Below are 57671 nucleotides of genomic sequence, written 5' to 3' on the forward strand. Positions count from 1 at the left end.
AGAGTGAACATATTTTGTCTCCTTTCACCTGAGCCAACACGTCATTCCAGCCTTGTACATACGAAGTCAGAGCTTCTGGTTACCGTTCGGATTTTGAGTGACGTGAAAGGTGAAACGGAGGGCTTAAGCTACGAAGAAAGATCGGCGTCTTCAGGGCGGATACAAGCTTCCTCCGTTTCGTGTAACCGGTAGCTAACCAGCTACCGGTCCAAGATACAAGGTCGGATAAGCGCAGCGCCATCCGACATCCCTATGGAGGGTGCGCCGGAAGTTGATTCAGGGTGGATGATTTCAGGCTGCAGCAAACCATTGCAATAACAATCAATTGGTATTATTAGCCTGCAATTTATTTCGAAAACGTGAAAACAAAAATGCAGGTCATTAAAATAAAAGAACTTTACCGGGAAAAGATGTCACAAAGTCACGTTCCTTTACCGTTAGAAGGACTCGCACCATTTTCATTACGTTAAGCTTGATAAGCCACAGCGAGATCAATCCCTTATTAATCCTGAAACCAGTCATGCAACGCAGGTGAAAAAAATGAAAACATTAACCGCAGTTTTATTAGCCAGTGCCCTTTGCACCCCTTTATTGGCCGCAGCAGCCGACGCTACCGTTCCGTGGGCGGATAACAGCGGCGGGACTGAAACTCAGCATATCGCCGCTATGGGCGAGAACCTGAACGCTCAGCACCAGGCGATAACGCAGACTCAGGAAGGCACCTGGGCCGATAACAGCGGCTCGATTAAGGCCGACGAACAGGCGCTGCAAAGCAACAAACCCGCAGTCGCGACCATCCCTGGTTTAATGCCTCATCAGGGATAATCAACGCCCTCTCCCTTTACAGGAGAGGGAAAAGCCAGCGCCGGAAAAGCGCTTCGTCATCCGGCAGAGTCGTTAAGCGCCCACGCTCCCCCAGACCATCTCCCCCTGATGGAAAGTGGCGGTACGCGGCGAGATACGCGCGACGGCTTCTGCGGAGCAGGATGCGTCCACCAGCACGAAGCTGGCTTCATCCTCAGCTTTCGGCCATGCCCGCTCGCCCTTGTCGTTAAGCGGCAGGATATTGCCGGTGGCAATCGCCAGCGAACGCGACAGCGACAGTTCGCTCGGGCGGACGTAGAGCTGGGCGTACAGATTGGCTTTCTCCAGCATGTCCCCCAGGCCGTACGGCGACCAGTGGTCGATCACGCTGTCCGTCCCCGTCATGACAAACACGCCCTTCTCCTGAAGCTGCCTGAGCGGCATATGCAGCGTGCCAATCGGTACGGTTGAGGCGATGCTAATCTGCTGCGCCGCCATGCGGCTGGCAATGTCATCCACCTGCTTTTCATCCATCATCGCCAGCGCGAAGGCGTGGCTGATGGTCAGTTTGCCCTTCAGCTGCGGGGTTTTCTCGACGGTTTCCACCATATACTTCACCGCCGCGATGCCCGCCGGGCTGGTTTCATGCAGGTGAATATCCACGCCCTTGTTTTCATCCAGCGCAATCTGGAACATGGCGTCGAGGGATTTTTCCATCGCGCCGTCAACATTTGTTGGGTCAAGGCCGCCCACATAGTGCGCCCCGGCCTGCATCGCGTCGCGCATCAGGGCAACGGAGTTGGAGTGCAGCAGACCGTGCTGCGGGAAGGCAACGATCTCACAGCTGAAGCCGGATTTGCGCTGCTCCAGCACCGCCTGCAGATTCTCCAGGTTCTTAAGGCCGGACACCGGCTCCACGTTGCAGTGGCTGCGGGCGATAGTCGAGCCTTTCGACTGAATCAGGTCGATAAGCTTTCCGGCGCGCTCCCGGGTGTAGGGCTGCAGCGCCGGCAACAGCTTCTGTTCGAAGGCAATCATATCCATAATTGTCGTGCCTTCCGGGCGGTTGTGGACGCGCCATGGGCCGCCGTAAAAAGTTTTATCCAGGTGGATATGCATGTCGCGCATGGCCGGCAGCAGCAGTTTGCTGCCGGCATCGTAATGGGCAAGCGTGGCGTCCGGGTGCTGCCTGTTGGCGAGCAGCGCCGCTATTTTGCCGTCTTTGATTTCCAGCGTTTTCAGCTCGGTTTCCGTCGCCACCACGGTTTGCCCGTCGCGCACAAAACCAGCTTCCAGCCGCACGTTATCCAGATAGTAATGCTTTCCTTTTATTAGCCTCATCGCACTAGCGGGCTGACAGGCCGTAGAGGCAGGCTTTGCAGCCTGTGCCATCGACCCCGTTGCGCCCAGGATCGCGCAGGCGGCCGCCATTTTGCCGCCGCCGCTTAAAAAGTCGCGTCGGCTTTTATCGGTATTATTCATCGAGTTCTCCAACTCTTAATTAAAACAAATCACTCATTTTTGTCGGATAACGCTGCGCTTATTCGGCCACGATCGCAGCGTCATCCTCTGTTATCTAAAAGCGAATTTTCATGCCCAGTGAACCGTTAAAGTCGTTCTCGATTTTGCTGTTCGAGCCGCCGTTCTGGAAGCTCCTGCCCACCTCGGTATAGGCCTGCACGTCTTTAGTGACTTCCCAGGTAGTGCCGAGCGCCACTTCCGTGGTGCTGTATTGCTGATCGGCCGTGATGGTGGTTGCGCCCGCGTTGTTGGCAGTGTTTTCGAAGCTCGCCGTGTCGCTGCCGTCCGACAGCTCCTGCCACAGGTTGACCCGCACGTACGGTTTCACCTTGCCCAGATTGGTGTCGTAATTCGCCGCCAGCCTCAGGCCCAGTCGGCCAATGATCGCGTCGTCAGCGTCGATGGAAGCACGGGTTTTGGCGTCGCCTTTTAGGGTGACGCTGTCAAAATCACTGTGCTGCCAGATGAGCTGCGCCTGCGGCTCAATGGACCAGTTGCTGTCCCACAGCGCCCACGGTTTACCCACTTCAACGGACGCCAGATAGCTGTTGCCGTCCGGGCTGTAGCTGTCGTTCTGCTGCTGATTTTTCAGATCGACGCTGTGGTTGCCGTACTGCAGGACGTTATCAACATAGAAGCCATTTTCATGCGTCCAGGTGGCGTAGCCGCCGAGATAAACCGACAGCGTGGAGTTATAGCCCGCCACGCCGTAGCCGCCGCTGTTTTCACCCTTGATGGTGCTGTCGACATCCAGCACGGTGGTGTACAGCCCGGCACGCCAGTTCTGGTTGTAGTACAGGTCAAAGCCCATCTGCATCCCGTTCATGTTGGTGTCAGATTCGCTGCGGGTCTGGTCGTTAAGCTTTTGGTTGCTGGACTGCACGATATAGCGCGCCCAGAAGCGCGGTTCGTTGTCCTCCGGGACGTTAACGTTATAGGGATCTTCGTCCCCGACGCGCAGATGCAGCGTGCCGAGCACGGCCAGGTCTGCCTGGCGAATGGTGGAGGCTACGCTGGTAAAGACCGGCACTTCCGGGCGGTACGCGGTGCGCAGGAACCAGTCTTCGCCCTGCCCCTGGGCGTTACCGGCGAACAGGCGATACTCCCACGCGCCCGCTTCGAGATGGTCTGCCCCGATGGTGAAGGCATCTTTCGTCGTTTGCGCGGTGGTCGTCGCGCCGTTGGTGGCTTCGACAACGGTAATGCCGTCGCCGTCGGTTTGCTCGCCCAGCTGGCTGACGTCGATATCGAGCAGGGTTCTGCCCCTCGCCGTGCCGCCGTTGATCACCAGCCTGTCCGCTACGCCCGGGCTGTGCTGCTGGGCGGCAATTTTCACCGTGCCGTCCAGGCCCACGTAGTCGCCGTTGACGGTCAGCGTCGACCCCACGTCGTCGCCGCGTAGATTAACCGTGCCCTGGTTGACGAGCGCGGCCACCGACTGGTTTCTGCCGCCGGTATCCAGCAGCGCGCCCCTGCTGACAACATGCGCTGAATCAGCGCTGAATTTATTCGCGCCCAGCGCCTTCAGCGTTCCGTTCTCCACCAGCGTCGTGCCGGTGTAGCTGTTGCTGCCGCTCAGCACGGTGGTGCCGCTGCCCTGCTGCCAGAGCTGCCCGCTGCCGGAGATGTCGCCATTAAGCACCAGCGTATTGCTGCGATTAACCTGCAAAACGCCGTTGTTGAGGATATTCCCCAGCACGCTCCCCGTTTCACCGCCGTTCCCCAGCTGCAGGTTACCCTCGCTGATGGTGGTGCCGCGGAGCCAGGTACTGTTTTGGGTCAGCGTTAACGTTCCCTCACCCGTTTTGGTGAGCGCACCCAGGCCGCTCACGGCGGAAAGCAGGGAAACGTTGTTGCCGTTAGTATCCACTTTGCCGCCGACAATCCCGAGGTCGACAGCCCGCGCCGTATCAAAGGCCGCGCCATAACGCAGCGTCCCGCCGTTCAGCGTTAGACTCGTTCCTGCCTGGCCTAGATTAGCGTCACGCGCAACCTGCAGCACCCCGCCGCTGACGGTAGTGCCGCCCGCATAGCTGTTTTCGCCATTCAGCAGCAGCGTGCCGAGGTCGGTTTTATTGATGCCGCCGCTGCCCGCAATGGCGGAGTTGATGGTGGTGGTATATCTCGCCCCTCTGAGGGTGCCATCCCCAACGCGCAGTTTTGTGTCAGCCGTGTTGGTGGCGATCACGCCGTCATTGATGACATAGCCATCGGTGGTGAACTGTGCGCCGCTGATGCGCACTTCGCCGAGGCTGTTGTCCACCGTAACGTTACCCGCTTCGCCGCCGAAAATGGCAAACGAGCCGTCGCTGAACGGGGCGTTAATACGCCCTGCGGGTTTAACCGCATCCGTCGACCAGTTGTCGTTGCCGGCGCTGTTTTGCCACACGCCGTCGCCGCCCTCGATTTCACGGTTGTTTTTCGTCGAACCATCCGTCGGGCCGTTGCCATCCCAGAAATTGAGCACCACGCCGGTGCGGTTGACGAGGTTGACCTGGCCTGCCACCGAGGTCTGCACATACAGGTCATCCGCCGCCGGAGGTGCGCTGCCAATGTCCAGTATGTTGTTGGTCAGGCTGCCGGTGTAGTTAAGCACCCGATAGACGCCGACGTCGAACGAGCCGCCCGGCGTCTGGGTGATGTTGAGTTTGCCGTCGAGATGCAGATCGCCGTTGATGTTAATCAGATCGTTAAGCGCGCCGCCCGCGGTAAAGGCCCGGCCAAACTGGAAGTCCAGCTGTGAGTTCTGATTCAGGGTCATCGCCCCGGTGGTCAACTCCCCGACGCTGGTTAAGTCCGCCCCGGCGGCAAGATGGGCGTTATCCGCCACGTTCACCGCACCACCGATCACCCCGGCCCCGCCTAACGTGGCACCGCCGTTGACCGTGACGTTACCCGTCGCCGCCTGTTGATTACCGTTAACCAGCAGCGCCCCCTGCTGCACGGTGGTCGCCCCGGTCCAGGTGTTGTCCCCGGTCAGAGTCAATGTGCCGCTGCCAACTTTGCCCAGACTACCGCCGCTGCCGCTGATGACACCGCTGATGGTGTCATTCAGGTTCAGGCTGCCTTCGTTAAGCGTCGCCGCGCCCAGCTCGACGTTACCCGCCCCGCTCAGCGAGCCGACGGTCGTCGTGCCGCTGACGCCGGAGGCGTTGACTATGCCGCCGACGTTATTGGCAATGGTTGCGCTTTCAGCCTGTGCGGCATCGGCAATATTGACCGTGCCGGTGTTGGTGACGCGGGCAAGCTCCGCGCTGGCCTCACCGAGCAGGTTCAGGGTACTATTTGCCAGAATCGTAAACAGCCCCTGGCCGCCGGTCGCGTTATCGGCAACGTTCACCACGCCACCGTTCTGCGCGGTGACCGTGCTATTTGCCGCGCTCGCCGTATCGTTAAAGCTCAGCGTGCCGTTATCCAGCGTGAAGGCGTGATTTTCCGCCTGCGCCGCATTGTTAAAGGCCAGCGTCCCCTGCTGATTCACCGTCACTTTGCTGTCTGCCTTGCCCAGCGCACCTGTCGCGTTGGCGTTAACCGTCACTGCCGCACTGCCGTTTTTGCCGGTGATGGTGGTGTCACCCTGGTAAGTATTTGCGCGATCGAGGTTGAGCACGCTGCTGTCCGTCCCGGCAGAAGTGTCTTTTATCGTCAGCTGCCCCGCGCCGCCAATCAAGCCGGTTGGGGTAAAGGTATTGCCATAGAGGTCGAACTGCCCTCCGCCTGCTTCGCTCAGGAAGATGGGACGAGGAGTTGTAAAGTCCGCGCCGATTTGCAGCGTCGAATTGTTGTTGATCAGTATCGACGTTCCTGCCAGCCCCAGGTTTTCATCGGCAGAAACCTGTAGCGTGCTGCCGTAGATTTCCGTGCCGCCGCGCCAGCCGTTGTTGCCGGTCAGAATGAGCCTGCCCGGATCGTATTTCAGGAACTTCAGGACGTCGGACGAGGCGCTGTCTTCAACCAGGTTGGCGGCGATGGTCGCGGTGGTCGCCTCACCCGCTCCGCCCGCCCCAACGCGCACGATGTAGTAGGCGTTGGCCGCCGTTTCGCCTTCCGATGCATAATTAACCGCCGGCACCAGCCCGAGGGTTCGCACCATATTCAGCGGTACCGTTCCGCCAGCACCGCCGCTCAGGGTGTAGCCATCGACGGTGAACTGCATGCCGGCGTTATAAATCGGGCCGTTGACCTCGCTCAGCACCACGTTACCGCCGGTGCCGGAGAACACGGCGTACTGCCGCTGCTGCCACGGGGCGTTACCGACTCCTTGCTCATTGGTCCAGTTGTTGCTGTCTACCGACGCCTGTGCATACCAGATGCCGCTGCCGCCCTGGATGATATTATCGCCTTCAAAACCGGTAGTTCCGTGGCTAAGGCCAACTTCCGGGCCGTCCCAGTACTGCAGGTTGGAGGTATCGTTTTCAAAACCGACCACCAGGTTGACCTCTTTCGGAATGCCCGTCTGAATGCTGTAGACCGACGTGTTGCCAACCGGCAGCGTGCCGATGTCCATGCCGTTATTGTCCAGGCCGCCAGTGTAATTAAAGAGGCGATAAACCCCCGGCGCGAAAATGCCTCCCGGCGTCAGCGAAACGTTGACCGTGCCGTCCAGACTTAAATCGCCGCCGACGTTAACCAGGTCGTTCAGCGTCCCGCCCTGATTAAACACCTGCCCCAGGTCGAACTTGCTGTTGGTCGTGGAGGAGAGGTTAAGGTCGCCGTTGATATTCAGCGAGCCCGCTCCGCCATCCCCTGGGGTTAATACAGTATTGGCTCCAAAGGAGGCATCGCCGCCAATCGTGCCCCGCCCGCCCAGCGTTGCGTTGTCCGCCACGGACGTGGCTCCAGTGGCGTTTTGCTGATTGCCGTTGACCAGCAGCGTCCCTTGATTAACCTGCGTTACGCCGCCATAGCTGTTTGTGCCGCCAAGCCGCGTAATGCCCGCGCCGTCCTGGTGGAATTCACCGCTGCCGGTGATAGCGCCGTTGAGCGCTACCGCATCGGAACGGTTCACCGTCAGAATGCCGTTGTCGGTTATCGCGGTTTGTGTTGACAGGCCACCTGTTGTGCCGCCGCTGCCGAGCTGAAGAGCCGCCCCCGAATCAATCAGCGTGCTGCCGGTGTAGGTGCTATTGCCAAGCAGAATGGTGCTGCCTCCGGCCCGTTCAAGGCCGCCGTTGCCGCTGATAACGCCGCTATAGGTCTGCGACTGCGAACCGTCGAACACCAGCAGGCTGGCCGGATCGCTGGTCACTACGCTGAAATCGTTGATCGAGCTTTTGCCGGTATTAACCGCGTTGTTGCCGCTGCGTAATGTGGCCCCGCTGTTGACGCTGATGCCCTGAGCACCGCTTAGCGCCAGGTTATTGGCAACACGAACATCCGCATCCGCGCCGTTCAGCGTCAGCTGGCTCCAGCCGCTGCCGATGTTGGTGCCGATGGAGATGTTGTCGGCCCCAAGCGTGCCCATCACCGCGCTGGTATTGTTGAACGTCAGCGTATTGTTACTGCCACCGTTGCTCAGGATGTGCAGCGTCTCGCTGGTATCAACATCGCCAATAGTGGCGCTGTCGTTGCCGTCGTTACCGGTAAAGGTTACGCCGCCGGTAAGCGTACCGCTGTCCCAGCTAAACTTATCGCTGCCGCTGCCGGCGATTATCTCGCCCTGGGTCGCCCCGCCCGCCAGCGTAATCGCATCGTTGCCGCTGCCGGATAAGATTGCCGTAGCCCCTGCATCTCCCGCTGAAAGCGTGCCCTGGTTGGTGATGGTGTTATTACCGCTGCCGCTGGCGTCGATCACAGTTTGCGTCGGACTGTTGCTGGACAAGGTGCCGGTATTGAGGATCGTTCGGTTTGCCGCCGTGCCGTTAATTTGCACCAGCGCCGAATTATTGAGTATGCCCGTTGAGGTTACGGAACCGCTGTTGGTAAAGGACGAGGCGTTATTCGCCAGAATGGTACTGTTGGTATTGCTGCTGGTCTGAACGGTGCCACGGTTGGTGACCGCGCTGGCATCCGCTGCGGAAATCGCCGCCCCCGCCGTACCGCCCATGGTGATATTGGCCCCGGAGTTCACGCTGCCGTTAGTGCGGGCCAGAATACCCACGCTATTAACGCCGCTGCCATTAATGGTGTAGCCCGTGCCGATGGTCAGGTTACCCGTCGTGTTTAACCCACCGGGGCGCTCAAAAGCGAAACCGGAGCCGCTGCCCGCCACGTTCAGGATATTACCCGCACCTTCCGCATCAAAGGTGACCGCCGTACGAATCGCCGGGCCGTCACCCGCGTTAATAATCACATTATTGAGCGAAATATTGCTGCTGTCGGCGTTGTTATTGATGCCTGCGCCGGAGCCGGAAATCGTGATGGTCGTGTCGCTGGCGGTCAGCGAGGCTGCTCCCGTATCCATGCGGATCCCATCGGCCCCGCCGCTGGCGATGATTTGGTTATCCGTCCCACCCACCGCAAGCGTAGCGCCATCGCCAACCAGCTGTACCGCCGCCAGACCGCCAGCCGCGGTGACTCTCCCGAGCTGCGTAACCTGCGCACCTGCGCCCTGGACTTTCACCCCAACATTGCCGCTGTTGGCCGCGCCGGTGACGTTGATGTCGCCTGTTCCCAGGCTGGCTGCGACGTTAGTAAAGGTGCCCTGATCCTGGATATAGACGCCGATATTATTGGTCCCGGAAACGTCTATCGGAGCACGGTTATCCGCAATGCCCCCGTTGTGCAGGTAGATACCAATATTATTCGTGCCCGCCAGGCGCATGCCGTCACCGTTGATGGTCACCTTGCCCTGGTGCGAAACGTCATAGCCTTTTATACCGCTCTGATTCGCCAGTGTTTCGGTATCGGCAAATGAGGTGACATTGGTTGCCAGCGCCTGATTGGCCGGGCCAATATCGCCATTAATGGAGTAATTTCGCCCATCGACCACTACGGCGGTGGTGTTGTTCGCGCCAAGAACAATGCCGCCGTTCGTGATGGTGCCCGTTGCGCCACCGGTGACCTTTACGCCAACGCCGTTCAGGCCATTCACATTGATGGTTGCCGGGCCGGTATTCAGCGTCGTTGCTACGTCATCGCCCGTATTGATGGTGCCGTCCAGGCCATCATCCCGCCCGTTTGCAAAGACTCCCGTCGACCCTACGCCCGCCACGGTGAGTCTGAATGGCAGACCTGACGTTCCCGTTGTGCCGTCGAATGTTGCGCCGTGATCGACCACAAACAGGATCGAGCCGTTTTTAGTGTTGTCATTCAGCGTCGCATTAGTGAGGTTGATCTTTGCATCCTGACCATAGGCGTAATAGCCGATCTGGTTAGTATTATTGAAGGTTAACGTGGCCGTCGGCGCTACGTTGACCGTTGCCGTACCGCGGGCATGAACACCAATGGCCCCGGCGGCCAGCAGGTTAATCGTTGAGGAGATGTTTGCCGTCGCCGCCGCGTTGATCCCTTCGGCATACACCGCGTAGTTACGGTAGGTGAACGGGTTGCCGTCGCTGTTGCCGGTATCGCCGTCGCCACCCACGGTTATGACGCCAGTGGCTGAAGAGTTCACGCTGGCCGTCGCCTTTTCCGCCAGCACATTAATCGCGGCGTTATTGTCGCCCATGACATTGATTCTGCCATTGTTAACGACATTGTTGGTGTCCCGTACCGACAGCCCGTAGTTCGGTGAGGCGGAGCCATTGACCAGATTGCCTAAAACGTTAATGGTGCCGTTGTTTGTGACCTGGCCGGTCGCCTCCTGCGCCAGTATCCCCACCGCATTACGCGTATTCAGCCCGAGGTTAACCGTCCCGTCGTTGGTGACCGCCTGGCTGCTGCTGGTGCGGATACCCGCAGATTGCTCATTGCTGCCCACCATCGGCGATGGCGTGCCGGTCAGCGTGCTGGTGATCGGCGTTGTGCCAACGGTAATGCGCCCGCCGCTGGTGTTTGTAAAAGTGGAGGCACCAGAGATATCTGCGCCAATACCAGGTGAACGCCCCTCGGCGTTATAAGGGTTACCCACAACGGCAATGGACCCGCTGTTCGTGGCTGTCGTGCTGTCCTGCGCCCGCATACCGGCCACGCTAGCGGAAGTGCCATCCGGTAAGGCAACGTTGATATAGCCCGTGTTGGTCAGCGTACTGATGCCGCTGCCCTGCATCGCACTCGTGCCCTGGTTATGCTGCGCGACAACGGAGCCGTTCTTTTCTATCAACAGGCCAGCGTTAAGTGTGCCATTGTTGATTGCCGTAGCCGTTGTGGTCAGCATCCCCACCCCGGCAGGGCTCAGGCTGCTGCTGCGCCAGAGATTGATATTGCCATTGTTGGTCAAGGTTGCGTTGCTGTCGGCCCGCATGACCGCAGAGGCCCCGTCTACCGCCAGGCTACCGGTGCTGGTGACGTTGCCTGCGGCGTTAATTCCGGTGGCATAAATAATGTTCAGGTCGCCGGTGGCAAGCGTCGCATTATTATTGTGCGCGAGGCTGTCCTCCCAGACATGCCACGAGAGGTTGACCCTGTTTTGCTCCTCATCCTGCAGCAGGCTGGTGATGATGCCGTCATAGGTATTTTGCGCCACGGTCACCGAATCAATGACGTTACCGCCGAATTCTGCGGGAAGCTGCACGCCCCCATTCAGCCATAGCTGAATCTGGCTATTGCCCGCGTACTCGCCCTGTCCCAGCAGGAAATCGTTCACCGTCGCGATATCGGCCTGGGATTTAATCGTAAATTCGATGGAAGGATTAGTCGGACTCAGAAATACCCGCTTCCCGACCTGGACATAGTTAGGCAGCGTGATGGTGTCATCGTATTGCGAACTTACCGCCTGGTAGCTTTGCTGATCGCTGTTAATGACCGGCGCGGGGGCAAAATGGATAAAGTTATCGGACTGCCAGTTAACGGTGCTGGTCGGGACATCCAATGCGGAGGCACGGGCAAGAATACTGTTTTTCGCCAGCAGAGAAATCGTGTTTGCTGGCGCTAAAATGGGCGTTGTCGAACTGGTATCGGCGCCAACGTTAATGTTCGCCGTCCCGCCGACAGATTCGATACTGGCAATGCTGAAGTTATTGTAAATGCGGAACGAGGTCGGGTCATAAACCGGAAGGGTCAGGTCCCCTACCTTAGCGGAGCCTGACGAGATGAAAGTACTTGAGTCATACACGCTGACCACAGAATAGCTACCTTCCAGACCGGGAACTTCAACGTTAAGCTCCTGGTTTTGCTGCGCCGTGACTGTATTGGTGGAATAGTTAAACTGATCGATATTTGCCGACGTAATAGGCACATCCGCACCGCTTGAACTGGTCGCGATGATTTCTGTTATGCGTCCCTGGTCGGGGCCCGCGCTGTCGGACAGGGCATTGCTCACCATGACGTTCCGCGGTGTGCCAACGACTCCGGCAGCGATAGAAGGAAGTGGCCCCAGGATATTCAGCGTAGTGCCGGAGGCAAAATGGTTTGCCGTGCCGGTATCATTATCGATAGTAAAGGCCGTACCGGTATTCACCACCGCGTCATAATTTACGCCGGTCGGGAAGAGATAAGAGGGGTAAGCGCCTGCCCACTGCACATCGTCGGCAAACGCCGGGACGCTCGCCAGGGTCAGCGCGATGGCCGTTGCGGCTTGCAGCGTGCTGCGGGATTTTTTCTTTTGGCTTTTGGTGATTTCAGCCGCGGCAATATAACCTTGTTGCGTCTCGCTCCATACCAGGCGGTAAACTTTGTTCATAATTCGATTCCATTTTAAGAATGGTATTTAGGGGGTCATCAGGAATGCGGCAACACGAAAATATGTTTATCGATGAAGACTTTCTGTATCGAAAAATGAATGTAAAACTCAGTTTTTTAGCGTATTGAATTGCTGGTGAATAAACTGTAGTGCACAGTCTGAGGGCTGACAAATAGATGAGCGGCGCTGAGCAAGGAATAAATTTTTATCTCTTTTCACCTTCTGCAACTGGCATTTCCCGACAAACAGGCTACGTGGTTTGCACTGGCAAAAGAATTCGCGGACAATACGGTTTTTAACGTGAAATTAACAATATGAAGCATCCTCTTGAAACGTTGATGAGCGCGGGTGGTATCCTGCTGCTGGCCTTTTTCTCCTGCCTGCTGCTTCCTGCCCCTATGCTGACGCTAACGCTTGCGCATCGCCTGATGGAAACCTTCCATCTGCTGGATTTGAACCAGCTCTACACCATCATTTTCTGCATCTGGTTTCTGGCGCTGGGCGCGGTGGAGTATTTCGTGATTCGCTTTGTGTGGAAGCGGTGGTTTTCGGTGGAGCGGGAATAAAGGTAAACGGAACATTTCCGGGCTCTCATAGCGTTGCTGTACAACTATACTTACCCCATAAATCCAACACGTTTAATGGGATAGCCTTATGCCTCTTACCTCTTTTGCGCATTCCGATCCTTTCACACTGGGCATTGAGCTGGAGATGCAGATCGTCAGCCCGCCGACCTATGACCTGAGCCAGGACTCTTCCCTGCTTATCAAGGATGTGAAAGATCGGGTCAGCGTCGGGGAGGTGAAACACGATATCACCGAGAGCATGCTGGAGATTGCTACCGGCGTTTGTAAGGATGTGGAAGACGCCTGTACCCAGCTCAAAGACCTGCGCCACCGAGTGATGCAGGCGGCCAGTAACCATCATCTCGCTATCTGTGGCGGCGGCACCCATCCGTGGCAGAAGTGGCAGCGCCAGGAGGTTTGCCAGAACGAGCGCTATAACCGCAATCTTGAACTCTTTGGCTACCTGATGAAGCAGGCGACGGTGTTCGGCCAGCACGTTCACGTTGGCTGTGATAATGAAGAAGATGCCATTTACTTGATGCACGGGCTGGGGAGATTCGTGCCGCATTTTATCGCTCTCTCCGCCTCCTCTCCTTATATCCAGGGCCACGACACAACCTACGCCTCATCGCGCCTGAATATTTTCTCCGCCTTTCCCGATAACGGCCATGCACCCTTCGTGAGTGACTGGCAGGAGTTCCTGTGGATGTATCAGCGGCTGGAAACCAGCAGTATCGTGCAGTCGATCAAAGATCTGCACTGGGACATTCGCCCAAGCCCTAAATTTGGCACCGTTGAAGTCCGGGTGATGGACACGCCGCTGACCCTCTCCCGCGCGGTGAACATCGCTGGTTTTATTCAGGCCACCGCCCACTGGCTGCTGGCGGAACGTCCGTTTGTGCCCCGCTCCGAAGACTATCTCCTCTACCGCTTTAACCGTTTTCAGGCGTGCCGGTTTGGCTTAGACGGGACGCTAACGGATGTTCGCTCCGGGGAGCAACGCAGCATTGCCGAAGACCTCCTTCCCTTGCTCGATACCCTTGCCCCCTACGCCGCAGAGCTGAAAGGATCGCAGACGTTAGAAGACGTAGCCGCTTACGTCCGTAACAAAGACAGCGACACGTCACGAATCCGTCAGTTCATCGCCGAAGGCGGCCTGCTGACGGAGCTGGTGCGTAAAAACAGTGAGATCTGGAGTACCGATTAACAATCCTGGGGCGGATGTGGATGCGCCTGTCCGCCCTACCCAGCCTTTTTATATCCACATGTCAATAGTGGTTATCCATTCTAAGACTTCGGCACCTCTTAAGGAGTATTTCTCTACCCATTCGTTAGCGATTTGATTTCACTCAATATCCCCCCCCGCCTGGCTGCTATTTTCACCGTCGTTAATTCGTCATACCAATGAGGTTAAGATGGACGTCAGTCGCAGAAGATTCTTTAAAATCTGCGCCGGCGGAATGGCAGGCACAACGGCCGCGATGTTGGGACTCGTTCCAACGGCGGCACTTGCGGAAGTGCGCAACTACAAGCTGCTGCGCGCAAAAGAGACCCGCAATACCTGTACCTACTGTTCCGTAGGCTGTGGATTGTTGATGTACAGCCTGGGTGACGGCGCGAAAAACGCCAAATCCAGCATTTTCCATATCGAAGGGGACCCGGACCATCCGGTGAGCCGCGGGGCGCTTTGCCCGAAAGGCGCTGGCCTGCTGGACTACGTCCACAGCGAAAACCGCCTGCGCTACCCTGAATACCGCGCGCCGGGCTCCGACAAGTGGCAGCGCATCAGCTGGGAAGACGCCTTCGCGCGCATTGCCCGCCTGATGAAGGAAGACCGCGACGCCAACTTCATCGAGAAGAACGAGCAGAACGTCACGGTGAACCGCTGGCTCTCCACCGGCATGCTGTGCGCCTCGGCCTCCAGCAACGAAAGCGGCATGTTAACGCAGAAGTTTGCCCGCTCGCTGGGCATGTTAGCGGTAGATAACCAGGCGCGCGTCTGACACGGACCAACGGTAGCAAGTCTTGCTCCAACATTTGGTCGCGGTGCGATGACCAACCACTGGGTTGATATCAAAAACGCCAACGTGGTGATGGTAATGGGCGGCAACGCCGCTGAAGCCCACCCGGTCGGCTTCCGCTGGGCGATGGAAGCCAAAAACAACAACGACGCCACGCTTATCGTGGTCGACCCGCGCTTTACCCGCACCGCTTCGGTGGCGGATATCTATGCGCCGATCCGTTCCGGCACCGACATTACCTTCCTGTCGGGCGTGATCCTCTACCTGATCGAAAACGGCAAAATCAACGCCGAGTATGTCAAAAACTACACCAACGCCGCGCTGCTGGTGCGTGAAGATTTCAGCTTTGATGACGGCCTGTTCAGCGGCTACGACGCCGAAAAGCGCCAGTACGACAAAACCAGCTGGAACTACCAGTTCGACGAGAACGGCTTTGCAAAACGCGACGATACGCTGACCGATCCGCGCTGCGTGTGGAACCTGCTTAAAGAGCACGTTTCCCGCTATACGCCGGACGTGGTTGAGCATATCTGCGGCACGCCGCAGGAAGATTTCCTCAAGGTGTGCGAAGTGCTGGCCTCCACCAGCGCCGCCGACCGTACGACCACCTTCCTCTACGCTCTCGGCTGGACACAGCACTCCGTTGGATCGCAGAACATCCGCACCATGGCGATGATCCAGCTGCTGCTGGGCAATATGGGCATGGCGGGCGGCGGCGTGAACGCCCTGCGCGGCCACTCCAATATCCAGGGGTTAACGGATTTAGGGCTGCTCTCCACCAGCCTGCCGGGCTATCTGACCCTGCCGAAAGACAAGCAGGAAAGCCTGGAAAGCTATCTGGCTGCCAACACGCCAAAAGCCACGCAGCCGGGGCAGGTCAACTACTGGGGCAACTACCCGAAATTCTTCGTCAGCCTGATGAAGACCTTCTGGGGCGATGCCGCCACCGCGGAAAACCAGTGGGGCTACGACTGGCTGCCGAAGTGGGACCAGGCGTACGACGTCCTGAACTATTTCAACATGATGGATAAAGGGGAAGTCAACGGCTATATCTGCCAGGGCTTTAACCCGGTCGCCTCGTTCCCGGACAAGAACAAGGTCGTGGCCTCCCTTAGCAAGCTGAAGTTCCTGGTGAGTATCGATCCGCTAGTGACCGAAACCTCCAACTTCTGGCAGAACCACGGCGAGTCTAACGACGTGGATCCAACGCAGATCCAGACCGAAGTGTTCCGTCTGCCTTCTACCTGCTTTGCGGAAGAAGATGGCTCCATCGTCAACTCCGGGCGCTGGATGCAGTGGCACTGGAAAGGCGCTGATGCGCCGGGTGAAGCCCGCAACGACGGCGAGATCCTGGCCGGTCTGTTCCACAGCCTGCGCACGCTTTACCGTGAACAGGGCGGCGTTGCTCAGGATCCGGTGCTCAACATGACCTGGAACTACAAGCTGCCGGACGGGCCGGAGTCTGAAGAAGTCGCCAAAGAGAGCAACGGCTATGCCCTTGCCGATCTCTTTGACGCAGAGGGCAAGCTGCTGGTGAAAAAAGGCGAGCTGCTCGACTCCTTCGCCCAGCTGCGCGACGACGGCACGACCTCCGCAGGCTGCTGGATCTGGACCGGAAGCTGGACGCGCCAGGGTAACCAGATGGCGAATCGCGACAACAGCGATCCGTCAGGACTCGGCAATACGCTGGGCTGGGCCTGGGCGTGGCCGCTCAACCGCCGCATCATCTACAACCGTGCCTCGGCAGATCCACAGGGTAAACCGTGGGACGCGAAGCGGATGCTTATCGAGTGGAACGGCACGAAATGGGTCGGTAACGATATCCCGGACTACAACACTGCCGCGCCTGGCAGCGGCGTCGGGCCGTTTATCATGCAGCCGGAAGGGGTCGGTCGACTGTTCGCCCTCGACAAAATGGCCGAAGGGCCGTTCCCGGAGCACTACGAGCCGTTTGAAACGCCGCTGGGCACCAACCCGCTGCACCCGAACGTTATCTCGAACCCGGCAGCACGCCTGTTTGAAGCCGACGCTAAGCGCATGGGCAAGCGCGAGGAGTTCCCGTACGTGGGCACAACCTATCGCCTGACCGAGCATTTCCACACCTGGACCAAGCACGCACGGCTTAACGCCATCATGCAGCCGGAGCAGTTTGTGGAGATAAGCGAGAAGCTGGCAGACGCCAAAGGCATTGCCAACGGCGATATGGTGAAAGTCAGCAGCAAACGCGGGTTTATCCGTGCCAAAGCGGTGGTCACCCAGCGCGTGCGGACTTTGCAGGCGGGCGGGCAGGAAGTGGAAACCGTGGGTATTCCGCTGCACTGGGGCTTTGAGGGCGTGGCCCGCAAGGGCTACCTCGCGAACACCCTGACGCCATCCGTTGGCGACGCCAACTCGCAGACGCCGGAGTACAAGGCGTTTCTGGTCAACATTGAGAAGGCGTAAGGAGCGAACTCATGTCCATGCAATCTCAGGATATTCTCAAGCGTTCGGCCACTAACGCCATGACGCCACCGCCCCAGGCGCGTGACTACAAGGAAGAAGTCGCCAAGCTGATCGACGTCTCCAGCTGTATCGGCTGTAAGGCCTGCCAGGTCGCCTGCTCGGAGTGGAACGATATCCGCGACGAAGTGGGTCACTGCGTCGGGGTGTACGATAACCCCGCTGACCTGAGCGCCAAATCCTGGACGCTGATGCGCTTTAGCGAAACGACGCAGAACGGCAGGCTGGAGTGGCTCATCCGCAAGGATGGCTGCATGCACTGCGCGGATCCGGGCTGCCTGAAGGCCTGCCCGTCCGCCGGAGCGATCATTCAGTATGCCAACGGCATCGTCGATTTTCAGTCGGAACACTGTATTGGCTGCGGCTATTGTATCGCCGGCTGCCCGTTCAATATTCCACGGCTGAATAAAGACGATAACCGCGTCTACAAATGCACGCTCTGCGTGGATCGCGTCAGTGTCGGCCAGGAGCCTGCCTGCGTAAAAACCTGCCCGACGGGCGCTATCCACTTTGGCAGCAAGAAAGAGATGCTGGAAGTGGCGGACGAACGCGTGGCGAAGCTGCAAAAACGTGGCTACGAGCACGCGGGCGTCTACAACCCGCAGGGCGTGGGCGGCACGCACGTGATGTACGTGCTGCACCACGCGGACCAGCCGGAGCTGTACCACAACCTGCCAAAAGATCCGCAAATTGATACGCCAATCAACCTGTGGAAAGGGTTGCTCAAACCGCTGGCGGCAGCAGGCTTTATTGCGACCTTTGCCGGGCTGATTTTCCACTACGTGGGGATTGGGCCAAACGAAGAGGTGGATGAAGACGAGGAAGAGCATCATGACTAAGAAGAGCAAGATGATTGTCAGGACGAAATTTGTCGACCGGGCCTGTCACTGGACGGTGGTGATCTGTTTCTTCCTCGTGTCGCTCTCCGGCATCGCGCTGTTCTTCCCGACGCTGCAGTGGCTGACCGAAACCTTCGGCACGCCGCAGATGGGCCGCATCCTGCACCCGTTCTTTGGGGTGCTGATTTTCGTGGCGCTGATGTTTATGTTCACCCGCTTCGTGAAGCACAACATTCCTGATAAGCACGATATTCCGTGGGTAAAAGGCATTGTTGAAGTGCTGAAGGGCAACGAGCATAAAGTCGCAAAGGTCGGCAAATATAACGCCGGGCAGAAGATGATGTTCTGGTCAATTATGAGCCTGATCTTCGTGCTGCTGGTGACCGGGGTGATTATCTGGCGCCCTTATTTCGCCGACTTCTTCCCGATGAAAGTCGTGCGCTACAGCCTGCTGATCCACGCCACGGTGGCCATTATCCTGATCCACGCCATCCTGATCCATATGTATATGGCGTTCTGGGTGAAGGGATCGATTAAAGGCATGATCGTCGGCAAGGTCAGCCGCCGCTGGGCGCAGAAGCACCATCCGCGCTGGTATCGTGAAGTTGAAGCGCGCGAAGCGAAAAAAGAGAGTACCGAAGGGCTTTAAATCCCGGGTGGTAATTACGAGAGCCGGTTTGCACCGGCTCTTAGTTTGCTGGCAAAGAAGAAAAAAGCGTGGTTTTTCCTTCTTTGTGGTCAGCAGGTGAAAATCAATCAATTGATTTTCCTTGTTATTTATTCGGTGAGATCTTTGCGAAATTCGTTCGCTGTAGATTTGTCATCAGTCTGGAGAGCCGGTTTGCACCGGCTCTTTTTTTATGGCTGCTGGAGTTGTTTAAGCTCTTCTTCTGATAAGCCTGTGGCTTCGAGGATAGTCTCGGTTGGAAGACCCATTTTTAAAAGACGGCTTGCGATAGTCTGGGCACCTTCCTGTTTACCCTTTGCCCATCCCTTCTGCTCCAGCCATTCCGCAATAGTCATTAACGCCTCCTTATGTTCTGGTATGCCAGCTGTGAGATTCCGGAAGAATATTACTGGCTCGCTGATATTCCCACTGCGAAAAATATAGTGAATAGCAGCATCCAACTGACGCCCGGTTGTAAACCCGCTCAATAATAACGCAATAAGTTTCTCCTGCAAGCTGGCGAGATCACGCTGGCGAATATGTTTTTGCAGCAGTTCGAGCATGGCAACCCGGCGATGCTTCATGATTTCGTCATCGGGGATCGCCGTTACATCCACTAGTGGAAATTCGCCGCCGTACAGCCGCCAGGCAAGCTTTGGGGCGTCAAAATTTTCCAGCCACTTCATAGACCAGGGATAGGGCGATGTTCTTCCATGGTAGAAGAGGATGGGAATAACCAGCGGCAGGGACTCATTGCCCAAATCCAGATGGCGCTGCATTGCGGCAATGGCGTAGCGCATCAGGCGAAAGGCCATATGCCGGTCCGGCGAGCTTTGATGTTCAATCAGCGCGTAAACATAGCCGTCACCTGTTTGTGTTTTCAGGGAATAAAGGACATCGCTGTAATAAGCGCGCAGCTTTTCCTCGATAAAACTCCCTGAAGCCAGCTGCAGGCTATTCAGATCGCATACCTCAAGCAGGTGCTCAGGCAAATGAATTTCAAGAAAATCCCTCGCCGTTTCCGGGTGCGTTAAAAACTGCTTAAACACCGCATCGTGCGGCATCGTCGTGGTTTTATCCTGCATGGCATCCGTGCCTCAATGTCCTTTAATGTGCAAAAGCTATCACGCGAAACGATCTTGTTAATTCCTTATTTTAAAGAATGTTTTTGTTCTGGAAGCGGCATAACGCATCCGGGCAAGTTATTGCATTTTGCGATGAGCCACTGCGTAGCATCTTCCATTTATGAATCATTCTCATAAGCTCAAGCGGATTCAACGCATAGTCACCCGGCCCCGCGGCGGCTAGAGTTACCGCCAACCTGAGTACTTCCCGGAGAGAACAATGCAAAAACGTCAGTTAGGTAAAAGTGGTTTAGAAGTGTCCGCGCTGGGTCTTGGCTGCATGGGGCTGAGCTTTGGCTACGGCCCGGCGACCGACAAAAAACAGGCGATTAACCTGATTCATGCGGCGGTAGACCAGGGCGTAACCTTCTTCGATACCGCAGAAGTTTATGGCCCGTTCACCAATGAATCCCTGCTTGGCGAGGCGCTGGCTTCGGTGCGTGACAAAGTAGTCATCGCCACCAAGTTCGGTTTTGATCTACCGCAGCCGGACGGCGCACAAATCCTCAGCAGCCGCCCGGAGCACATCCGCAAAGCGGTGGAAGGCTCGCTCAGTCGCCTTAAGGTTGAAACCATCGACCTGCTTTACCAGCACCGCGTTGACCCGAACGTGCCGATTGAAGACGTTGCCGGAACGGTCAAACAGCTGATTGCGGAAGGCAAGGTAAAACACTTCGGCCTGTCAGAAGCTGGCGCGCAGACCATCCGCCGCGCTCATGCGGTACAGCCGGTTACCGCCCTGCAAAGCGAGTATTCATTATGGTGGCGCGAGCCGGAAGCAGAAATCATACCGACGCTGGAAGAGCTGGGTATCGGCTTTGTGCCCTTCAGCCCGTTAGGCAAAGGCTTCCTGACCGGCGCCATCAACGAAAGCACAACGTTCGACAGCTCGGATTTCCGCAATAAAGTCCCGCGCTTTAGCCCGGAAGCCCGCCGGGCAAACCAGACGCTGGTCGACGTGCTGGGCAATATCGCGAAAGAGAAAGGCAACACCCCGGCCCAAATCGCCCTGGCCTGGCTGCTGGCTCAGAAACCGTGGATCGTGCCAATTCCGGGCACAACCAAACTGCATCGCCTTGAAGAAAACCTGGGCGGCGCAACGGTGCAGTTAACCGCGACGGAGCTGAAAAACATCGAGGCGGCGCTGGCAAACATTGAAGTTCAGGGTGCTCGTTATCCTGCTGAGCTACAGAGCCGCGTGGGTAAATAAACTTCTGAGAAAGTAGCAGGAAACTCTCCTGCTACCTGACTGGAGATGAGCAACGATAAACCGTGTTATGAACAGACTTAAAACCAGGGAATCGTCGTACTTGCACTTAGCCCATAGCTGCTGAACAGCCCCTGGACCGGCTCCGGCTGCAGTTCGCCGTGCTGGATAAACAGGCGGAAGTGCTGCCCGGTTGACAGGCTTTTCATCTGCAAATAGGGCAACCCGGTAATCTGAGGCTGCGTCTGAAGCGCCCGAAGCTCCGCTTCTTCTTCTGTTAGCCAGCCCTTACGAACTGAACGGCGTAACAGGCGTTCTACGTTGCTTTTCACCTGGATACGGCTCACCGTCCGCCAGCCAGTTACCGCTGGCACGGGCTTTACATCCGCCAACTGACAATAATCCTGTAACCCGTTATGCCAGCGCGTGGCGCCCAGTTCGGTCAGTGCCGCTTTTGTTCCATGCAGGCGAAGCACCGAACCTGGTGTTTTTCCGGACTCGGGAAAACTGATGCCAATATCCCCCGCCTTGCGCGCCGCCAGCGCCAGATGCAGCTTCGAAAACAGTACGCCCATCAGCATCGGCTCTTTAAATTCCGGATGCGGCAATAATCGAATCTCCTGATAGCTCTCCATCCCCAGCTCCCTACTCTGATTTTTCGCCAAAGACGCCGCCGCGAATCAAAACTGCCATCACATAATGCTGCTGTTCCGGTACAGGAATCTCGCCTTTCGTGACCCAGTTATCCAGCAGGGTGTAGAAATCCATTTTCTCTTTGGGCTGGCGACAGGCGATGCCTCGACTGGTCACGGAACCGTATGGCTCTACGGCAATCGCGCCCAGTGAATCTACCTGAGGGTGCCAGGTATCAATGGTGCGCAGCGCATTGCCGACCTTTTGCGAGTGCAGCGCCGCAACCTCGTTAACCTGATAAAGCACCTTACTTTTGCTGCTGTTGCTGTCCAGCACCAGCTCCTGGGAAGGGAAGACCTCCTGCCCTTCGCCAAGACGGACATACGCCTCAACGTTCAGCAGGACAAAGGTGTCGCCCTTCAGCCCGCTCTCTATGACCGCTGCCAGCGCCTTAACCCCCTCCGCCTGCCCGTCGAAATCACGCAGTGGGTAATCATGAGCGTTAAATTCCCAGGCTTTCTTATCGTGGGTAACTACCACCCTGATATGTTCAGCCCCGACGCGATTGCGCCACAGGAAGCGCCCGTTAGCCAGATTGGTGGCATAACGCCGTGCCAGCTCGTTAAATCCATGTTCCTGGATGTATCCCTCAATAACACCCTGCAAAGTGTCCTGATAAAGCTTGTCGTTGCAGACCGACGGTGTTGTAAGGTTCCCGAGAACCCGCAGGGTAAACGTCATTTTTAATGTATCTGCATCCGCAGGCAGCGCCGCAACGTCAACGCGTTGCAGGTTGGCTTTCTGGATCTCAGCATCCAGCTTTGCCGGATCGCTCACCAGCGCGTTCTTCAGACGGTTAGAGATAGTTCCGCGCACCGCTTTTTCCTGGATGCGAACAGGTGCCCACTCAGTTCCATCCCAGTTTCCAGCGAACATGACCGCATCTGAATTCGCCAGCTTGCGTTCAAAAGCGAGTACGGAGGCGGTTTTAATACCAGTCGTTTTAGCCATGATGTGATCCCTCAAAATGTATCGAAATAGTCTACTTCTTCGTTGTCGTCTGCAGGCGTAGCCTGCCCACGGCAGTAGTAGCCGGTATCGGTGGTGCGATAACGCCAGAACAATTCGTCAGCCTGTTTAATGCGATGCGCGCCAACCCACTCGCCTACCCCATAAACAGCTTCAGCAAAGCAGAACGGCGTCTCGCTATCGCGCGTGTTGATCACCTGCCCCGGGGCATAAAGCGGAGAAATACGCTGCCAGCCGGTCATCAGCGGCACCAGATAACCAGGTCGTGGCTTTCTCTGCCAGGACCACTCCACCTGCCCCGTGGCGTGTTCACCCTCGGCTTCCGCCGCGAACTTCAGCGCCGCGAAGTCGAGCCAGGCATCCATCATTTCCGTTTCAGGGTCGTGCGCTTTGAGCGCCTGATAATGTTCAGCAAGCCAGTCAGAACGATCCAGCAGCGCAAAGCCGGGCATCAGGCCAAAGAGATGGTCTTTAAATTTTTGGTGGCTGCAAACCCGAACATTTCGCAAACGGGTAATGGACCCCCCGGCCAGCTTCTGTGTCTGACAAAGCGTTTGCAGATGCGCCTGCAAATCACCAATGCCAATATCGCCGTTGGCAATTTCACCGTGGCACTCCATCACCAGCGAAACGGTCAGGTGCATTCGTCCTTCTTCATTAAACGACGCCGTTTTCCCTTCTCTGGTGAGGGGATTTCGAGTTAACGCAAACTGGTAATCTCGCCCGGAAGAGTAGGCATGAGCCTGATGGCGATGGCAGATTACCCCGCAGCCTTCCAGCCGCAGCCCATGGCTAAGCTGGAGTTTGCGTGACAGGGCGTGCGTATAGCCCAGGAAATGAGTGATTGAGGGAAAGCCCCACGTCAGCCCCGCCACGGCGCTAGCGTTTTCCACCTCCAGCCAGGGTAAGATAATGATATTACTCATGGCGATAGCTCCTGATGGTTTGCTCCATTTCACGCAGGCGACGACGGAACAAGGGTTTGCTTTGCCACTCCCGAAGCTCGGCTTTGCCAACGTTTATTTCACCGCGTCGCAGATGGCCGTTTAGCCACAGCGCAAAATCTTCCGCTAATGCGGCCTGCCAGTCTTCTTTCTCACGCTCAAGACGGAACGCTTCATCGCTCTGCGCACGCCACGGGTCCAGCCATAATTGCTGCAAAGGTTTAAGCTGGCACTCGTCATTCTGTGTCCAGCAGGACCATTCAGGGCGCTGAATATCAGCCGCCTGGCTAAACAGCACATCGATGATTTCATCAACTAAGCGATCGCAGACGCGGCGGATAGCATGGTTATTAGCTTCTTCAGATTTGATAAGCAGGCTGATAAGGCGGCGGCGGATATCCCGCGTGGCAGATTCGAAGGGGCCAGGCCCAAAAAATGTTTTCCTGGCGTAAGGAGGGTTGTGCTGTGTTTTCCATGTCGGCGGCATCGACGACAGCAGCCATGTGCGCCCGCCGCGCGTGCTGTTTAAAGCAGAAATATTCTGGGGTTTGGTGCCGCCGAAATTCATCACTGCTGTTTTAGGAAAAATGACCAGCGGCTGCGGATGCCACTGGCCATCTTTACGTGCTTTCCAGGCCGCTTTACTTTCATCGCTAAAGCGCAAAGCCACCAGACGCTGATGCAGCGCATGGGCTAACGATGAGGAAAAAAGTGGGTTCAGGAGATGATAGCCGTCGGCAACCGGAAAATAGATCTGTTTGGCGAGCTTGTGGGAGGCCAGCTCTTTGGATTTGAGCGCTTCTGAAAAACCAGCGAGCCAGTCGTTTAACTGCCGATCGTTTTCAGCAAGCGGCGCAAAAGGAGCGGGATCCTGCCGCTGTAAACAGGCCAGCAGAGAATCACCCTCAACTTCGCTTTGCAGCAGTTTGGCAACGTCCAGGGCAGCCGCATTGCCAACCGCGTCGACGGCGGGTTTGCTAAGCGATGAGGTAGACAAGTAGCCTTCAGATACCGTCGCTTCGCTGAAAAAACTGCTGTTTTTGGCATCGCCATGCGTGAATTTCGCGGCATGCGTCACCAGATTAATTTGCCCGGCGCGGCGCGCGGCATCCGTTAGCCAGGCCAGCGTTTCATACCGCAGCTCCAGCTCCCGGCGTTCCTGCAAAATTTCACTTTGCAGCACAGCATCGGCAGAACCCAGCCGTTTTTGGGCATCTTTATCGAATGCATCAAGCTTCGTTTGCCGTCGCCCGGCAATAAAACTAACGATAAATGCCGTTAGTGCTTTGTGTGACATCCCTTCTCCTTAACTTCACAATCATTTGAAATTCAAAGTAAAAATAGAACCTGAAATCTGCGAAACAGTTGAATTCGGCTCAACTTTGAAGAAGACATAATTTGGTTTTACCCAGAGGGCGCAAACAGAAACTAAACAGAGCAGATACCAGATCTCATTTAACCGCTTCATAAAATACCCACACATAAGATGACGTTGAAATAATGAGCAGAGATTACTTCAACCCACCGACAATATCAACCTATAGGGTTGTAGTTTTTTTAATGATATTTCAAGAATTGCTATTATACAGACTTTCTTTAAACTGTAATCACTGCCGTACAGGCAGCTTAGAAATATAGAGTTGTAGTGTTGTTGTTAACTGCCGAACAGGCAGTTCGCGCCCTCATTAGAGGGCGCGAAACACACCCAGTACCGGGTGCCACAGCCAGGGCTCACCGTCGTGTTTATCCAGCCGTAAATTCATTTCGCCGTACCTTTCACTGACCTGTGCCAGCGTTAACTCGCGCGCCTCTGCCAGATCCATCAGCACCGTTGCATAATCCGTTTCTGTCCATGCCTCCACTCCTTCGGCCATCGTCAGCTGCTGACGCTTAAAAATGCCGGGATCTTTCCAGCCGGTGAAACCTTCATCGCGCACCATAAATGCTGGCTCATCAAACTCTTCCTCCATCCGCAGAAAATACTGGGCTTCCTGCTGTGAACGGCGAAACGGCGTACGTCTTTGCAGTTCGCCACTCCAGTTAATCGGCAGCCTCCACCAGTGCGCCGCCACCGGATCTTTGTCACTTTTTCCCAACAGCGCATCCCACATTCGCCCATGCTCAAGGGCAATAAGGCTGTCAAACTTCCCGATTGCAGACTTTGGCGGCTGGTTGAGGATGCGGGGGATGGCGTTAATAAAGCGGTACTGCTCCTGCGGCAGCAAATCACGAAGATCATGGCTGCTTAAGGTGAACGCTGCGGTTTCAAAGCCCGGCTTACAGTAGGCGGGCTTTTGTTGCTTCAGGGCCCGGACGTTGCGCCCTAAAATGATCAGGTTGTCCTGCTGCGGCGGGCGCTGCCGGTGACGCTGAATACGCCCGGCAAACTGGATGATCGAACGCATTGAACTCGGTTCAACGATGCCCCAGTCCGCGTCCCAGTCCCGCCCCACTTCAATGACCGAGGTGCCCAGCACGACAAAGATATGATGCTGAGCCGCACTTTGCTCAACGGCATGGCGTATTTCCGGCAGCTGCCAGAGCTGGTCCTCGTGATGCCGGGTAAACGCACTATCAAGACGTTTTTCAATATGGGAGCGCACCGTCAGAGGGTGCTGGCTGTGGTAAACGCAGTAGTGAATACAATAATCTTGCGGAGACGGCATTTGCATTAATGCCTGCGCTGTCGCTACCAGCGGATTGATATTCGCCATCCTTACCAGGCCCAGCGAGACGGTTTTACCGTTTTCATTTTGCTGATGATGAGACGCATGCAGCCGAAGTACTGCATCATGCAGAGTATCTGCAAGGGCGGTAATGACGTCATCTGGACGCGCGGAGGAAGGGTTTACATCGACCAGGTCCGCACGGCGCAGGACTGTTTTCTCCGCCAGCCGCTTTGCACGGCGCTCGGCAAATTCCGTATGGGCCTTGAGAAATTCTGTAGTTTTACCGTACTGGCCGCTAACAGATTCATCTTCATCGAACCAGCCGCAGCATACATTCAGCTGCGCTCCCGGTTCGCTGCATGCCTGCTGCCAGGCCTGACGTCCGGCGCAGTAAGCCGTAAAAAGCGCCAGCACAAGAGCGGGAGGAAGCGTGGCGGAAGAAAGCAGGACCCTGCCCCCTAACATGCCCGCCCAGTTCACCAGACGGCAAAGCGCGTGCTGGTCAGCAATGTCAAAATCGTCCGGCTCATCCAGCACGAGATCGCTGGTCAGCAGACGCAACATGGGGGCAATCTGTTTCCCGCCACGTACGCCCTCGCTTGCAGGCATCAGATAATCAATCGTCGCGACCAGGACTGGTGCATTGATGAGGTTGCTTAATTTACCGTCGCTTTCAAAAAGGTGCCGCAAAGGCCCATGGTTCGCCACGCCGTCATAATGAACGTACTGGTGCTGTTCAAACAGGCTCTCCGCCGACCTGCTGCTTTCATCAGGTCCGTCCTCATACAGCTCGCGGACCGCGGATGAACCAATCAACACCGCGAGATCGTCCTCCCCCAGCCCAAGCCGGGAGCGCAAAGCTTCGCCCGTTTGCAGCGTAAGGGTGCGCAGTCCCAGCGCGACTGTAAAACGACAGCCCTTCTCCTCCTGCGACAGTGCATACATAATACGGGCGTTGGCAAATGTTTTACCGCAGCCCGTCGACGCCATATTAATGCCAAAAAAGCCCTGCTTACGGGATTCATCCCGCATGCTTTCTGCCACATCCCATGCCCGGTTCTGCCAGCTAAAACGCCCCTTTTCCGCACGCTGTCGAAACCCTTTATGCCGGGTGATGGCCGGCAAATGGTCCCGCAACGCAGGGAGCATTCGCCCCAGCAATAAAGCGTGGTGGCTGACGCCAACGTTGTGTTCGTCCAGCTTCTGCTTCAGCCGCTTTGTCTGACGATCGGTGTTCGCCCAGGCGCGATAAGCCTCATCCTGCCATGCAGTCGTTGGGCTCTGGGCTGAGTAATGATGATCGGCAAGCATCAGCGACAGCCTTGCCAGGTGCGCGGTAAAACTATTCTCCAGCGAACCAAACTCCTGCAATGACGTCGCCCGCAATGCCCGCTTTGCTATCTGCTGAGCTTTGCCGCGCCAGGTATGGCTGCGCAAAGGTGTGCCGTGCGGAAATGACCAGACGCTCTGAAAATCCCCGGCCTGCCAGGCGTCGTGCAGATGGTTAAGAGAGTTCCAGTACGCGTTGAGCTGGCAGGTTAACCACTGACTATCAGGCGAGAGCGATGGAGGATTATCGCCATTATATTGTGGCAGCCGGTGATGGGAGACGATGAGCCAGGCAACAACCTTTGCCAGCGGCGGCAAAGTCTCGAAGGGGCTGCTGCTCCAGGTCGCTGAGTCTTTCTTCATTGCAAGACTGATGGTCTGTTCATCTTCGGCCGACAGCGTCCCGAGCCGGGCTAACCACTGCGCGTCAGTTTGTGAGCCAACAAATGCCTGAAACCAGCGCACGGAGATCCATTCATGGCGAAAGGGCTGAAAGCGCATTTTACTTTTGCCCTTTAGTCCCGCCTGGAACAGCCCGCCTGCTTTGCCAAAATCGTGAAACAGCCCGGCAATCGCCGCCAGCAGCGCAATACTTTCTGAGCTACGCCAGCTTGATTCATGCTGATTACGCAGGATGTCGCGGGTGGTTCGGTTTGTTGGCACGGCCCCCGTAACGCTGAACCGCCGTGCGTTGCCCACAATCCACAGTAAATCCGTTTGGCCGCTTTTTTTGATCCAGTGGCACGCTACTGCCGTATTGCGCCGCGCTGTTTTTCTGAGCAGCCTGCGCAACGTGTCCAGGCCTTCCAGCGTGATGACGGTTTGCCAGGCAGCATCACCCGTACGTTCAGCAAACTGATCGAGTATCTGGCAGCTTTGCAGCCTGGCTTTTTTACTGCACTGGGAGATCAGTAAAATGTTCATCCGCCGGGCCGTCCGATGGTTTCCGCCGTGGTCTGGAGGGAGGTAATTAAGAGATCGAGTGCTTCCGACTGTTGAAAACCGGTAATGCATCGCTGACGGAAAGTTTGTTCATCTTCCCCCTCCATGGCGGCAATAAACGCCTGAGGCAGCACCAGCGCATCCTTGATCAGGTCTGCCAGATCGAATACCAGGCCGCCCCGCCTCGTTTTACCATGCAGCACCGCCAGTCCCTGAGGGATCCCCGTCACCCAGGTGGCAACCGCAGCCAGGCCATAAGCCAGATAATTACCGTGATCTAAAAAACGGTTTGCACAGTCCGTTCCGCCACCTCGTTTGGCACGAGTAAAATCGCCATACTGAACGGCATTACCGGCAAGTTTATAAAGCGTTTTGGTTAACTGCGCTTCCTGAAGCATCAGTTCATTTTGTGAAGCCGCAGAAGAGACGCCTTTGCGAAATCGATTCAGCGTTTCTAAAAGATGCACAGCATTAATTTGAAATCTGCTCTCACGCTTCATGCGGCTATTAAGCCAGCTTCCTTCAATTTGTGCGATACGAATAATTTGAAATTGCTTTGCGGCAGCCAGACGTTTTTCTTCATCAAACCAAAAAGAGACCCAATTCTGCAGATATTGTGTCGGGCGATATTCACTTTGTGGATTTAGCCAGGAAACAGCAATATCCACTTCATTCCCGGCATATAATGGTGTGCCCCCACCGCCGCAGAAACCGACCAGAACACCCGCACGAGCGAACTCACGCATTGCAGCCTGAGTTACTGAGGTACCTGTACCCAACATAACCACGGTGGTATTCGCGATGGGAATATTCCAGTAAAGCGATTCCTTCCCTTCTTCGGTGACATATTCAACTCGCCCCCCGTTAACCAGCACCCGACAATATTGCAAATAGTAAATATTTGCTCTTTTTGAGTGCAAAATTGTTTTGAGGTCTGACGGTGCGAGCATAATTTAACTATCCCTGTCAGTTATTTCCGCAAGCAATAACAGCATTCGCGAGCGGCGGATTTTTATGAACCACCACTTAATAACTTAACGAATGCAATTACAATTAAAAAATTCCACTCTTTTACCTCAGGTCAATAAAAAAGGTGTTCAGGAAAAAATATCAAGGTGCGATACAGATCTAAGGGAATGTGCCGCTCCGCTTATCGAGAGGGTTACTGATGTTTTTGGCTGCCTGTGCGGCAGTGAACTTTGAACAGCTGCCGCCACAGGCTAACAACCTTTTCTAAGCTGCCTGTACGGCAGTGAACATTAGTTGATACATGGTCCCAGGCATGGAAATTTTCTAAGCTGCCTGTACGGCAGTGAACAGTGGGCGTCGAAAGAATGGCCACAGTTTAATTTTCTAAGCTGCCTGTACGGCAGTGAACTGTGTGTCAGGAACTCCCAAAAGCGAGCGTTCTTTCTAAGCTGCCTGTACGGCAGTGAACTTTCCATTCTTGGCGGAGCGAGAAGATTATCGTTTCTAAGCTGCCTGTACGGCAGTGAACCTTCGCCATTTTTAGCCACAACAAACTCACCGGTTTCTAAGCTGCCTGTACGGCAGTGAACGGAAGCGACTTTCACACCTGTTTTCACGGTGATTTCTAAGCTGCCTGTACGGCAGTGAACTCCTGCGTGATGCTCCTGCACAAGCCCCGAGATTTCTAAGCTGCCTGTACGGCAGTGAACTTGTGGTGTCTGGATTGTCCAACCTGCTTATTTTTCTAAGCTGCCTGTACGGCAGTGAACTTCTCATTAATTCAGACCGCACCGGGCGTCCGTTTCTAAGCTGCCTGTACGGCAGTGAACTAGCTTGCGATGTGCGTACTTGCGTTCCATCTTTTCTAAGCTGCCTGTACGGCAGTGAACTCTTAATCATTCCCCTCTACGGTGCCGGCAGCTTTCTAAGCTGCCTGTACGGCAGTGAACTGGAAGCAGCCTGCGTGCCGCTCATGCGCTCATTTCTAAGCTGCCTGTACGGCAGTGAACATGTGGGCTACTGTTGCTGATTAGGGTCGTCATTTCTAAGCTGCCTGTACGGCAGTGAACCTGCAAAAGGTGAAGTGGCCTGACAAGGTTAATTTCTAAGCTGCCTGTACGGCAATGAACAAGCCACCGGCTATTAACCAGTGGCTTCTTTTTTTCTAAGCTGCCTGTACGGCAGTGAACCCCGCACGTCACGCGGCGGATATTCCCTGATTTTTCTAAGCTGCCTGTACGGCAGTGAACAGGAAAGATAGCGTGATAAGGTATTGATGAGAAGCACTAAAATCGCTTATCCCTCCCCAATCCCTTTTTTCGCCTCTTTACAAAAAAAACATCAAAAACAATGCATTATGAATGCGCTTAAAAAAAGGGTTTTCAAAAGGGTCCTGCGATTATGCAATTTTTGCAACATTGAAAAATATTCTGCGAGCCGCTTTCCTGATCTTCAAAGCGTGAATTGTCGGTGAGTAATAAAAGGTTTTATGATGCTCATGCACCTGCAAAATCAGGTGTCAGGATTGGCGTCCTGTAACTCAAACCGTGACTCTGGTCCATATCTCGTTTCCAGAAGATCACTGCTTTGCCTGACCACTCATGGCTTGATAGGATAGACTCCCTTGCCTGAGATGAATAATGGTGGCTCGGGCAGAGGAACCCATAAGGGTTCGCCGGATTGTTTGAGACGGTACGCCAACTCTGCCTGAGCTACCACCCGTGAAATTGGCGTTTCCGGTGTAGCATTATTCATTCTCAAACAAGGCAATAATATGACTACCCAAAACGATCTTCACCAGACCGATCTCGACTGTTTCGATATTATGGAAAGCTGTGAATTACTGACAGGCGTTATGCTGGAAAGTCAGAACCCGACGGAATACCGGGCCGCATGCAAATGCCTGAATATCTGTTTAAGCTCGCTGGAAAATGCCTTTACCCAGCCGCTTTCGGCATCGCGAATTGCACAGCTGACCAGCGATGAACCTGTAGAAAGAATTAATACACATTTTCACCAGCAGTCGGAATTACTGCGTCAGTACTGCCTGGCATTAGCCGAAGTTTTGTTAAACGCCGCTTTGCCACAGCAGACAAATAAAAAACTGACAGGATTATTATATGATCTGACCGATTATATGGCGGAAGATCTGCGCGCTCCGCGCTTTGCTCGCGGCCAACAGCTGCACTGAGTAACCCTGGGTCGCTAATTCTGGCGGAAAGTATTTATTCTCCGCCAGAATATATAAGAATCGCTATCGTTTAAACCTCAACGCCTCAACGAACAGCGCAAACGCGGTAGTGTGCTGCTTCCGGCTTGGGTAATACAGGTAGTAGCCCGGGAACGGTTCGCACCATTCAGTGAGGACCCGGATCAGGCGGCCATCCGCCAGCTCTTCGCTGACGGAATCATCCGGGACATAGGCCAGGCCAAACCCTGTCACGGCGGCATCCACGCGCTGGCGCAGGCTGTTAAACGTAAGCTGCCCGTCAACCCGCACTCTCAGTTCACGCCCATCGCGTTCAAACTCCCATGCGTACAGGCCGCCCATGGTCGGCAGGCGCATATTGATACAGCTATGGTTTTGCAGATCCTGCGGCGTTTGCGGTATGCCATATTTTTCGAAATAGGCCGGTGCGCCGACGACGGCCATGCTGAAGTCCGGGCCGATACGCACCGCTATCATATCTTTGGCCACCTGCTCCCCGAGGCGGATCCCGGCGTCAAACCGCTCGCTGACGATATCCGTCAGCGTGTTATCAACGGTGATCTCCACTTTGATATCGTCGTAGTCAGTTAAAAAAGATTTCAGCACCGGCCAGAGCACGGAATCCACCGCGTGCTCACCCGCCGTGATGCGGATATTCCCCGCCGGGCGTGCACGCATTTCGCTCAGAGCGACCAGCTCGCTTTCAATCTCCGCAAAACGGGGACCGAGGCTTTCTACCAGCTTTTCACCGGCTTCGGTTGGCGCGACGCTGCGCGTTGTGCGGGTCAACAGACGCAGCTCAAGGCGCTCCTCCAGCCCGCGTATGGCGTGGCTTAACGCCGACTGCGAGACGCCAAGCTTAGCGGCCGCCCTGGTGAAGCTGCGCTCGTGGGCGACCATCAGAAAGGAGATCAGATCGTTGAAGTTCTCTTTTAACATGCGGGTTCTCTGTGGGGTTAGCGGCCTGGATAAGTATACCGCCATTTATGATCTCAGCTCATAGCTCCTTTCGCTTTTAACGGTCTAATCGCGGCGGCGGAATGTCGGTAAAGTCTTTGTTCATTCAACGCCGGAACTTGTTTCCTATACTTCAGACTTAACGCACGTCGCTTCTGCCGCTGTGTTACCCCTGTTAATCCCGGCAGTAAATGCCGAAATGGAGGAAAAAATGGACGAGAAACTCAAAATTATCCACGCTGGCTCGCAGCCTTCTCAGACCGGCCCGGAAAACTATTTCACCGGTAAAGTCCGCATCGATGCTCCTTTCCACACCACTCCCCCTGCCCGCACCGGCGGTGCTACAGTCACCTTTGAACCCGGCGCACGCACGGCCTGGCACACTCACCCACTGGGACAAACGTTAATCGTGACCCAGGGAAGAGGATGGCTGAAAGAGTGGGGTTGCCCGACCCGCGAAATTAACCAGGGCGATATCGTCTGGATCCCGGAGGGCGTCAAGCACTGGCACGGCGCAACGCCGGACACCGCCATGACCCACATCGCCATCGCCGAATCGCTCGACGGTAGTCCGGTGGAGTGGATGGAGCAGGTTACCGACGACCATTACACAAAATAATGGCCTGCGGCAGTTTTGCGACCCGCTGCGGCGGGTTGACTGCTGCAGCCTCATAGCCCTGCTCACTCTTGGCCAAGCCCGTATCGTCAAAAGCGGCTGCTTTAACGTCAAAAGTTTTAACAAAACACCCACCCCCGGGTACAATCCGGCAACAAATATCTCTGCGCGAGTAGCCCGGTTGCCTTCTCTGTTCTCTTTTTCCCGCTGTAAATGGCCCTCGGCCTTCGCCCTGCTGGCGATGCTGATGCTGTTTATCGCCCCGGTGATTTCAAAATCACTGGAGCATCAGCGTGCGGGAACGAAACATCAGGGAATGGAACATCATATGATGATGGAGATGCCAGCAACGTCCCATCTGCTTCCCGACGTGGGCGCCTCGCTGATGGATGATATCGCCTGCGGCTACTGTCAGCTCCTGCTGCACGTGCCGCTGATTGTCTGGCTGTTTATCCCTCTGCTCTGGCAGGCCTCGCGGGTCACCCGAGCGCCACCTCCTCCCGTTATCGCCCCTCTTCTGCCCCAGCATGCTGACGCCGAAGCCCTTCCCCGCGCCCCTCCTGCTGCACCGCATCGTTAAATCACCTTTCCTTTAACGTTATGGCTATGCCACAGGATAACTATGTCTGTTTCCCAACCTCAGCTCGCCCCGCGCGGCGCGCTGCTGACGCTTTTGCGTCGCCTGCACTTCTATATCGGCCTGTTTGTCGGCCCGTTTATCTTCGTCGCGGCGCTTACCGGCACCCTGTATGTGCTGACGCCGCAGATTGAAAACGCGCTTTATCATGACGCTTTACGCACGCACGATAGCGGCCAGAACCAGCCTCTTTCCCGGCAAATTAACGCTGCGCGGCAATATATCGGCGAAGATGCTCAGCTTTATGCGGTTCGTCCTGCTCCGGGACCTGGCGAGACTACCCGCGTTCAGTTTAGCGACCCGACGCTGGGCGAGTCGGAATCCCGCGCCATTTTTATCTCCCCTTCCACCTTAGCCGTTACGGGCGATATGACGGTTTACGGCACCAGCGGCGTGCTGCCGCTGCGGACCTGGATCGATCGGTTTCATCGTGGCTTACTTCTGGGCGATGCGGGCAGGCTGTACAGCGAGCTGGCCGCATCCTGGCTTTGGCTGGCGGCGCTTGGCGGAATAGCGCTCTGGCTGACCTCTCGTCCGAAAAGAAAGGTAAAAGTGCGGGATACCCCGAAGGCTAAAGCCCGGCGCTGGCACATTGCTTTGGGCGCGGCGCTATTGCTCGGGCTGCTGTTTTTCTCAGCGACCGGGCTAACCTGGTCGCAGTGGGCGGGCGGCAATATCGACAGGCTGCGCAGCGAGCTGGGCTGGCTGACGCCGCAGGTTAACACCTCGCTTAAACCTCATGCCGGTATGCAGCACAGCGATCCCCATGCGGAACACCATGGCATGATGCCCGGCATGACAATGCCCACAACCGCGGACGAAAGCTGGGATCGCGTACTGCATGCGGGGCGCATGGCGGGCCTGACCTCCGACAAGCTGGAGATCCGCCCGCCGCGCGCGGCTGATAAAGCCTGGACGGTAACGGAAATAGACAGATCCTGGCCGACTCACGTGGATAGCGTGGCGGTCAATCCGCTGGACTACAGCATCATCGATACCGTCCATTTTGCTGATTTCCCGCTCGTTGCCAAACTGACCCGCTGGGGCATCGACGCCCATATGGGCGTGCTGTTCGGGCTGCCGAACCAGCTCCTGCTGGCCGCCTTCGGCCTTGGGCTATGCGCCATGATTATTCTGGGCTACCGGATGTGGTGGCTGCGCCGCCCGGTCGCCCCGGCGAGTAACCCCGCTCAAACGGTTAGCCAGGCGTGGCTCGTATTGCCCAGAGCCTGGCGTATCGCCGTGCTGCTCATCGCCATACTGCTGGGTTACGCACTGCCGGTGATGGGCGTTAGCCTGCTGCTGTTTATGGCAGTGGATATCTGCCGCTGGCGGCGGAAGTCCCTTAGGGCGCAAACCGCTTAGGCCGAAAACTCATCTACGTCATCTGCCGTTCCCTCCGGTGGATGACGCTTCGCTTATCCACCCTACGCCCATTGGTCCTACCAATCTCTTCAAAAATGTGATCGGCCTGTGGCTAACGGCAAAAACAACAACAATGCCGTTGCTAATGATTAACATTGAGTTAACCATAAGCTATTCATAACCGGATTTATCACTATTGGTCCTACCAATAAAACGAATGGGCAACCCCATGAAGGCAATACAGCCTCGCCTGGCCGACCGGCTTGCCGAGCGCGTTAAGGCGCTAATTAGCGAGCGTAATCTCGAAGCAGGAATGAGATTGCCCGCTGAACGCCAGCTCGCCGCAGAGATGGGCGCTTCCCGTTCTTCGGTTCGTGAGGCAATCCAGAAGCTTATCAGCGAAGGTATTTTGATAAGCCGCCGGGGCGGCGGCACTTTTGTGCGTTACGAGGTACAGCCCTGGTCAGAGCAGCGCATTGTCCAGCCGCTGAAAACGTTGATAGAGGACGATCCTGACTATCGTTATGACATTTTAGAAGCCCGTCACTCGATAGAATCCAGTACCGCCTGGTATGCCGCTATTCGCGCGACGCCCGCCGACAAAGAGAAGCTGATTGCCTGCTTCGACGCGACGGTAGCCTTTAAAGAAAGCGACGATCCGGACCTGGCCGCCCAGGCCGACGTGCGTTTTCATCTCGCCATTGCCGAAGCTTCTCACAACATTGTTCTGCTCCAGACGATGCGTGGTTTCTTCGACCTGCTGCAATCCTCCGTGATGCACAGCCGCCAGCGCATGTATACCGTCCCGGCTATTTTTGCCGGGCTGACAGAACAACATAACGAACTGTTGCAGGCGATTCTGGCAGGCGATCCCGAGCGCGCACGCCTGGCCGCCAGGACGCACCTTGGTTTTGTGCACCGCACGATCAAAACCCTGCACGAAGACGAAGCCCGGCAGACGCGCATTACCCGCCTGCCGGATGAAGATACCGACGCTACAAGGGAAAAGAACTCATGATTATTTCAGCCTCCTCCGACTACCGCGCTGCAGCTAAACGCATCCTGCCACCGTTCCTGTTCCACTATATCGACGGAGGGGCCTATGCCGAACATACCCTACGCCGCAACGTAGAAGATCTTGCAGAGGTGGCGCTAAAGCAGCGGGTGCTGAAAAACATGTCGGCGCTGAGTCTGGAAACAAAGCTGTTTAACGAAACGCTTTCCATGCCCGTGGCGCTGGCCCCGGTTGGGCTGTGCGGCATGTACGCCCGACGCGGTGAGGTGCAGGCGGCAAAGGCCGCCGCGGCGAAAGGCATTCCCTTTACGCTTTCCACCGTTTCCGTCTGCCCGATAGAAGAGGTGGCCCCGGCGATTGACCGTCCAATGTGGTTCCAGCTTTACGTTCTGAAAGATCGTGGGTTTATGCGCAACGCGCTGGAGCGGGCCAAAGCGGCCGGCTGCTCAACGCTGGTCTTTACCGTCGATATGCCAACGCCCGGCGCGCGTTACCGGGATGCGCACTCGGGCATGAGCGGACAGCATGCGGCGCTGCGCCGCTACTGGCAGGCGGTGACGCATCCGCAGTGGGCGTGGGACGTAGGGGTGAACGGTCGTCCGCACGATCTTGGCAATATCTCCACCTATCTGGGGAAACCTACCGGGCTGGAAGATTATATCGGCTGGCTGGCAAACAACTTTGACCCGTCTATTTCGTGGAGCGACCTGGAGTGGATCCGCGAGTTCTGGGACGGCCCGATGATCATCAAGGGTATTCTCGACCCGGAAGATGCAAAAGACGCGGTGCGCTTTGGTGCCGATGGCATCGTGGTGTCGAACCACGGCGGCCGCCAGCTGGACGGCGTGCTTTCATCCTGCCGCGCCCTGCCCGCCATTGCCGACGCGGTGAAAGGTGACATTGCTATTCTGGCCGACAGCGGCATCCGCAACGGGCTGGACGTGGTGCGCATGATTGCGCTGGGCGCAGATACCGTGCTGCTGGGCCGCGCTTATCTTTACGCGCTGGCAACCCACGGCCAGGCGGGCGTCACCAATCTGCTGAACCTGATTGAGAAAGAGATGAAGGTGGCGATGACGCTGACGGGGGCAAAAACCATCGCGGATATCAGCCCCGAGCTGCTGGTGCGCGAAGGCCTGAAGGAGATTCTTTCCCCGCAGTCCTCTATGGCGGTTGGGTTTTAGGGTTGCTGAATACTTACTCCTGGCCCGCCGCAAGGCGGGTTACTGACAACACAAAGGATTAAACATGCCCCGTCAGTTCAGAGAAGTGGATGCCTGCGGCGTGAAAAATTTTTTTGGTGGTGCTGATGGTCGGATTGCCGCGTTCAGATAGCGTGCGATAGAGCGTTTCCCGGTTCAGATTGGCTGCCCGGGCAATTTTTGAAATCCCACCGCGCGCTTCGACTAAACGACGAAGTGCCAGTAGAAACAGCGCTTCGCCATCTTCTTTATCAAGCTCCGCCAGCGCCTCTTTCAGATACTCAACGGCAAAATTGTGGTCGTCACGAAGCATCTCGATGACAAACTGGTCATGATCGCTAAAGGTCATACTCTCTTCCTTTCTGGTGCTGTTCCCACCAGGCAACCGCCTGATTGATATCCGCCTGCTGCTTTCTTTTATCGCCGCCGAGTAAGATCAGAAAGATCTCCCGGCCTTCTAAGGCATAGTAGATACGGTAGCCCGGCCCCTGATCGACTCTTAATTCCCATACCCCACTGCCACAGGGCGCATGATCGCCAGGGTTACCAAAACTGAGGCGGTCAAGACGCATAACAATTTTCGTCTTTGCAACCGGATCTTTCAGTACCCTTAGCCACTCTTTAAACGGCTCTTTGCCACGGAGCGTTTTGAAATAGCGAAGTCTTTTGATCCCTGAACCCTCAAATTGTAGCTTTTAAGCAACAGGTGTCAATACCTATTTTGCAACCAGAACGGTTATTCCGCCAATATGCTAATTCAGCTAACGGGGGGTCAGGAAAGACAATCTAAAAGGAAGTTGACGTTTTGCGGCGTGCTTTCCATAACAGAGAAATAGCAGCAAAAAAACCATATTAAACAACGAGATTAGGAAGAGAGAAAATCAAGACGTATAGCCCCCTGAAAACTCAGGAGGCAATGGGGAGAGAGTTAGTTAAGCTTATAATCCAGCGTAATTTCAGCTTTGATCAGCTGGGATACCGGGCAGCCGGCTTTCGCTTTCTGGATGATTTTATCAAATGCCGCGCTGTCCACGCCGGGCACTTTGACGTTGCTGGTCAGGGCGATTTTAGTGATGGCAAATCCGCCGTCCGTTTTGTCCAGCGAGACGTCGGCTGTCGTATCAATGCTTTCCGCCGTATGACCTTCCTCACCCAGCATCAACGACAGAGCCATTGAGAAACAGGCCGCGTGAGCAGCACCGATCAGCTCTTCCGGATTGGTGCCCGCGGCACCTTCAAAGCGAGTGTTGAAACCATAAGGTTGCTGTTTTAGCACACCGCTCTCGGTAGAAACCGTGCCTTTCCCGCGCTTAATATCACCTTCCCAGTGGGCCTGCCCTTTCTTATGAATGGTCATGCTTTCGCTCCTGTTTGATTGACATAGACATCAAGTATAGGAGCTAAGCGCGGGCTTGCCCGGGAACTCGGAGCATTCCTTCCGGGGCTGTAATATCCGGCCAATAGTAGATTACAAACTAAATTGCCCAGTCCTCAACGCTTAAGCCTGTAATATTTCCGAACGCGCGATCGCTGGTCACAAGGATTGTTTTCTCACAGACGGCATGCGCAGCGATGAGCATATCAAGCGAGCCTAAGACGATGCCTTTTTTTTCCAGGCGTGCCCTTAACTTACCGTACGTTTCAGCCGTTACGCTACCCCATTGGTAAACTGTTACCGCATCCAGAAACCCCATCACAGCGGCTTTGAGTTTCTTATTCTGCCTTTTTTCCACGCCGTACAGCAGCTCTGCTTCAGTAATACTTGAGATCGCGATGCGCGATGGTAGAACAGCAGAAATTCAGGCCATCACCTGAGGATGCTGCCGCAAAAAGTAGCTAACCGTATTGGTATCCAGCATATAGATCATCATTTGATTCCGGCAAAAGGATCTCTGTCAGCAGGCGGCTGATTACGCTCCTGCGCGTCGAGGAAGTTATCAGGTACCTGGGCTTTTTTGATAAGCGAGATCACATTTTCCCAGTTGTCTGGTTTTGCAGGTCTTTTTGAAAGAATCACGTTGCCCTCCTTGTCCCGTCGGATATACACCCGATCCGTATCAAATTCGAATTCCACCGGTAACCTCACTGCCTGGTTTCTACCGTTTTTAAAAAGCTTTGCAACACGCTCCATATCCCCTCCTGACCAGATACTGACCTATGCCAAAGCATAGGCCAAACACTGACTAAAACCAACTGACGCCAGCAAAGGACACACGGAAATTAGCGCATTCATGCATATCTTTCACGATGTTTTATAAGGAGAGATTAAATTCTGAGAAGGCTTTCTGAAGAAAATGAATGGCGTACAACTGGCAGCAAAATAAACCGGAGATCGCTCGCAAATTACGTGCTGGCGGAGGACTGCGCCTCCGCCATTAGAGTGTTACTGCACCAGCGCCGTCAGCTTGCTGAAGACCTGCTGGCCATCAGCGTCACGCCTGATTTGCACCACGTCTTCCAGCTTATCAACCTGGCTTATCATCTGCTCAAGGCGCTGGTCGTCGGCTACTTCAAGCCAGATGCGGCTCTGATCGCCGTCGGGTAGCGGCAGACAGAGTATGCCTTCGACGTTGAAGGCGCGGCGGGCAAACAGGCCACAGATATGGGACATCACACCCGGATGGTTGCGCACCGTAAGTTCCAGAATAACGGTTTGTTGTTGCATGGCTTACTCTCCAATCATCTCAATATTGGCAGCGCCTGGCGGCACCATCGGGAATACTTTTTCATCGGCGTCGGTGCGCACGTGGATCAGGCACGGCCCAGGGCGAGAGATCGCTTCCTGTAAGGCTGCCTGTGGATCGGCGGCCGCGTTCAGATCGCAGGTCGCCAGGCCAAAGCCCTCGGCAATTTTCAGGAAGTTCGTCTGGCCCGGATAGGTCGAGGCATAGACATTCTGCTGATAGAACAGCGTCTGCTGCTGGTGCACCAGCCCCAGCGCCTGGTTGTTCATAAGGATGATTTTCACGTCCAGATTATGTTCAGCGGCGGTGGCCATTTCCTGAATATTCATCATGATGCTGCCGTCGCCGGTAAAGCACAGCACTTTGCGGTTGGGTTCGGCAAGCGCGGCCCCTACGGCAGCAGGCAGGCCAAAGCCCATCGTGCCCAGCCCGCCGGAGGTCAGCCACTGGCGCGGCCGGTTCAGCGGATAAACCTGCGCCACCCACATCTGATGCTGGCCTACGTCGGTAGTGATAATCGCTTCGTCGTCAACGCAGGCGGCGGCCGCGTTAATCAGGCCGTAAGGCATTAACGGGTTATCTGCCCCCGGCTGGCTGAACGGAAATTCCTGCTGCAAACCCGCAACCTGCTGCAGCCACTGCTGACGGGGCTGCGCGTCGATTTTTGGCAGCAGCTGCTCCAGCACGTCGCCCACGTCCGCACGAATCGCGATATGGGCCTGTTTGATTTTGCCCAGCTCGGCGCGGTCGATATCCACGTGGATAATTTTTGCATTCGGACAGAACTGCTCTGTTTTCCCAATGGCGCGGTCGTCAAAACGCGCCCCCATGACAATCAGCAAATCGGCTTCCTGCAGGATGTAGTTAGTGCTGCGCGCACCGTGCATGCCCAGCATCCCCAGCGATAACGGATGTTTTGCCGGGATCGTCCCCAGCGCCATCAGCGTCATCGTGGTTGGCAGATTGGCTTTTTCGGCAAGTGCGCGAGCCTGTGCATGGGAGTTGATGATACCGCCACCGAGATACAGCACTGGGCGCTGCGCCTGGTTAATCATTGCTGCGGCATCCATGATTTGCTGAATGTCAAAGCCCGGAGAGGGAGTCGGTTCGGAAACCGCAGGCAGAGCGCTGATATCAATCTCCGCGGTTTGAACGTCTTTCGGGATGTCGATCCACACCGGGCCAGGACGGCCTGACTCGGCAATGCGAAACGCGTCGCAGATAACCTGCGGCAGCTCGTTGATATCGCGAACCAGGTAGTTGTGTTTGGTAATCGGGATGGAGATGCCGTAGGTGTCGACTTCCTGAAAGGCGTCGGTGCCGATCATGGATTTAGGCACCTGGCCGGTAATGCAAACCAGCGGGATGGAATCAAGTCGCGCATCGGCAATCGCGGTGACCAGGTTGGTTGCGCCGGGGCCGCTACAGGCGATGCAGACCGCCGCTTTGCCCTGCGTTCGCGCCATGCCTTGTGCCATGAAGCCCGCGCCCTGCTCATGACGAGCAAGAATATGGCGGATTTTCGTGCTCTGGCTTAAAGCATTGTAGAGCGGCAGGACGGTGCCGCCGGGGATGCCGCAGACGGTAGTGATGCCGTGGTGTTCAAGCATTTGCACAATCAGCTGTGCGCCAGTAATACGACCTTGCGGTGGGTTTTCCGAAATTGCCATGCTCCAGTCCTTCTTTTTATGCCGTCTCGCTTGCTGGCCGGGGGACTAAAACAAGAAACCCCGCCCGGTTTGCGCCGGCGGGGTTTTGGAATCGATGCGTTGATTCAGACCCTACGGCGCATTGCCGACGACGACCACCACCACACGCACGACCACCGCCGCGGCTGGTAGCGCGGTTAGTAGTAGGCCTGAGTTACGGGTGAATGGAGTCATTTGGGTCCTGAATAGTTATTGTGTATTGATAACGTCGAATTTCATACAAACACACAGCTTCGTTTCACACAACTGCTTTCTGCTGGATGGCGAAAAACCGTGCGTGCGATCACATAAACCAGATTGTCGTCACAATAAATTTAGACAGTCGCCTGGATCAGCAGCAGCGAGCGCCACCTTTGCCGCCGTAGCGCGCGTCCTGGCGTTCGCGGAAAAACTCTTCATAGGTCATCGGCGTCTGCTCCGGGTGGGTCAGGCGCATATGCTGGACGTAGTTGTCGTAGTCCGGCACGCCGACCATCATTTTGGCGGCCTGCCCGAGGTATTTTCCTGCTTTTGCCAGGTTATCGAACATATCTTTACTCCAGAGATCCCGGTGGATGGCGCTGACGCTTATCCACCCTACCTCTTCGTAGGGCGAATAGCATCAGTTCTGTCAGATAGTTAGTGTGCGCTCTTAGCCTCGGCCACGATCGCATCCAGATCCTCAGGCATTTTCTCGTAAGGCGTTTCGCTGGCGGTCGGCCTGTCTGACTTCAGCGCTCTGAGAGCGGTTTTAATTGAGAACAGGGCGATAACGACGACCACGACCATAAAGAAAATGGTCAGCCCGGCGTCCAGACGGTTGTTGAAGACCAGCTGAGAAAGCTGCGACTGGGTGTACTGCGGCGGGATATTGCCGCTGTCGATCATCGCCTGGAACTTGTTGGCGATCGCCAGGAAGCCCACCTTCGCATCCGGGCTGAACGCTTTCTGCCAGCCCGCCGTCAGGGTACAAATTAGCAGCCAGGCCGTTGGCACCAGCGCCACCCAGGCGTATTTCTGCCGTTTCATTTTGAACAGCACGACGGCGCAGAGCATCAGCGCCATCCCTGCCAGCATCTGGTTGGCGATACCAAACAGCGGCCACAGGGTGTTGATGCCGCCGAGCGGGTCGACCACGCCCTGGTGCAGGAAATAGCCCCACGCCAGCACGCACAGCGCCGTCGCCAGCAGGTTCGCCGGTAGCGAATCCGTTCTTTTCAGGCTCGGGGAAATCACGCCCAGCAGATCCTGGAGCATAAAGCGCGCCGCACGGGTTCCTGCATCCACCGCCGTCAGGATGAACAGCGCTTCAAACAGAATGGCAAAGTGATACCAGAACGACACGTCCATCAGACCGCCCAGCGCCCCGTGGAGAATGTAAGCCATCCCCACGGCAAGCGTCGGCGCACCACCGGCACGCGAGATAATGCTCTGCTCGCCCACTTCGTTGGCAATGTTAGTCAGGGTATCCGGCGTGATGTGGAAGCCCCAGCTGCTGACGACGCTCGCCGCAGACGCCACAACGTCCGCCGTACCTGCCGGAGCCAGCACCGCCATCGGGCTGTTCATCGCAAAGTAGACGCCCGGGTCGATAACGCAGGCCGCCACCAGCGCCATAATGGCCACAAACGACTCCATCAGCATGCCGCCGTAGCCGATGAAGCAGGCCTGGTTTTCATTCGCCAGCATCTTCGGCGTGGTGCCGGAGGCAATCAGCGCGTGGAAGCCGGAGACCGCGCCGCAGGCGATGGTGATAAACAGGAACGGGAACAGGTCGCCGGTCCATACCGGGCCGGTGCCGTCGATGAATTTGGTCAGGGAAGGCATTTGCAGCGTCGGCCGCATAATCAGAATCCCGATGGCCAGCCCGATGATTGTGCCGATTTTCAGGAAGGTGGAGAGGTAGTCGCGCGGGGCCAGCAGCAGCCACACCGGCAGCACCGCCGCCACAAAACCGTAGCCCACCAGCATCCACGTCAGCTGTACGCCGGTATAGTCGAAGTACGGCGCCCAGGTTGGGCTTTCGGCCACCCAGCCGCCGGAAATAATCGCGAAGATCAGGCACACCAGGCCAATAACGGAAACTTCACCGATGCGCCCGGGGCGTAAATAGCGAATGTAGACGCCCATAAACAGCGCCAGAGGAATGGTGAACGCGACGGTGTAGGTTCCCCACGGGCTGTGGGTCAGCGCCTTCACCACGATCATCGCCAGCACCGCCAGGATGATCACCATGATCATAAAGCAGGCCACCAGCGCGATAACGCCGGCGGTGTTGCCCATCTCCTCTTTCACCAGCTCGCCCAGCGAACGCCCGTCGCGGCGGGTGGAGACAAACAGCACCATAAAGTCCTGCACCGCACCGGCCAGCACCACGCCCGCCAGCAGCCACAGCATGCCCGGCAGATAACCCATCTGCGCGGCAAGCACCGGCCCGACCAGCGGCCCTGCCCCGGCAATAGCGGCAAAATGGTGACCGAACAGCACTTTCTTGTCCGTCGGCACGTAGTCCAGCCCGTCGTTATGGCGCACGGCGGGCGTCATGCGGGTGGCATCCACCGTCAGAACGCGCTTCGCAATAAACAGACCGTAGTAACGATAAGCGATGAGATAGACGCAAACCGAAGCGACGACGATCCACAGTGCGTTGATCTGTTCGCCCCGGTTAAGCGCGATATAGCCGAGCGCGAAGGCCCCGATAATCGCCAGCACTGCCCATATCAGGTGTTTACCTGGAGTATTCATGTTTGTTTTCCGTTGTCAGGCCAGAAACGTGGTGATGTTACATTTTGTTTCTAGAACACAGTTCGGAATTTAACAATATTGGAACATTGGAATGGTGCGGTTTGACCAGGTATTTACACCAGCTTGCCAGGGCGATCACTTTTTGGTGAGAAATAGGGCTCGGCCTGAGTCGATGCCGACAGGCAGCTTTCAGCAGAGTGCGTAAGTTACCTCTGGACATCAATGGCTAATAGGCATAGTAGCCAACTTATGAGAACGCGCCTGAAACAAAGGAAAACCGGTCCTTTCAAAATTTAATACTTCATACACTTAAATTCAGTTTCTGTACGATGAACATCCATACTCAAGGATCTAAAAATATGATTGGTGATGATACTGAGGCGCCTAAGTTTAATTTTAATTTTAGTGTGAATTCATCAAGATAATATATACCCACTGAAGCCTAATGTATCTAAAAAATTAAATTTCATCATGTGACTATATAGACTGGTGGGTTGTCTCCTGAACAGGCTTTTCGCATTTACCCGAAAAAAATTTAATAATAAACAATGGTCTTATGCGACATGGTTAACAAAACGCATCATAAATTATGATTAGCATGCTCTTCGGCGTTATTGGAAAGGATATCAGCCACAGGATGAATAATACCGAGCAGTCATTACTGTTGCAGAAGGATATATCATCAGATGGATGCAGGGCGTCTTATTATACTGAAGTCCTGCACCCATAACTTTCTAAACAAAAGAGAACTCACCATGGCTATACCTACACACTTAGGATATCGTGATCCAGGGGATGGATCTTATAACCCGGGATTACAATTAGATATTGAACCTATCCTGCGAGACAATCAGATATATCATGATTTTATTTCTGACATTACTGAGTCAAATATTTTAAGTAATGATTTAATTAAATACGAGCAGGATCTGTTTGGGCGATCGCCTCTTTCTGCTATGTTTGGTTTCTGGAACCACTATGCTGCATTGACCGTTTCTGTTACGTCACCTGAAATTGATGACATTCCCGAAATTACCCATACCTATACTGACCTCCCAACAGGACAGGCAATAGCATTGCCGATACTGGGTTTTGTCGCCAGAAAAGGCAAGACGACCGCCAATGAAGTCAGAATCTCAAGCATTGATGGTTTAGTCTTTACCGGAAGCTATGTCCTTCCACCGCTCCCTCTAACGGATGCAGAAGCGGAGGGAAGCAACGGCTTCCCTGAAATTCAGATCAACCGTACAGCGGCAGAAGATGATGTTGGAAATGATTTATTTTTCACGGCGGTTGCTCCCGGTCGTGCTTTTATTGCCTTTGACAGACAGGCGAACGTTCGCTGGTATATCCTGGCTGGCGATCCCGATACGGCACCAGAACTGTGCCTGCCGACTTATAATAATGTTCGCCTGTCGGATGGAACCTTTATTGGCTCGGACGATCACTTAAGAAACTACTACACCCCTGTTGATTTAGAAGCTAATGAGCCGCCTGGTCAACGTGAGCTCTGGCGTTTTGATGCAACAGGGCGTGTTCACGGTGTTTATTTCATTCGAGACAGAGCGCATCACTCATTAATGGAACTGCCAGGGGAAAATGCCCTTTTGTATGCCTCTGATTATATCAGCAACCGCAAAAGTAATGAGGGGCCTAATCCTGACAATGCCAATCAGGGGCCGACATCCGAAGACTGCATCGCAGTTCTGGATTTGGCATCCGGCTTTGAAAAGAGTTACTACGATCTTCGTATTATTCTTAATTTCTGGCGTACACCAGTGCCGTTGGATTTATCTATTTCCAACACCTATGACTGGGTGCATCTTAACCAGGTGGACTGGGATCCGGTTTCAAATCTACTGCTCGCCTCCTGTCGCCACCAGGGAACCATTGCAGGGATTGAGAGGGATACCGGCGCCCTAAGTTTTATCTGTGCAAACCATGACGACTGGCAGGTTACCGAAAATGGTATATCGACGACTGACTGGTCTGATTTGCTGCTGACACCTGTTAATCCAGATACCGATCTTCCCTATGATTTGACAAACCCGGCGCAAAAAGCGGAAGCCGACCGGAAATTCTGGACCTGGGGCCAGCACAATGTACAAGTTCTGGTGGGAGACACTTCTTCATCGTCCGTAATTGATTTTTCAGTGTTTAATAACGGGAATTTTCGTACCCGGACGATGGCGACTGGCGTGGTGGCATCAGAAAACGCATCCCGTTGTGCCCACTACCGGGTTGACCTTAACAATCGTGAAGTGAGGAAGTTGTCTGAATATGGTGAAACAGAAGTTGGTGCTAAGGGTTATAGCCCGTATGTTTCCACTGCCCGTTTCTTTAACTATCAGGATAACGCTGCTTTTCCGCGCGTGTTTGTGAATTTCGGCGGCAGTAATTTTCAGGATAACGCTGCTTATACTGACGGGCTTGCACTGACGATTGAACCGGGATATTCAGACCGTATAGATCCGGCTGAGGACCTGCTGGGGCCATTTCAGGGCCGAGTGATACTCCAGGAAGTGGATTTAAATACAGCCACGCCACTTTTTGACATCCAGCTGACGTCAGGAAAATTCAAAATGCCTGCAGGTGATGAAAGCGATATCCGTCGTATCGATCTGTATTCGTTCCGGGCGTACAAGATGCCACTGTATGCCTGATTTATGAAACGGCTGTTGTCAGCCTATCGAAATGCGCCAAACGAAATTCTCAGTTGGCGCATTTTTAGTTGAAATGGGTCAGAATTGATCCCGCGAGGCGATAAGCGTGTCGATAAACGCTTTTTTATGGGCATATTTGAGGGCGTCGTCGATATACATAATACCGCTCACAAAAGTTGTCAATGTTTCAGCAACATCCAGGACCTTCAGCCCACGGCTTTTGGCTTCCGCCTCAAGCTGCAGAGGAAGTGCCAACAGACAATGGTTCTGTTTTGCAAGAGTAATTGCGGTAGAGACAGAATACACCTCGAAGCGGACCCGTTCGGGGGCGATGGCGCATAATAATGGATCGTCAGCTTCTTCCTCGCCAGCTTCATGACGTAGACGAACCCAGTTACACTGATTTAACTGTTCTGTGGTGATCTTTTTGGCCCCGGCCAGTGAGTGCTCCAGGGGACAGAACAACTTGAAACGAGTGGTGATCACCGGAATGTAATGAATGGAGGATATCTGTGCGTCAGCGGGTGGAATGGCACCCAGCGCCAGATCGCACTCTCCCTTCAACAAATGTTGTTGTCCCAGCGTGCTGTTGCTGTTGCGGATAACCATTCTTATATCAGGATACGACTGTACATAGCTTTGCATCAGGCTAAACAGTACACCGTGGCTCCAGGCATGACCGCATTCGAGCACCAGCGTCTGACGATGGCTGCGTTTAAGAATATCAATATCCTGCATGGCCTGGCGATAGCTTCTGTCAAGCAGGCAACCGTGCTGATAGAGACGTTCTCCATAGAGCGTCAGCGAGAGGCCTTTACCTTCCCTTATGACCAGTGAAACTTCCAGCGCAGATTCCAGACGCTGGATATTCTGTGTCAGCGTGGGTTGAGAAATACACAGTTTTTCGGCTGCCGCTGTGAAGGTTTTTTTATCTGCCAGCACCTTGAACTGGTAAATCAGTTTATGTAAGTGCATATCGCTCTCCGAAGCCGCTCTCTCTGTCTAAGCCACAGGCTATCGTCATGTTGAGAATAATGACAGTCCTCCCTGTAGGGTCACGGCCAGACTATTCAGACAAAGCGAAAGACAAATCAGGGACTTCGCACACTGTGAAAATCGAGAAACTGGGTGAGTATCCTGCATGATGACCTTCTGCCGCCACTGTGTCAGGGCGAGCATCAGGGTTGCAAAAAGAAAAGATGCACTGCCCAAAGCTGTCAGTAGAAGACTGTCCTGACTGTAACCTGAGCGTACTGTTGCGAGCGCCAGTACCATAGCGGAAAACGCGGTTCGCTGCCAGGATAGCGCCGTGCGCTCCGGCTGCAGGCCTGGATCCCGTTCGCGTAATATGGTGTTCATGCAGTGACCATAATAGCCAGCATGCAGAGGATACCTGCAGACAGGCCCCCACTCAGCCACAGTAACAATCCCGGAAAAGGCAGAGCACAATCCTGACGCATTGCCTGTTCATTGCTGTGCCAGCGGCGATAGCCATAAAAGGATAGCCCGGCTGCGGTCAGTCCCAGAGCAACGACCAGTACGCCACGCAGCATGCCAGGGGCAAGGTTAACGGCAAGCTGATCTACGGCGATAGCGGCGGCCATGAATGCCAGTGCGGTGCGTATCCATGCCAGAAATGTGCGTTCGTTTGCAAGAGTAAACCGGTAATCCGGAAATTTATCCTGTTGCTGAGTTTTCATCGGATCTCCGAAAGTGCAGCCCCTCACCGCCAGGCGGTAAGGGGAATTATCAGTAAGGCTTGTTAAACAAGGACATCAGAGCAGGTTCGAAATGGCCGTTTTCATAACAGCTGACGATATCCTGACGGCGAAGCTCATGACTGCTACAGGTTTCAACCAATGCCTGAATCAATGTTTTTCCACCAGGGTATGCGGCAATTTCCAGCAGTAGTGTCCGCGTGTCCGGGTGCATCTTCAAGGTATGAAGCGGCCCCAGAAGCTCTTCCATACACGCTGTTCGCTGTCGGTGCTCTTCCACCACCCAGGCTTCCGTTATATGTTCGGGATCGGTTGGGATCCCCAGACGCAGCCATTCATCGGCAGGCGCTTCAGTAGCGCTAAGGGCTTGCGAGAGCATTCTGACAAAAGCCGCTTCCAGAGCAGGGTCATATAACGGATGCTCCTGTTGTTTATCCTTCTCCAGATCGAACAAAAGATTGCCATGGGCGTACGAGCTGTAAAACCCTGCTGAAGCTGGTAGCTTCAGCAGCGGAGTATGTCGGGTGAAAGCAAAGCCGGGAGAGAGAGCCGCATCACGTAACTCCTCATCATTGAACATGCGGCGCATACGGGTCGGCATCAGGGTATATTCATAAAGAGGCGTATTTTCCGGTGTCCGGCTGCCGCGCATGTAGACATGACGCCCGTCCGTAATGGAGACGTGTGCACCGAAATAGCCAAAAATGGCATTTTCCTTAACGCAGCTGTTATCCGACAGCGCCGGTAGCAATGAATTCCCGGTCATCTGTGGCGTTTTTTCTACACCAAAGGCATCAAGTAACGTCACGGCGACATCGTGCATCTGGGCGAGGGTATCGTGGCTTTCATTCGCTCGTTTGCTGCACGGGTCCCAGATGAAAAACGGGACATGTGCAATTTCGTTATACACCGGCATCACGCTTTTCCCCGACCACTCCTTTTCTCCGAAAAGAAAACCATGGTCGGTGTTCACGATAAGCAGCGTGTCCTGCCACATATCATGTTCATCGAAGAAATCTAATACCTTGCCCAGGTATTCATCACACATCATCATCAGAGCCTGATAATGCTTCTGTCCGCTGGCTATCTTCCCTGGATTGTTGATCCTTTCCGTTGAGCTGTATTCCGGCCAGTCATCAGTATTGTTGAGCAGCTCGGGGTCGACCATTCTTTTAAAGCGATCGGGTACGAAGAAAGGTTCATGTGGGTCAAAGCTTTCAATCTGCAGGAGCCAGTTGTCCTCGGTATGGTTTTCAGCAAGAAACTCCAGGCCGGCCTGATAGCAACGTGCCTGAGGGTAGTCCCGCTCTTCAACCATATAACTACGGTTGATTTGATCGTGGCGTATCATGTTCCGACGCAGTGGTTCCGCCTTCTGCCACGAATCCAGATGCTCTTCCCCACGAAAACCAAGCCGGGCTTTCCACAGGTCGCCTTCCTGTCCGCGAATAAACTCATAGCTGCTGTAGCGGTTATGGTACGTTGCTCCACCATCTTCCCAGTAGTGCTGATGATCGGTAATGAGATGGGAATAAATCCCATTTTTCTTGAGGATCTCAAACACCGAATCATCAAAAGGTTCCAGCGGACCCCAGCTGCGGTGCAGGAAATTCAGTCTGCCGGTATGCAGATCACGGCGTGCTGGCATGCAGGGCATAGAACCGACATAAAAGTTATCAAATTTGACGGTATGTTCACCCAGACGCCGGAAATTCGGCATTCCACCGATGTCCGGGTTGTAATTAGGCAGTTTGTTCCGGGTTAACGTGTCAAACATCAGGATCACTGCTTTCATTTCATCCCCTTTTCGAGTTCAAGCACAATTTTCTGGTGATAACGGTTATTCAGTGGGTAGAAACACATGCTCAGCAGCGCAAGTAATTTGCCTATCACCGGCGTCATTATCATCATAAAGGCCAGGCCATTGACGGTTTCGGCACTCTGCGATGTGGCTCCCGGAGCATAGTTGATAGCATCCAGGGTATAACCGAGAATGAACGCACCGATGGCCGAACCAAATTTGTTGGAAAAGGTGAGTGTGGACGAGGCAATACCTGCCGCATTCTGCCGGGTTCGCCACTGGATCTCATCCGCACAGTCAGTGACCATCATCCACGTCAGCAGAGATGCCCCCTGTGTGAAGCACATAATCAACCCCAGCATGACCATAACGTAGCGGGGAGCCGCAGGGTCGAAAGTGAAATACAACACAATAGAGGATAAGATTGTCAGCAGGCACATGCTGACAAAACTGGTTTTGTTGCCAAAATACGTCACCAGTATCTTCACCACTAAATAAGCGACCGCGCCAAAGCAGACGTTGAACAGTGCGCTCGTTTTGACGTAACCCGAATCTCCCAGAACATAGGTGAAAAACTGCACCGTAATTCCAGACGACATGGCCAGCACAAGAGTATTAGCCACCGACATGGCTGCCAGTGAAATCAGGGAGCGGCTTTTAAATGCCAGCGACATCTGGCTGAAGATATCCTTCATGGAAGTGGAGCCTGTCGTCGTCTCTTCAGCCAGACGTTCCAGCGTATCGTTATTTCTGGCACCCCAGGCGCAGACCAGGAAGCCGAGGGTAATCAGAATGCCAAATATCACACCCAGCATCTGATAGCCGGACGTGTCAATAATCACCTTTCCCGCGCTGTCGTGATGCTGACTAAAGTTTTCGAGGATATAAACCCCGCCGGCACTGACAATAAACTGCGTCAACAGCCCGGTGAACTGTTTAATTAAAACGATATTCGAACGTTCTTTAACATCATTCGTCAGATAGGCTGTCAAAGAGTGATAGGGAATATTAGCGGCGGTGGAGATAATAGAATACAGAATATAAGCCGCATACATGTAGATAATTTTTGTCAGTCCGCCGAACTCTGGCGAGGAGAAAACCATCCAGGTGGTGAGGCCGACAAAAGGCGCACTCATCATTACCCAGAAACGGTATTTGCCAAATCGTGACCGGGTTCGGTCGCCAATGGCCCCCATTAAGGGGTCGGTAAAGGTATCAATCAGTCGTGACACCAGAGTAATGACTCCGACAGTAACCGGACTAATTCCGTACACATCTGTAGCAAACGTGATGAAGAATATCAGCATCACGTAAAAACCTAAATTTGATGAGAATCCACCACCGATTGCATAAGTGAGACGATCTGTTGTTGTCAGTCTTTTCATCTTTTTCTCTGCAGGGTTGTTTCACTGAATGTTTACAGTATCCCCGGGCACATAGCGCTGATAATTGAATTAACCTTTAGTGCTATAGGTTAATCCTATACAAACAAAGACTATGAGAAACTATCGTTGTAAAAACAAGTCACTACCCATCTTAATATTGATGGGCTAGCGGATTATAAATATCTAAAAATGTGAACTGGCTGGAATTATCCAGCACAGCATTTTTTATATTTTTTCCCACTACCGCACGGACAGGAAGCATTTCTGCTCTGCGGTTCTGGACGCTGTAGTGAGGGTGACGCTGACATGATGGCCTGTGCCGGATAACCCGCCGACAGCAGTTCACTCATGATATTCATATCGCGGGTGATGTGTTTGAAGAAATGCTTGTAGCCTGCACAGAGATAGTTATGCCCGGGATGCCCTGTAGGTGAAACCGCAAAACGGTGTTTAGGGCAGCCGCCATGGCAGACTTTGAGGTATTCACAGCGACGACAATCCGGTGTCAGCGTGTCCCGTTTAGCTTCGCCAAACGTCCGTGCCGGCTCACTGTTATTAAGTGTATTGATATCATGCTGATGAATGTTTCCGAGCTTATGTTCCGGGTAGACAAAATGGTCACAGTTATAAAGATCGCCGTTAGCTTCAAGGGCAAATGCGTGGCCGCAGGTCTCTGAATGGACACAGAGCACCGGTGGTTGTCCGGTCCAGGCGGCGACGGCCACATCGAACATTTGCACCGACACACGACCGACATCCCGGCGCACCCAGACATCAAAAATCTGGCTCAGAAATTCGCCGTACTGCCACGAGGGAACAGTCCATGGTGCCAGTGTTGCCGTACTTTCTCCAGGCATTACCAGCTTCAGTGTGGCAGTGTCAGAGGAGGTAATTTGCTCAACTAATGGAATGAACTGAAGATAGCGGGAGCCTGCATTCAGTAAGAATTCATACACTTCTCTGGCATGGCCCGCGTTATGTTTGCCCACGACTGTCAGGGTGTTGAATTCCACTCCGTGCTGTTGAAGCAGGGTCAGTGCTTCCATCACTTTTGCATGAGTGCCCGCACCAGCGCGCGTGACCCGGTAAGTGTCATGGAGCGCCTGAGGCCCATCGATCGACAACCCTATCAGAAAATTATGCTCAGCGAAAAAGGTGGCCCATTCAGCATTCATCACTATGCCGTTGGTTTGCAGGGCGTGCTGGATGTGTTTGCCCTGACCATGTTTTTCGCACAGCGCAATCACCCGTCGGAAAAAAGGAAGCCCCATCATTGTGGGTTCACCACCCTGCCAGGCAAACAGAATTTGTTCACCGACCTGCGCCTCGATATGCTGACGAATATAAAGTTCCAGTGTGTCATCAGTCATACGCCAGTTCTGTTTACGCTCAGGGTAAAGTGCTTCTTTTTCCAGATAAAAACAGTAACTACAGTCGATATTGCAGACTGAGCCAGTTGGCTTGGCCATCACGTGACAGCCACGGGGATTAGTCGTCATTCAGAAGTCTCTCTCGGTGTAACGGATTGCAGAGCATGGCAGTCTGCCATAATGCGACCCGCCGTATCAGTAATTTTCTGTCGATCTTTTTGACCTAACCCCACCCCAAAGATGTAGGGATATCCTGATAATCGTGGAGACCGACGCAATATGATATGGAGTACGCGTTTATTTATAATATCTGATAAAAAAATCCCACTGAGTAGTTTATTCATGACTCGCTGGGTATTTGATATCCAATATTGGCAGGGAACTCATTTCAATTATCCTGAATGCTTATCTGTAACACGATGAAGGAGCCGCCCCTGCCATACCACAAGTCAGATATATTATACGTTTTCGTGCTCTCTATTTTTACCCATCCCGGTTTTTCGGGCGAAAATGAACATTGTCAGTAAACTGACTGATAGCATGAAAATATTCACGGATAAACCAGCACCAAAATCTCCAGTCAGATCTTTCACGTACCCCATGGCGGTAGGGCCAAAAAATCCTCCCAGATTACCGATAGAGTTGATAACGGCAATGCCACCGGCAGCAGCAGAACCCACCATGAACTGGGGAGGGAGTGACCAGAAAACAGGTAATACCGCAAAGAGTCCCGCTGAAGCCATCGTCAGCCCAATTACGCTCACTAATGCACCGTTACTGAATGCGGTGAGACTGACTCCAACGATCGCCAGAGCAAGCGGTAGCATGATGTGGAATACACGTTCATTGTGGCGATCGGAACGCTTCCCCCACCATAACAGTGCGATGACTGCGGCGATATATGGTATCGCTGACAAAAATCCTGTCGCAATAAAGGAGAACCCCGCGCCTTTTATCAATTGAGGCAACCAGAAATTGACTGTTGCGTTAGTCATAGAGATCCCCAGGAAAATAAGTGCAAGACTGAGCACCATAGGATGGAAAAAAATTCGCGAAACAATGACTTTTGATTTTTTCTTCCGCTGGCTAAGATCGTCATCCAACACTGCTCGTGCCACCTTTTTTTCCTCCTCAGAGAGCCAGCCTACATTTTCGATTTTTTCAGGCAAGCGAAACAGGACGATAAAGCCGAGTATTAATGCCGGAAAAGCCTCGATGATAAATAACCATTGCCAGCCGGCCAGGCCATGATGGGCACCAGTAGATAATATAAATCCTGATACAGGACCGCCAATAATAGTTGCCAGCGGGTTAGACAGTAATAATAAACCAATAATCTGAGCACGACGCTTGTTGGGAAACCATTGTGTCAGATAGTAGAGGATCCCCGGATAAAACCCCGCTTCGGCCGCACCTAACAAAAAACGCAAAGTCAGGAATGATTTTTCATCCCATACAAACGCTGTACAAGCAGACAGCAGCCCCCATGTAATCATAATACGGGCGATCCACCGGCGGGCTCCGACCTTAGCAAGCATCAGGTTGCTGGGTACTTCAAAAATAAAATAGCTGATAAAAAAAATGCCACTGCCAAGCCCAAAGGCGGTGGCAGATAATCCAATATCCTCTCGCATAGTCAGCGCTGCAAATCCGACATTAACCCTATCAAGAAATGCAGCAAAATAGCACAGCATCAAGAAAGGCAATAATCTCAATGTGATTTTATTGAATACTTTTTTCGACTCTTCATCCTTTTCGGATAAAGTTTTCAAGGATGTAGGTATAGCAGAGATTTCCTGTGACATAATATTCTACCTTTATTTTTATTAACCAAATCCAACGACTTCGCCAGGGTCGATTGATGTCGCTAAAGGGGGAAAATGAATACCACGTTGGCCAGACAATCCCCGATTAGTCGGTATGACCAATTTCGGTACTTCGCAGCCAACAAAAGAACCATTTTTGATCCAGTCTTTGTCGTTACCATATAGCTCCAGTAAGAGTTGCCTTTTAAGAGAGGCGACAACATTCTGAAAATCGCTGTGTGCAGAGAGATTAATTTGCTCGGAAGGATCGCTATGAAGATCAAACAGCTGGAAATGATTTCCTGCGGGATACCAGATAAGTTTATAGCGACCATCGGTTATCATGCGAGACGCCAATGGTCCTTCCAGACATTCTCCGTATAAAGTGTCGCGCTGTGTTTCACCTGTCATCGAAATACCATCGCAACTTTCTGGCACGGTAATGCCGCACATTGTCAGCAAAGTTGGCATGATGTCCTGTAAACCGACAAGGCGTGTGTCAGTACTGCCGGGTGGTATGCGATTTGTATGCGCAGAATCCACTATAATCATCGGGATTTGCGCCGATCCCTGGTAAAAGTAACGTTTCGCGTACATACCGTGATCGCCCAACATATCCCCGTGATCGCTGGTAAACACGATGATGGTGTTATCAAGAATTCCTTCTTCCCGCAGAGAGCCTATTAGCAAACGTACCTGGTGATCTATATGTGTACACTGGGCGTAAAATGCGCGTCGCATATCGTCATATTGATCCGGTGGCAGCTGTTGTTTGATTTTTTGATTGATGGCGAGCGCATATGGCAGATCGGGCGATTGCGACCATTCGCTCTCAACCGGCCGTCCAACATCGCGCGAGCGATAACGATCGAAATACGAAGCGAGGGGCACAATTGGAGGATGGGGTTGTGTATAAGAGACATACCAGAATGATGGTCGTGTAGGGTCTCTGCGACGAATATTGGTAGCGGCTGTTTTCGTTATCCAGTTTGTAACATGCAGGCTCTCTTCCAGATGCCACGGTCTCCAGCTGTACTCGTTGTTACTCATGCCATGCATAAACTGTTGGCCTGCATATCCCTTATCTGCCAGAAAAATTTCATAGTCGTCCACACCGCCTAAATGGCTTCGTCCTTCTTCAGCAATAAAGGTTTCTTCGAAACCTATGCGATCGCGGGTAGGGTAAACATGTAATTTCCCTGTAGCTGATGTCTGATAGCCTTCTCTGGTAAAGCAACCGGCGAGAGTCGGAATTGCAGGCATGGGTAGAGCTGGTTGAAAAATGCGATCTCCATGCACCCTTGAAGTCGTACCGGTCATGATGCTCCGGCGAGCGGGTATACAGACCGGGCATCCCGAATAAGCATTTGGGAAATGGACTCCTGACTTTGCCAGGTTATCGATCGTCGGTGTTTCTATTGATGGGTTACCGGTAAAACCTAATAAATGCCCTGGCCATTGATCTACGGTGATAAAAAGGACATGAGGGCGTGGATGTTTTGCGCTGTTGCTGGAGGCAAATTCCTTCATTTTACATTCCTGTTCAAATGGTTACGAAAATCTTTCGGAAGCATTGCATGACACAATGTAAATAAATTGTTATTGAATATGATATGTAATAAAAAATGTGCTACAAATTAAATTCGCTTATTAATAAGGTGTTAACTCCGTACGGATCACATTTATGGATCAAAAAAGTTTGATGGCGTTCGTTGTGCTGGCAGAGGAACTGCAATTTGGCAGGGCCGCCCAGCGATTGAAGCTGACTCAATCTGCGGTTAGTCAGCAAATTGCTCGTCTTGAGAAAGAACTGGGGGTCACATTATTTGAGAGAACTAAGCGAAAGGTAGCGTTATCTGAAAGTGGGTCCGTTTTTTTACCCGATGCACAAAAGGTGATTCGTGATATTGAACAAGCGACAGAAACCGCGCAGCGAGCCGCAAAAGGGCTGTTGGGAAAAATCAGAATCGGATACGTCGATGCAGCTCCTTTTAGTATCCTCTCCCCGCTTGTGATGCAGTTTCGTAAATCCCGGCCAGAAGTTGGAATGGTTTTATATGAGCTTACATCGCTGGAGCAGTTTGATGCACTGAAAAATGGTAAGATTGATATCGGCCTGTTACGACCAGTATATAAATCGGATGAAATTAATACTATAACCCTGGTCAGCGAGCCTTATGTTGTAGCCATGAATAAAGAACATCAATTTGCAGAACTCAATGAGATACCTATACATGCATTAGTAGGTGAAAAGTTTTTATTTACATCAAAAGAAAAGGCCAAATATATATTTAGCAACTGGAGCGCTATCTTTTCACGCTACGGAA

At 54.2% G+C, this 57671-nt stretch carries 42 protein-coding genes, 1 pseudogene and 1 CRISPR repeat array (1 of these 44 running past the window's edge); of the genes and pseudogenes, 15 read left to right on the forward strand and 28 right to left on the reverse strand.

Features of this window, described 5'->3' with window-relative positions; all coding sequences use genetic code 11:
• Positions 1–540 precede the first annotated feature (540 nt).
• Positions 541–825 (forward strand): hypothetical protein, encoded by a 285-nt coding sequence (locus HYQ67_RS19840; RefSeq protein ID WP_202306679.1) that lies wholly within the window; start codon positions 541–543, stop codon positions 823–825.
• Positions 826–897: 72 nt separating this feature from the next.
• On the opposite strand, the gene HYQ67_RS19845 is transcribed toward HYQ67_RS19840, so the two are convergent.
• Together HYQ67_RS19845 and HYQ67_RS19850 are read right to left on the reverse strand one after the other, a co-directional pair.
• The gene (locus tag HYQ67_RS19845) at positions 898–2286 is read right to left on the reverse strand and encodes an amidohydrolase family protein (RefSeq protein WP_202306681.1); all 1389 of its coding nucleotides are present in this window, start codon (positions 2284–2286) and stop codon (positions 898–900) included.
• Positions 2287–2380: 94 nt separating this feature from the next.
• Entirely contained in the window at positions 2381–12046 is a 9666-nt protein-coding gene (locus tag HYQ67_RS19850; RefSeq protein WP_202306691.1) for an autotransporter-associated beta strand repeat-containing protein, read from the reverse strand.
• Positions 12047–12360: 314 nt separating this feature from the next.
• On the opposite strand from HYQ67_RS19850, the gene HYQ67_RS19855 reads away from it, so the two are divergent.
• From HYQ67_RS19855 to fdnI, 5 genes are all read left to right on the forward strand, one after another.
• Positions 12361–12612, forward strand: coding sequence for a DUF1158 domain-containing protein (locus tag HYQ67_RS19855; RefSeq protein WP_202306693.1), 252 nt, complete (start codon positions 12361–12363; stop codon positions 12610–12612).
• A gap of 88 nt (positions 12613–12700) precedes the next feature.
• On the forward strand, positions 12701–13819 hold the full coding sequence (locus HYQ67_RS19860) for a YbdK family carboxylate-amine ligase (protein ID WP_202306695.1): 1119 nt from the start codon (positions 12701–12703) through the stop codon (positions 13817–13819).
• Positions 13820–14027: 208 nt separating this feature from the next.
• Complete coding sequence (fdnG, locus tag HYQ67_RS19865; protein ID WP_202306706.1) at positions 14028–17075, forward strand: formate dehydrogenase-N subunit alpha; 3048 nt, start codon at positions 14028–14030, stop codon at positions 17073–17075.
• 11 nt (positions 17076–17086) lie between these two features.
• On the forward strand, positions 17087–17971 hold the full coding sequence (gene fdxH / locus HYQ67_RS19870; RefSeq protein WP_202306708.1) for a formate dehydrogenase subunit beta: 885 nt from the start codon (positions 17087–17089) through the stop codon (positions 17969–17971).
• Positions 17964–18620, forward strand: a complete 657-nt coding sequence (fdnI, locus tag HYQ67_RS19875) for a formate dehydrogenase-N subunit gamma (protein WP_202306710.1) — start codon at positions 17964–17966, stop codon at positions 18618–18620. The genes fdxH and fdnI overlap by 8 nt, the downstream gene beginning before the upstream one ends.
• Before the next feature lie 209 nt (positions 18621–18829).
• Here fdnI and HYQ67_RS19880 read toward each other — a convergent pair whose 3' ends face one another.
• Complete coding sequence (locus tag HYQ67_RS19880) at positions 18830–19723, reverse strand: Rpn family recombination-promoting nuclease/putative transposase (protein ID WP_202306712.1); 894 nt, start codon at positions 19721–19723, stop codon at positions 18830–18832.
• A 259-nt stretch (positions 19724–19982) separates the two neighbouring features.
• Between HYQ67_RS19880 and HYQ67_RS19885 the strand changes: the two genes are divergently transcribed.
• Complete coding sequence (locus tag HYQ67_RS19885) at positions 19983–20972, forward strand: aldo/keto reductase (RefSeq protein ID WP_202306714.1); 990 nt, start codon at positions 19983–19985, stop codon at positions 20970–20972.
• Between the two features lie 77 nt (positions 20973–21049).
• Here HYQ67_RS19885 and cas6f read toward each other — a convergent pair whose 3' ends face one another.
• The 6 genes from cas6f to cas1f all read right to left on the reverse strand — a co-directional run bounded on the left by cas6f (position 21050) and on the right by cas1f (position 29465).
• Positions 21050–21604 (reverse strand): type I-F CRISPR-associated endoribonuclease Cas6/Csy4, encoded by a 555-nt coding sequence (cas6f, locus tag HYQ67_RS19890; RefSeq protein WP_202306716.1) that lies wholly within the window; start codon positions 21602–21604, stop codon positions 21050–21052.
• Positions 21605–21614: 10 nt separating this feature from the next.
• Positions 21615–22613: a type I-F CRISPR-associated protein Csy3 gene (gene csy3, locus HYQ67_RS19895; RefSeq protein WP_202306718.1), complete on the reverse strand. Its 999-nt coding sequence runs from the start codon at positions 22611–22613 to the stop codon at positions 21615–21617.
• An 11-nt stretch (positions 22614–22624) separates the two neighbouring features.
• On the reverse strand, positions 22625–23557 hold the full coding sequence (csy2, locus tag HYQ67_RS19900) for a type I-F CRISPR-associated protein Csy2 (RefSeq protein ID WP_202306720.1): 933 nt from the start codon (positions 23555–23557) through the stop codon (positions 22625–22627).
• A complete protein-coding gene (gene csy1, locus HYQ67_RS19905) occupies positions 23550–24872 on the reverse strand; it encodes a type I-F CRISPR-associated protein Csy1 (protein WP_202306722.1) in 1323 nt (440 codons plus the stop codon). Before csy1 ends, csy2 begins: the two co-directional genes overlap by 8 nt.
• A gap of 388 nt (positions 24873–25260) precedes the next feature.
• Entirely contained in the window at positions 25261–28497 is a 3237-nt protein-coding gene (cas3f, locus tag HYQ67_RS19910; protein WP_202306724.1) for a type I-F CRISPR-associated helicase Cas3f, read from the reverse strand.
• A complete protein-coding gene (cas1f, locus tag HYQ67_RS19915) occupies positions 28494–29465 on the reverse strand; it encodes a type I-F CRISPR-associated endonuclease Cas1f (protein ID WP_202306726.1) in 972 nt (323 codons plus the stop codon). The genes cas3f and cas1f overlap by 4 nt, the downstream gene beginning before the upstream one ends.
• 220 nt (positions 29466–29685) lie before the next feature.
• A CRISPR array of direct repeats spans positions 29686–30735; the repeat unit is 29 nt; unit sequence TTTCTAAGCTGCCTGTACGGCAGTGAACT.
• 523 nt (positions 30736–31258) lie between these two features.
• Between cas1f and HYQ67_RS19920 the strand changes: the two genes are divergently transcribed.
• Complete coding sequence (locus tag HYQ67_RS19920) at positions 31259–31675, forward strand: hypothetical protein (protein ID WP_202306728.1); 417 nt, start codon at positions 31259–31261, stop codon at positions 31673–31675.
• A gap of 63 nt (positions 31676–31738) precedes the next feature.
• Here HYQ67_RS19920 and HYQ67_RS19925 read toward each other — a convergent pair whose 3' ends face one another.
• Positions 31739–32632, reverse strand: a complete 894-nt coding sequence (locus tag HYQ67_RS19925) for a LysR family transcriptional regulator (protein WP_202306730.1) — start codon at positions 32630–32632, stop codon at positions 31739–31741.
• 229 nt (positions 32633–32861) lie between these two features.
• Between HYQ67_RS19925 and HYQ67_RS19930 the strand changes: the two genes are divergently transcribed.
• The 5 genes and pseudogenes from HYQ67_RS19930 (at position 32862) to lldD (ending at position 37467) form a co-directional block, all read left to right on the forward strand.
• Positions 32862–33269 carry a (R)-mandelonitrile lyase gene (locus HYQ67_RS19930; RefSeq protein ID WP_237391350.1) on the forward strand — a complete coding sequence of 136 codons (408 nt, stop codon included), beginning with the start codon at positions 32862–32864 and terminating at the stop codon, positions 33267–33269.
• A gap of 178 nt (positions 33270–33447) precedes the next feature.
• Positions 33448–33846, forward strand: coding sequence for a DUF2946 domain-containing protein (locus HYQ67_RS19935; protein WP_237391351.1), 399 nt, complete (start codon positions 33448–33450; stop codon positions 33844–33846).
• 42 nt (positions 33847–33888) lie between these two features.
• A pseudogene (locus tag HYQ67_RS19940) lies at positions 33889–35256 on the forward strand (PepSY-associated TM helix domain-containing protein); the annotation flags it as partial.
• Positions 35257–35497: 241 nt separating this feature from the next.
• Positions 35498–36286: a transcriptional regulator LldR gene (gene lldR, locus HYQ67_RS19945; protein ID WP_202306736.1), complete on the forward strand. Its 789-nt coding sequence runs from the start codon at positions 35498–35500 to the stop codon at positions 36284–36286.
• Positions 36283–37467 carry an FMN-dependent L-lactate dehydrogenase LldD gene (gene lldD, locus HYQ67_RS19950; protein WP_202306739.1) on the forward strand — a complete coding sequence of 395 codons (1185 nt, stop codon included), beginning with the start codon at positions 36283–36285 and terminating at the stop codon, positions 37465–37467. The genes lldR and lldD overlap by 4 nt, the downstream gene beginning before the upstream one ends.
• 58 nt (positions 37468–37525) lie before the next feature.
• Here lldD and HYQ67_RS19955 read toward each other — a convergent pair whose 3' ends face one another.
• From HYQ67_RS19955 to cstA, 10 genes are all read right to left on the reverse strand, one after another.
• The gene (locus tag HYQ67_RS19955) at positions 37526–37834 is read right to left on the reverse strand and encodes a helix-turn-helix domain-containing transcriptional regulator (RefSeq protein ID WP_202306741.1); all 309 of its coding nucleotides are present in this window, start codon (positions 37832–37834) and stop codon (positions 37526–37528) included.
• Positions 37824–38156, reverse strand: coding sequence for a type II toxin-antitoxin system RelE/ParE family toxin (locus HYQ67_RS19960; RefSeq protein ID WP_202306818.1), 333 nt, complete (start codon positions 38154–38156; stop codon positions 37824–37826). The genes HYQ67_RS19955 and HYQ67_RS19960 overlap by 11 nt, the downstream gene beginning before the upstream one ends.
• A 257-nt stretch (positions 38157–38413) precedes the next feature.
• A complete protein-coding gene (locus tag HYQ67_RS19965) occupies positions 38414–38842 on the reverse strand; it encodes an OsmC family protein (protein WP_202306743.1) in 429 nt (142 codons plus the stop codon).
• A 118-nt stretch (positions 38843–38960) separates the two neighbouring features.
• Positions 38961–39284 carry a type II toxin-antitoxin system VapC family toxin gene (locus HYQ67_RS19970; RefSeq protein WP_348519222.1) on the reverse strand — a complete coding sequence of 108 codons (324 nt, stop codon included), beginning with the start codon at positions 39282–39284 and terminating at the stop codon, positions 38961–38963.
• A 68-nt stretch (positions 39285–39352) separates the two neighbouring features.
• Entirely contained in the window at positions 39353–39616 is a 264-nt protein-coding gene (locus tag HYQ67_RS19975; protein ID WP_202306753.1) for an antitoxin, read from the reverse strand.
• A gap of 252 nt (positions 39617–39868) precedes the next feature.
• The gene (gene ilvN, locus HYQ67_RS19980) at positions 39869–40150 is read right to left on the reverse strand and encodes an acetolactate synthase small subunit (RefSeq protein ID WP_202306755.1); all 282 of its coding nucleotides are present in this window, start codon (positions 40148–40150) and stop codon (positions 39869–39871) included.
• 3 nt (positions 40151–40153) lie between these two features.
• Positions 40154–41839, reverse strand: a complete 1686-nt coding sequence (gene ilvB, locus HYQ67_RS19985) for an acetolactate synthase large subunit (protein ID WP_202306757.1) — start codon at positions 41837–41839, stop codon at positions 40154–40156.
• A gap of 111 nt (positions 41840–41950) precedes the next feature.
• The gene (gene ivbL, locus HYQ67_RS19990) at positions 41951–42052 is read right to left on the reverse strand and encodes an ilvB operon leader peptide IvbL (protein WP_202306759.1); all 102 of its coding nucleotides are present in this window, start codon (positions 42050–42052) and stop codon (positions 41951–41953) included.
• A gap of 157 nt (positions 42053–42209) precedes the next feature.
• Positions 42210–42407 (reverse strand): YbdD/YjiX family protein, encoded by a 198-nt coding sequence (locus HYQ67_RS19995; RefSeq protein WP_202306761.1) that lies wholly within the window; start codon positions 42405–42407, stop codon positions 42210–42212.
• Between the two features lie 89 nt (positions 42408–42496).
• Complete coding sequence (gene cstA, locus HYQ67_RS20000; protein WP_202306763.1) at positions 42497–44602, reverse strand: pyruvate/proton symporter CstA; 2106 nt, start codon at positions 44600–44602, stop codon at positions 42497–42499.
• Between the two features lie 755 nt (positions 44603–45357).
• On the opposite strand from cstA, the gene HYQ67_RS20005 reads away from it, so the two are divergent.
• Positions 45358–47265 carry an aryl-sulfate sulfotransferase gene (locus HYQ67_RS20005; RefSeq protein ID WP_202306765.1) on the forward strand — a complete coding sequence of 636 codons (1908 nt, stop codon included), beginning with the start codon at positions 45358–45360 and terminating at the stop codon, positions 47263–47265.
• 78 nt (positions 47266–47343) lie between these two features.
• Here the strand turns inward: HYQ67_RS20005 and HYQ67_RS20010 are convergent, their stop codons facing one another.
• The 8 genes from HYQ67_RS20010 to HYQ67_RS20045 all read right to left on the reverse strand — a co-directional run bounded on the left by HYQ67_RS20010 (position 47344) and on the right by HYQ67_RS20045 (position 56874).
• Positions 47344–48240 (reverse strand): LysR family transcriptional regulator, encoded by an 897-nt coding sequence (locus HYQ67_RS20010; RefSeq protein WP_202306767.1) that lies wholly within the window; start codon positions 48238–48240, stop codon positions 47344–47346.
• A 45-nt stretch (positions 48241–48285) separates the two neighbouring features.
• On the reverse strand, positions 48286–48624 hold the full coding sequence (locus tag HYQ67_RS24420; protein ID WP_202306769.1) for a DUF202 domain-containing protein: 339 nt from the start codon (positions 48622–48624) through the stop codon (positions 48286–48288).
• A complete protein-coding gene (locus HYQ67_RS20020; protein ID WP_202306771.1) occupies positions 48621–48965 on the reverse strand; it encodes a YidH family protein in 345 nt (114 codons plus the stop codon). The genes HYQ67_RS24420 and HYQ67_RS20020 overlap by 4 nt, the downstream gene beginning before the upstream one ends.
• 49 nt (positions 48966–49014) lie before the next feature.
• A complete protein-coding gene (locus HYQ67_RS20025; protein ID WP_202306773.1) occupies positions 49015–50778 on the reverse strand; it encodes a sulfatase in 1764 nt (587 codons plus the stop codon).
• Positions 50775–52169, reverse strand: coding sequence for an MFS transporter (locus HYQ67_RS20030; protein WP_202306775.1), 1395 nt, complete (start codon positions 52167–52169; stop codon positions 50775–50777). The genes HYQ67_RS20025 and HYQ67_RS20030 overlap by 4 nt, the downstream gene beginning before the upstream one ends.
• Before the next feature lie 206 nt (positions 52170–52375).
• Positions 52376–53668 carry an anaerobic sulfatase maturase gene (locus HYQ67_RS20035; RefSeq protein WP_202306777.1) on the reverse strand — a complete coding sequence of 431 codons (1293 nt, stop codon included), beginning with the start codon at positions 53666–53668 and terminating at the stop codon, positions 52376–52378.
• 329 nt (positions 53669–53997) lie between these two features.
• The gene (locus tag HYQ67_RS20040) at positions 53998–55344 is read right to left on the reverse strand and encodes an MFS transporter (protein WP_202306779.1); all 1347 of its coding nucleotides are present in this window, start codon (positions 55342–55344) and stop codon (positions 53998–54000) included.
• A gap of 21 nt (positions 55345–55365) precedes the next feature.
• Entirely contained in the window at positions 55366–56874 is a 1509-nt protein-coding gene (locus HYQ67_RS20045; protein ID WP_202306782.1) for a sulfatase-like hydrolase/transferase, read from the reverse strand.
• Between the two features lie 154 nt (positions 56875–57028).
• Between HYQ67_RS20045 and HYQ67_RS20050 the strand changes: the two genes are divergently transcribed.
• Positions 57029–57671 carry the 5' portion of a LysR substrate-binding domain-containing protein gene (locus HYQ67_RS20050; RefSeq protein WP_202306784.1) on the forward strand. The gene runs 263 nt beyond the window's last position, so only the first 643 of its 906 coding nucleotides appear in the window; its start codon is at positions 57029–57031; its stop codon lies off the right edge, out of view.

Origin of the sequence: Dryocola clanedunensis subsp. sulfonylureivorans (assembly GCF_016756775.1) — a bacterium.
In the GTDB taxonomy this organism is placed as follows: domain Bacteria; phylum Pseudomonadota; class Gammaproteobacteria; order Enterobacterales; family Enterobacteriaceae; genus Dryocola; species Dryocola clanedunensis.

Excerpts from the sequence above, each read along its gene's own strand:
- HYQ67_RS19840 (WP_202306679.1), top strand. The coding sequence starts at position 541 with ATGAAAACATTAACCGCAGTTTTATTAGCCAGTGCCCTTTGCACCCCT.
- HYQ67_RS19845 (WP_202306681.1), bottom strand. The coding sequence starts at position 2,286 with ATGAATAATACCGATAAAAGCCGACGCGACTTTTTAAGCGGCGGCGGC.
- HYQ67_RS19850 (WP_202306691.1), bottom strand. The coding sequence starts at position 12,046 with ATGAACAAAGTTTACCGCCTGGTATGGAGCGAGACGCAACAAGGTTAT.
- HYQ67_RS19855 (WP_202306693.1), top strand. The coding sequence starts at position 12,361 with ATGAAGCATCCTCTTGAAACGTTGATGAGCGCGGGTGGTATCCTGCTG.
- HYQ67_RS19860 (WP_202306695.1), top strand. The coding sequence starts at position 12,701 with ATGCCTCTTACCTCTTTTGCGCATTCCGATCCTTTCACACTGGGCATT.
- fdxH (WP_202306708.1), top strand. The coding sequence starts at position 17,087 with ATGTCCATGCAATCTCAGGATATTCTCAAGCGTTCGGCCACTAACGCC.
- fdnI (WP_202306710.1), top strand. The coding sequence starts at position 17,964 with ATGACTAAGAAGAGCAAGATGATTGTCAGGACGAAATTTGTCGACCGG.
- HYQ67_RS19880 (WP_202306712.1), bottom strand. The coding sequence starts at position 19,723 with ATGCAGGATAAAACCACGACGATGCCGCACGATGCGGTGTTTAAGCAG.
- HYQ67_RS19885 (WP_202306714.1), top strand. The coding sequence starts at position 19,983 with ATGCAAAAACGTCAGTTAGGTAAAAGTGGTTTAGAAGTGTCCGCGCTG.
- cas6f (WP_202306716.1), bottom strand. The coding sequence starts at position 21,604 with ATGGAGAGCTATCAGGAGATTCGATTATTGCCGCATCCGGAATTTAAA.
- csy3 (WP_202306718.1), bottom strand. The coding sequence starts at position 22,613 with ATGGCTAAAACGACTGGTATTAAAACCGCCTCCGTACTCGCTTTTGAA.
- csy2 (WP_202306720.1), bottom strand. The coding sequence starts at position 23,557 with ATGAGTAATATCATTATCTTACCCTGGCTGGAGGTGGAAAACGCTAGC.
- csy1 (WP_202306722.1), bottom strand. The coding sequence starts at position 24,872 with ATGTCACACAAAGCACTAACGGCATTTATCGTTAGTTTTATTGCCGGG.
- cas3f (WP_202306724.1), bottom strand. The coding sequence starts at position 28,497 with ATGAACATTTTACTGATCTCCCAGTGCAGTAAAAAAGCCAGGCTGCAA.
- cas1f (WP_202306726.1), bottom strand. The coding sequence starts at position 29,465 with ATGCTCGCACCGTCAGACCTCAAAACAATTTTGCACTCAAAAAGAGCA.
- HYQ67_RS19920 (WP_202306728.1), top strand. The coding sequence starts at position 31,259 with ATGACTACCCAAAACGATCTTCACCAGACCGATCTCGACTGTTTCGAT.
- HYQ67_RS19925 (WP_202306730.1), bottom strand. The coding sequence starts at position 32,632 with ATGTTAAAAGAGAACTTCAACGATCTGATCTCCTTTCTGATGGTCGCC.
- HYQ67_RS19930 (WP_237391350.1), top strand. The coding sequence starts at position 32,862 with ATGGACGAGAAACTCAAAATTATCCACGCTGGCTCGCAGCCTTCTCAG.
- lldR (WP_202306736.1), top strand. The coding sequence starts at position 35,498 with ATGAAGGCAATACAGCCTCGCCTGGCCGACCGGCTTGCCGAGCGCGTT.
- lldD (WP_202306739.1), top strand. The coding sequence starts at position 36,283 with ATGATTATTTCAGCCTCCTCCGACTACCGCGCTGCAGCTAAACGCATC.
- HYQ67_RS19955 (WP_202306741.1), bottom strand. The coding sequence starts at position 37,834 with ATGACCTTTAGCGATCATGACCAGTTTGTCATCGAGATGCTTCGTGAC.
- HYQ67_RS19965 (WP_202306743.1), bottom strand. The coding sequence starts at position 38,842 with ATGACCATTCATAAGAAAGGGCAGGCCCACTGGGAAGGTGATATTAAG.
- HYQ67_RS19975 (WP_202306753.1), bottom strand. The coding sequence starts at position 39,616 with ATGGAGCGTGTTGCAAAGCTTTTTAAAAACGGTAGAAACCAGGCAGTG.
- ilvN (WP_202306755.1), bottom strand. The coding sequence starts at position 40,150 with ATGCAACAACAAACCGTTATTCTGGAACTTACGGTGCGCAACCATCCG.
- ilvB (WP_202306757.1), bottom strand. The coding sequence starts at position 41,839 with ATGGCAATTTCGGAAAACCCACCGCAAGGTCGTATTACTGGCGCACAG.
- ivbL (WP_202306759.1), bottom strand. The coding sequence starts at position 42,052 with ATGACTCCATTCACCCGTAACTCAGGCCTACTACTAACCGCGCTACCA.
- HYQ67_RS19995 (WP_202306761.1), bottom strand. The coding sequence starts at position 42,407 with ATGTTCGATAACCTGGCAAAAGCAGGAAAATACCTCGGGCAGGCCGCC.
- cstA (WP_202306763.1), bottom strand. The coding sequence starts at position 44,602 with ATGAATACTCCAGGTAAACACCTGATATGGGCAGTGCTGGCGATTATC.
- HYQ67_RS20005 (WP_202306765.1), top strand. The coding sequence starts at position 45,358 with ATGGCTATACCTACACACTTAGGATATCGTGATCCAGGGGATGGATCT.
- HYQ67_RS20010 (WP_202306767.1), bottom strand. The coding sequence starts at position 48,240 with ATGCACTTACATAAACTGATTTACCAGTTCAAGGTGCTGGCAGATAAA.
- HYQ67_RS24420 (WP_202306769.1), bottom strand. The coding sequence starts at position 48,624 with ATGAACACCATATTACGCGAACGGGATCCAGGCCTGCAGCCGGAGCGC.
- HYQ67_RS20020 (WP_202306771.1), bottom strand. The coding sequence starts at position 48,965 with ATGAAAACTCAGCAACAGGATAAATTTCCGGATTACCGGTTTACTCTT.
- HYQ67_RS20025 (WP_202306773.1), bottom strand. The coding sequence starts at position 50,778 with ATGAAAGCAGTGATCCTGATGTTTGACACGTTAACCCGGAACAAACTG.
- HYQ67_RS20030 (WP_202306775.1), bottom strand. The coding sequence starts at position 52,169 with ATGAAAAGACTGACAACAACAGATCGTCTCACTTATGCAATCGGTGGT.
- HYQ67_RS20035 (WP_202306777.1), bottom strand. The coding sequence starts at position 53,668 with ATGACGACTAATCCCCGTGGCTGTCACGTGATGGCCAAGCCAACTGGC.
- HYQ67_RS20040 (WP_202306779.1), bottom strand. The coding sequence starts at position 55,344 with ATGTCACAGGAAATCTCTGCTATACCTACATCCTTGAAAACTTTATCC.
- HYQ67_RS20045 (WP_202306782.1), bottom strand. The coding sequence starts at position 56,874 with ATGAAGGAATTTGCCTCCAGCAACAGCGCAAAACATCCACGCCCTCAT.